This window comes from Sphingomonas prati (genome assembly GCF_014643515.1).
Classification (GTDB): Bacteria; Pseudomonadota; Alphaproteobacteria; order Sphingomonadales; family Sphingomonadaceae; genus Sphingomonas_R; species Sphingomonas_R prati.
Genome location: NZ_BMJP01000008.1, coordinates 1 through 42780, shown reverse-complemented (window position 1 = coordinate 42780; position 42780 = coordinate 1). Strand labels below are relative to the sequence as shown.

Sequence of the window (42780 nt, the reverse complement as noted above, 5' to 3'; positions counted from 1 at the left end):
CCGACGCAGCCGCCGGCCGGCGTGTTGGTCGCCGCGCTGCCGCCGCAGGTGCCCGGGCTGAACGCGTTGGCGCCCGCCGCCGTGTTCACGGTATCGCCGAACGTCCCGTCCAGGTTGTTGTCGAACAAGACGGCTTCGCCGCTATCTTTGGGCTGGAACCCGTAGCCGAGCTGGCCGCCGACATAAGGACCGGTCCAGCTGTCGGTGACCTGCGCCATGGCCGGCGAGCCGGCGGCCAGCGCAAGCCCGAATGCGGGCACGAAACGAAACATCTTCATGTGATAATCCTCCCGAGACGAACGCTGCCTGAAGCGGTTCGTGCGAGCACAGGTTGCGTGACAAATTGTGGCTGGCCTCGATCACTCCTGGGGCCGCGGTTCGAGCATGCCAATGAGAGATCCGATGAACTCTACGTCGAACCCGATCACTTCCGAAAAACATCAGACCGCTTAGCTCTCGAGCCCACCCACGATGGAAAAGGGGCCATGCAGAAGGACTGGCGTGTCCGACCATTGTTGGATCAGCCGACGATAGGCACTACCGACCGACCGGATATTGCGGTCGAGATCATAAAGGCCGAGCGCATTCACCGTGCCGTTCCGTTCACGAAGCGCGACGTCCCAGTCGATCTGATCCGTCACCGAATACCAAGTCATGCCGCAGATCGGCAAGCCCATCTGACGCAGCATATGGATATTCGCCCACGTTTTCCAAAGCCATTTGGCCGCTTCGTCACCCCCCGATCGACGAGGTTCGTCTCGGTGTGCATGATCGGGAGCCGGTACCGCTCGTGATAGGCCAGCGCGACGGGCGCATAGCCGAACACCTCGCCCGCCGCCTTGCGGATTTCCGGCGAGACCAAGAGATGCTCGTTGGTCACGTAATAGTCGTGCCCGAGGATGAAGTGTTCCACGAGGTCGACGGAGCGGAACCGCGCATACTCCGCTTCTGTCATGCCATTCTCGCGCAGATACGCGAACATGCCTGCGGAGATGCGCTTCCCGCAGATCAGGTCGAGCGTCAGGAAGCGGCGCTCGTTGAACATCTCCGCTTCGGACGTCAGGTCGGGATGATTGGCGTGGGTGTGCTCGGAGGATTCCGCATGGATGAACAGCGCATCCGGCCTGACTTCGAGGATCGTCAGCATGGCCTCGAGACTGGCACGCGTGACGTTTTTCAGGGCCCCGACAAAGCCCGCATGGCTCGCCAGCCGCTCGTTCCACCACCCGTAATAGCCGGAGAATTCGGCCGTGATGTACATCTCGTTCACCGGCGTGAAGAGCCGGATCCAAGGATAGCGTTCGGCGAACGCCCGAGCATATTCGGCGAAATATCGGGGCCAATCGGCATTCTGGAAATCGCCGATCCAGTCCGGAACACCGAAATGACACAGGTCGAGGATCGGCGTGATGCCCATGTCCCGCATAACCGGCAAGACCTCGTCCGTGAAAGACCAGTCGTTGCGACCCGGCCCCAGATGGGTCCGGTAGTAAGGCGGACCGTACCGCAAATGGTGGCACCCCAGCGCCAGGGTGAGTTCAAGGTCTTCGCGCCACCGGTCGTAATGGCCGCATTCCGCCATCAGGTCGCGTCGCACCCGCTGTCCTGACGCATCGACGATCGACGGATAACTCCCCTCTATCCCGCTGGCGAACACAAAACGCGATTTCGACGGGTGCGACACCTTGCGCGGGTTGTAGAACAGGGAAGATGCGGGTCGATCGCTCATGATGACTCCTCAATCAGTCGGCATTCGATCCGAACCAAACCTCGGCATTGAGACGCGACGCAAGCTTATCGTCAGGCGTGCGACGAAGCCCATGTCTAAGTTTACGAAGCCTCAACCTCACGAAATTTACGCACGGTCATCGGCTCTGATCATAGATCAAAGACCGGACCGGCCTCGATTAGCGCGGCTCGGAAACCAGCCCCGGTTCGTTAAAGATTATAGCGCCCCGCTTGTCGCAAAACCTAGGACTTGCGCGACGGTTAACGTTGGCGAGTGGCAGAGTAATGCCCGGCAACTTTCGTTGGCCGGGCATCCCGCGCGTCACTACGCGCAACCTCTACAAGCCGTTGTCACTGACCCCGGGCGAACAGCGTCACGATATTATCGGCCGCGGACGGCATCCGCCCGGTCCTCAGCCGCATCGGCCTGTTGTTCGGCCTGTGACCGAACCTTTCGGGCCTGTTCTTCCAGGGCATCGGCCTTCTGGTCGGCGGTGCCGCGTGTGGCATCCGCCTGATCCTCAGCCGCATGCGCACGCGCTTTGACCGCGGCGTTGACGCTGTCAGCTGCGCGATCCTGCACTTCGCCGGCGGTCTCAGCCGGGCCGCTTGCGGTCGTGTCCTCACTCGACACGACACCCGCATTGGCATCTGTTTTCTCGCCGGCATTCTCGCGCGGACCGTCGCAGCCCGCCAGAAGGGCAAGTGCGACGATCGCCGGGATGAGTGCTGTACGCGTCATGGGCGAAGATCCCGGTTCTGAACGGACGTGTCGACCGGCGTGGTGACCGAAGTAGCGACTGGCGAGGGCATCGGCGGTGTCGGCTTGTCAGCTTCCTCCTCAACCTTGCCCAGCAGACGCTGAACGGCCTTGCCGGCCGGTTCACGGCCACCCAGACCAAAGGCCAGGGCGAATGCGACAGCGATGGCGCCAAGGATCAGGCCAAAGGCGAGGTTGATGATATCGTCGGCCAGGCCCATGAACCGCAGGCCGACCGCCGTGCCGAGCACGATGATCGCAATGCGGGTCAACGAGGCCGTGAACGCTGCACTCGCGCCGCCACTGGCCTCGATCGTGCTGGCGATAAGCCGTGCAATCGCAACCGACGCCGCGATGATAATCGCACCGAAAACGACCTGACCGAACAGCGTCAGCACCTCGGCCATGATCCTGGAACCGTAGGTGAAGTTCAGCTGGCGGAACGCCTCCATCATGCCGAAAATGATGATCGCGATGAACGCGCCCGACCCGATCATCTTCGACGGGGTGATTGGAGCGTTACCCGACGGCGAGACCGTCGTTGTCGCCCGGCCGGTTGCCGGATCGACTGCCGATGTCTGAACGCCGGACCCTTGCGGGAACAGCCCCAGCGAGCCGATCGCCCGATCGACGCCGGTCGAGCTCAGGAACTGGGTCAAAAGCTGCGAGGCGAACTTGCCGATATAGTAAGCGAGCGTGAGAATGATGCCGGCGGCAATCACATGCGGGATCGCATCGAGAATGATGCGTAGCATGGCAGTCGCGGGCTGCGAGATCGCTGCAATGTTCAGCGTATCGAGCGCGGCAATCGCCACCGGGATGATGATGAGCGCGAAGACGACGCTGCCGATAGCACGCGGCAAAGCCGTCGGATCGGTCGGTGCTGCGTTACCGACATGGCTCGACAGCTTTTCGACATGGCTGGCGGTAATGACCGCCGTCACGGCCTTCTTGGCGACGCTTGCCAGGATGTAGCCGAGGAACAGGATCAGCCCTGCACCGATGATCCGCGGGACAGCCTGGCCGAACCCGTTGAGCATGTCGCCGAGCGGGCCGGTCGCACTGGCGAGGCCGAGCGGCTGGGCTGCCAGGAAGAACGCAACCAGCAGGACGACCCAGAAGCCGGCATCGCCCACCTGGGCACCGATCGTCGACGCATCGCGCGGCGGATGGTTCGGCTGATTGGCATGCCGCGCGAGCGGCGTCTTGTTGATGAGGCTGGCGACGCCCCATTTCACCGCACGGGCGATCAGCCAGCCGATGAGCAGAATGACGAGCGCGGCGAGGATCCGAGGTCCCCACTCCTGCACGTAGCCGAGCGCCTGATTGGTGAAGTTGCGGGTGCCGTCGACGACGCTGTCCCCCGCATATTGAAGATCGTTCATGATGTCCTCCCTGAGGATCTATGCGGGACCGGCCTGGCCGACACGCGAAGAAGCAGGGGGCGTCCGCTGGACGCCCCCTGCCCTGCTTGTTGCTTAGCGGTTGTCGCCGGGCAGCTTGCCCTGCTGCATCTCGCCGGAACGCTCTTGCTGCATGCCGTCACGCGTCAGGCTCTCGTCGCCGGTGACGCCACCAACACCCTGCTTGACGTTACCGAGCGCTTCCTTGCCAAGGCCGGCGGCCTTGTCGCCCAGCCCCGAAGTGTCTTCCGTCGGCGTCTTGGTCTGGACCACCGAACCGGGCAGACGGTCGCTCAGCGTCGAACCTTCCGAACCGGCAAAGTTGTCGACATCGACATCGGTCCGTCGAACCGTCTCGTTGATGTCCTCGAGGCGCTCGTCGGCAGTCTTGCGAACAACGATTTCCTCGACGACGCGTGCGGTCTTGCCGACAACCGCTTCCTCGTCGGTTTCGGTCATCTCGATCGTACGCTCGTGGAAGGCGTTGTCGCCGACAGCGACGGCACGGTCGACCGGGCGACGCTCGACGTTGATGCTTTCGTCACGCAACCGGACCTGTTCGTGAACAGCCTTCTCGGTCACATAGGACCGGACACGGACACCGCCACGATCAACATCGCGCTTGCCGACGACGAGCTGCTCTTCGACGACCTCCAGGGTCTGCTCATCACCACCGGCGGTGGTCAGCGGCGCGGTGCTGCGGCTGCGGTCCGGCGTTGCTGCTGCGACGCCGGACGTCAGGCCCGCCGCGGCCGGGTTGTTCCAGCCCTCCGACTTCCACTGCGCGGAGCGCTCGTCGATGTCGACGCTGTTGGCGTCCTCCAGCACTCGGACCGCGTCGTCGACCTGAGAGTCGTCGACATCGGCGCTGAGGATGAAACCGCCACGACGGGCACCTTCCTCGTAGGTGTGGCGATCCTCGTCGGGGAGAAACGCATTCTTGATCGACGACCACATACCTTGGTCATCGGCCGACTGGCTGCCGCCGGTCACAGTTGTGCCCGACCCGCCGTGGACGCGAACATTGTCGGCATCAATGTTGGAGGCCAGCAGGCGTTCGCGGCCGGCATCAGCATCGGCGCGGGTATCAAACATCGCTGTGATGGTACGTGACATGGGGATTACCTTTTCATTGGGGACAGGGTTGAACGAAGGTGTCAGCGCTGGAGGACGACCAGCTCGGTACGCCGGTTCTCGGCCTGACCGGCCGCGGTGGCGTTGCTGTCGACGGGATCATTCTCCCCGCCAGAGGCGGTCTCGATGCGGTCAGCAGCTATGCCGCTTGCGAGCAGACCGGCCTTGACACTGTCGGCGCGGCTCTTGCCAAGCGCGACGTTCGCCTCGCTCGCGCCACGGGCATCGGCATAGCCGACGATCCGGATGCGCGACGTCGGATGCTGCTGGAGTGCCGTGCCGATGGCACTGACTTCAGCCTGATCCACCGGGCGAAGGGCACTGGCAGCCGTGTCGAATTTAAGCTTCTCGAACACGAAGGTCCGCGGCAGGGCTTCGTTGCCGGCGAGATACCGGCCAACCGCCGCGGTGCCGGCCGGGACGGCGACCGTTGGCGTTACAGCAGCCGGTTCGGTCACCGGGGCAGCTGCAGGTGCGACCTGAGCAACGCGTTCGTCGGCGCTGCAACGGCTGAGTGCGAACAGCAAGGCCAGGAGGCCGAGCGCGAGCGCCAGCCATGCCAGCCAGTTGGTCTTCTTTTCGGTCTTCTCGACATGGATATGGTTGGGCGGGGCGCCCTCGCCCTTACGGTTCTCGTTTGCCACTATTGCTCTCCTGGTGTGATGTTTGGTCCGTCGCGTTCGATCTCGGCGCGCATGACGCGCCGTGTAGCGTCGGCTTCGACGGGGATGGTGACGGTGGTCCGCCGCAGACGGATCTCTTCGACGAGGAACAGCCGCTTCTCGATGACCAGCCGCTCTTCGACGATCGGGACAATCAGAAACTCGCCTTCCTCCCGTACGGCAGGTGCGACATCAACCTCACGGCCGATCGCGATCCGCTCGACATCGACATTTTCCCGCTGGAGTGTGTCGGTGACGCGGACCTGCTCGTCGTCCACGATGGTGCGAACCCGGACGCGGCCGGTCTCGACCACCCGCTTCTCGATCTCCACCACCTCCTCGACGAGGGGGATGCGCGTGTCGTTTCGGCCCGGTTCTCCGGTCATTGCACCGGACAGGGGATAGAAACCTGTAAATGGTCTGGCATGTGTAATCCTCGCCTGCGAACCGGCCGCTAGGCCAACAGTTCGTAGCGAGTCGTATAGGTTAACCAACTATAACCGGATTGACCCAGACTTGTCAGGCGGACTGATACATTTGCACTGGACGCATCGGTTTTTTCGTCTAGCGCAAAACATAGATCAAGCGCTCAGGCCTGTGGTGGGATTTTCGGATCCAGTACGCCGGCATTGTTGACCGCTTGTTGTGCGTTTGCCTTCTCGGCGGCGCCCTCTGCCTGTACTCTGGCGTTACCGATCAACATGCCAATGGCCTCCTTGATCGACGCCTTGGCGTGTTTCGTCGCGTGTCTGGTACGTTTGTCCATGTGCGATCCTGTAATGATCCGATTTGCTCGGATCGTGGGGCCGTTAAACAGAAGCTAAGGCGGCATCGCGCTGATCGCTACGTCCGGCTAGGTCAGTTATCCTGATGCAGCTGTGTCTACGGTGCCGTCTTCACCGGTCCCCCGTGGTTGAGGCCGCGCTCGCGTGCCCATACGATTGCGGCACCGCGCTTGTTCACACCGATTTTGCCATAGATCCGGGCGACGTGATTGCGCACGGTGTTGCGCGACATGTTGAGCGTCTCGCCGATCCTGGCGTCATCGGCCCCCTGGCACATCAGCCCCAACACCTGTTTCTCCTTTGGCGTCAGATCGGCGACTTCCTTCACATGTTCGGCCGACGAAGGCGGTACGCGCAGGTTGGCAAGTTTCTCAACCAGGGCACGGCTGAACCAGCTCGCATCCTTCATCACCGCTTCGATCGACGCGAGCATCTCCGCCTCGGAGCTCCGCCGGTCGGAGATGTCCTGCAGGACCCACAGGACGCAGGGGTGGGTGCCGCCCTCGATGACCGATGCCGAAACAAGACAGTCGATGAGCGCGCCGTCGCGCCCGCGAAGCCGCGCATCGCGGCTGGCGATCAATCCGGTGCTTCGAAGTTCCGCTTCCATCGAGCGCCGGATCGCCGCGGTTTCCCACAGGTCGAGCTTGGTTACGCACTGGTCGGCAGTCGCGTCCTGGTCGTAGCCGGTCATGCGCTCGAACGCGGGATTGATGTCGACGAGTTTCAGGTCCTCTCGCGAGGTTATCATCATCGCAGCCGGTGCCATCTGGAACGTTCGGTCGAACCGAGCCTCACTATGGACAAGCGCGGTCTCGGCAAGCCGGCGCCGTTCGAGATCGGCCAGCGTGAAGAGCATACAGTCCTGATCATCGAGCTCGATCGGCTGACCGGCAATGATAACCAGTCGCGTACCACCACCCGACATCCCCAGCTCGGCCTCCATCTGCGGAACGGTGACGCCGTCATGGAGGCACTGCTTGGCGCGATCACGCTGGTCTGCTCCGTTGAACAGGTCGATCTCGTAGGCCGTTCTGCCAATGACATCATCGCGGTCGAAGCCGGTGAGATCCAGAAAGCCCCTGTTGACCTTGATGAACCGCTGATCCGACAACCGGCAGATCAGTGCGGGTGCCGGGTTCGCATTGAAGGTCTGCTCGAAGCGATCTTCCGCCTCGAAGCGATCCGAAACGTCCTGAATGATCAACACCAGGCGCTCGGGACCACCGTCCTCGTCGGTCATGACCATGCTGCGGACCTGGTGGGTCCACTCCGGCTCGGTGCCCCCGACGGGTGTCACCTCGACCACAATCTCGGAAAAGGTCTCGCCAGCAACAACCCGATCGATGGGATAATTGCCATGATCGAGCAAATGGTTGTTCCGGTACCGTAGATGAAACCGACGACGATACTCTGCCACGTCGTGGCCAAGCTCCTCGATGGTGCGGACGCCGTGTGCCTTAAGGGCAGCATTGTTCGCCCAGCGCAGCGTTTGATCCGGGTCGATGAGCATCACGCCCTCCGTCAAACCCGACACGATCTGCTGAAGGTTCTGGAGATCGGACTCCTGGCGGGCGTCAATGCTCACGTTGGTTCCTCGTCGCGCAGCGAACATATGCTTCGGCGGGGCGGCGTTACCGGCGGCCGCCGAGTATCGAACCGAGGATGCCTCCCAGGCCGCCGCCGAGGCCTCCTCCGAGCGCGCCGCCTCCAGCGGTAGCGCCACCACCCAGTCCGCCAAGCACCGACCCCAGGATGCCGCCGAGGCCACCCTGCTGCCCACCGGAGCGTCCCGACAGGTGGCCCGCCACCAGCATGGCAAGGATGGGGAGCATCTGCTTCAGAAGCGCCGGGTCTAGACCGCTGCTCTCAGCGGCATGGCCCGCAACCTGACGGCTCACGTCTTTCGACCCGAAAATGCCGCCGAGAAGCTGATTGCCCCTGTCAATCTGGGTTGGTTCGGCACCGACGACATTCTGGGCAAGTTCTGCACCGCCGAGTGCGTCGACATGTGTTTCAAGGCCGGCGGAGTTGTCCCCCATACCGCCGAGAACAGAAGGGAGGAGCGCTTCGGCACCGCGCCGGGCCTGCTCGGCCGGCACTCCTAACTGGCTTGCAAGCGCTTCGATGCCACCGTTCGGGAGCAGGTCGTTCAGGTTCATCGTCAAATCCTCGGTGTGATGCGCATCAACGACCGCTGACACACTTGGGTCCTGAAGGAGCAGGATGAGGCGGACACATAACGCCGCAGCATATTGGAATTCGGTTGCGAGTATGGGGTTTGCCAATCCAGCGTCATGGGCGAGCATCGAATGTAGCCCGGTATTTGGCGGTCTGACTACGGCGAAGCGTCAATGAACCGCTTGCGTCTCGAACTCCGTGAAGGTCGTTTGTCGCAAAACTTAGGAACTTACGCGACATGGTGTTTCGCCGTGTTTCCATCTTCACAATGATCGACAGAGTTGTAATGCCCTTGCTGGACGATCAGGCGTCTCGTGCAGACTTGCGGAACAACCAGGCAGAAAGCAGCCATGCGCCCAACCACACCGACGTGAACACCCAGGTGAAATGACCGGTAAGCTGGAGGATGATAGCCACGAGGACCTGGGCGATCGCGGTCGCAAACATCGCGGTAGCCATTCCGCCAGATCGGAACCGTGCACCTGTTGCACCAAACAATGCCAGAAGAGGTATCAGATCGAACCACAGGTTCATGTCGTCACTTTCGTTGCCGACGATACCCACCGCGGCATCGACCCACAGCAGTAGCAGCCCGGCTACCAGGGCCAGCGCCGCCCCGCCGCGATAAGCCCAGCTGCCATTCGCGCGAACAGCCATTTCGAAAGCCAAACCGACGCCACCCAGCATCACGGTCGCAAATGTAAAATCGGCCATCGTCCAATTGACCTCGGTGGTGAACTGCATGGCTACAGCCGGCAGGAGGATCAGCGTTACGATCGTGCCCCAACCTACGATCCGAGCTGGTGTCAGAAGTGCCCCTCTCCTGTGGCTTATTGTCTTGTTCATGTTCTTGCCTCCTCATTGTGAGAGCGCCAACAGTGGCTGATCGCAGGATGAGCGGCATGAGAAGGACGTGAGCAATCGCTGAAAAGAGCAACACCATGCGGCAGTTTGGGCCATTTTGCCTCGACGTTGACGATCGCAGGCTGTCGCGCGGGCGCGACACCGTCGAGCTGCCGGCGCGCTACTTGGATGTGCTGATCCTGCTCGTGAAGTCAGACGGCGCGCTTGTGACCAAGGACCAGTTTATGGATGAGGTATGGCGCGGCGTTCCCGTAACAGATGAAGCGCTGACGCAGGCAATCCGCACCTTACGAAAGGCACTCGGCGACAGCGCCGGCGCTCCCCGGTTCATCAAGACCGTTCCAAAGCATGGCTATCGCTTCATCGCGCCGCTTAGCGAGACAATTCCCGCGGCAGAGACACCGGCGCGGACAACCACACCGGTCCGCGAAGGCATCATTCGGCAGACATCAGCCGGCATTGTAGGGGCGTTGTTGGCAGGTGCGCTGGTTGGATTGCTGTACGGGTTTGCTGGGGCAGCGCAGGCCGTTGGTGGGGGCGCGGTGTCGCTTCTGCTGGTGATCGTCCTTGTCTCAGCTTTCTCAGCCGGTGCGGCAGGGGCCGGCATCGCTTTGGGTATCATGCTCTCAAGGGCTATTCGTTCGCAGGGTTGGCAGTGGCTCGTGGCCGGCGGCGCTTTGGGAGGAACGACACTTGGCGCCTTTGGCAACATGATCGGTAAGGATGCGTTTCGCCTGCTCTTCGGTCACGCGGTCGGCCCGTTTGCGGGCGCGATGGAAGGTTTTGTCGTGGGGGGGGCTGCAGGCTTGGCGTTCTTCGTAATGCAGAAGCAGGTCAGATATTCGCTCGGTCTGACAGCTTTTATTGGTGCGGCGTCCGGTCTGATCGTTGCCCTGCTCGAAGGCCATATGATGGCCGGCAGCCTTCAGACGCTTATCACAGCCTTTCCGTCCTCACAGTTCCGGCTCGACAGCCTTGGCCAAATGCTGGGCGAGCCTGGGTTCGGCCCCAACGGACGCGCAGTGACCTTCACCTTGGAAGGAGCAACCTTTATTTCGGCGCTGGTGAAAGCGATGCATCATGCCGTTCGTTGCGATGGAACAGACCAGTTGCAGTGATCGGCATCCCCGAGTGACGCAGCCGTAGAACGCGTCGCCCATATCAATGGCCACTTTCGCGGCGTCCAAAACTCAGGATATGCGCGACAAACCAATCCCCCGTTGCCACCCTGACCTGCGACACAAAGGGTGCGGTAGACGTGTGCGGGAATTGAACATTCGCCGATCTGGTCTGCCGCATGACGACGCGTGCACCTATGCCCGCAGGTAGGCCAGGAGTTCGTCGGACGTTTCGCTTGGGAATGGATCCCTTAGAAAACCGAGGACGGCACATACGCGGGCGTTCTCGGGGCCGTCCGCGTCGCCCGATGCACGAGCCTGCCGATGACGAGATCATGGCTCACGAGCGACACGGGCAGACGTGCACACGTGTAGGGGATCTGAAGGCTTGGCAGCGAGCGCATTGCCCGGGGTCAATCGTGACTTTAGAACCGGAGTACCGCGCTCCCCGCAAAAGCGCGCGCATAACGCGGTCTGGGCATTGCGCGCGACAATCCTCTGGAAAACTGCCGTCCCAATGATTCTGGCCAGCGTTCACGACACACACCTAGTCGCACTGTCGGTAATCATCGCGATCTTCGGATCGTTCACCGCCCTCAGCGTTGCGGCCCGCGTTCGCGCATCCACCGGTCGATCTTTCCACGTTTGGCTTGTCGCCGCGGCGGCAGCGCTCGGGGGCAGCATTTGGTCGATGCACTTCGTCGCCATGCTGGCGTTTAGCATGCCCGGCATGCGGATCAGCTACGGTGTGCTACCAACACTGCTTTCACTGGTTCTAGCAGTCGGCTTTACGGGCGCGGGCTTCGCGATCTTTCACTGGCATGGGGCACGGATCCGCCGCGTACTCGCATCAGGCTTCCTGATTGGCACCGGCGTCACTTCGATGCATTATCTCGGCATGGCGGCGATGCAGATGCCGGCAACGCTGACCTACAACGTGCCCTGGGTTTTCGTTTCAGTCACGATCGCAATGTCTGCCTCAACAGTGGCCGTCTGGTTGGCCGGGCGTGACCATGGCACTGGCAGCCGTACGGCCGCTTCTATCGTGATGGGGATCGCGATCGCCGGCATGCACTACACCGGGATGTACGCAGCGACGTTCACACATTCGCTGAGAGTCGATCGTGCTGAAGGGCTCGCCAGCCTGGGTCAAACGTACCTTGCGACGGTGATTGGCTTGATTACGCTGCTCGTTCTGCTCCTTGGCCTTGGCGCGGTGCAGATTGAACGCATCCTGCATAGGGGTGCCGATCGCGAGGCACGGCTGCGCTTCATTAGCGAACTCAACGACCGGCTATTCAGATCTTCAGACCCGGGGAATGCAATGGCTGCAGCAGCGGAGCTGCTGGGACGGAAGCTGGCCGTTTCGCGCTGTGCCTACGCCGATGTTGATCAGAATGGTGATCGCTTCTGGATCAGGAGCGACTACAACGCGCCCGGCCTGCAGAGTTCTATCGGGGAATATAGCCTGGATCTTTTCGGTCCCCGTGCAGCCGGCAATCTGCGTGCTGGGGAGTGTCTGGTGGTGCGGGATGTCGTGGGCGAACTCGCGCCAGGCGAAGGACGCGAGATGTTCCAGGCGATTGCAATCGAGGCAATCATCTGCTGTCCGCTCATCAACGACGGGCGGCTGGAGGCCATGATGGCTGTGCATCAGGATCGCCCACGCGATTGGACCACCGAAGATATCGCGCTTGTTAGGGAGGTTGTGGAACGGTGTTGGGCGCACGTCCGGCGAATCGGTGCCGAGGCTAGGCTTCGGGAGAGCGAGGAGCGCCTGCGATTGGCGGTCGAGAACGCCGAGGTGGGGTTCTGGGACGTGGACATCGTCCACAACGCGCTAATTTGGCCGCCGCGTACAAAAGCGATGTTCGGCATCTCGGCAAACGTGCCGGTCACGATGCAAGACTTTTACGATGGCCTGCATTCGGACGATCGCGAATTGACCGCCACTGCCTTTGCAGCAGCGGCTGACCCTGACCAGCGCACGCTTTACGACGTTGAGTATCGCACGATTGGTAAAGAGGACAGGATCGTGCGCTGGATCGCAGCCAAAGGACGCGGCGTTTTCGATGAAGGGGGGCGCTGCCTCCGCGTCGCCGGGACGGTCGTGGAGATCACGGCGCGTAAGCAAGCGGAGGAGGCCCTTAGGGAACTCAACGCAACACTTGAGGCGCGGGTGGCGGCCGCGCTTACGGAGCGCGCGGAGGTGGAAGAGGTCCTCCGGCAGAGCCAAAAGATGGAAAGCATGGGGCAGCTCACCGGCGGTGTCGCGCACGACTTCAATAACCTGCTCACGCCTATTATCGGCAGCCTCGACTTGCTGCAGCGCAAGGGTCTTGGAGGAGAGCGCGAGCAGCGCCTCATTGCCGGTGCCGCGCAGTCGGCGGAGCGCGCCAGGGTTCTAGTTCAAAGGTTGCTGGCCTTCGCGCGACGCCAACCCTTGCAACCCGTGGCAGTCGATCTTGCCAAGCTTTTAAACGGAATGGGTCATCTCGTGTCGAGCACCATCGGGCCCCAGATCAAGGTGGTGATCGACGTACCCGCAGGCCTGCCATTGGCAGAAGCAGACCATAACCAGCTCGAAATGGCCGTTCTAAACTTGGCGGTCAACGCCCGAGACGCCATGCCGGATGGCGGCACGCTCCGGCTGTCTGCTCATGTCGAGGCAATCGATCAGGATCACCGCTCTGGTCTGAGCCAAGACCGATATCTCTGCCTTTCCGTCTGTGACACCGGCCTTGGAATGGATGGGCCAACTCTAACGCGCGCCATCGAGCCGTTCTTCTCTACGAAGGGGATCGGCAAAGGCACGGGTCTGGGCCTCTCGATGGTACATGGCTTGGCCTCCCAGCTTGGCGGCGCACTCGCTATCCAGAGCCAGCAAGGGTCCGGCACGATGGTCAAGCTATGGCTTCCTGTGAGCGCCGCCGTTGAGCAAACGGAGGAGATCCGCGACGAGCCGGTCGGATCCACGTGGACTGGCACGGCGCTAGTAGTTGATGACGAAAACTTCGTGCGCATGACCACTGCCGACATGCTCATAGATCTTGGATACAAGGTGATTGAGGCTAGCTCCGGCGAGGAAGCGATGCGTCTCATCGGCGATGGCACACAGTTTGATCTCTTGGTGACGGACCACCTTATGCCGGGCATGACGGGCGCAGACCTGGCTTATGCGGTGCGTGAGGTAAGACCGGAACAGGCCGTGCTCATTGTTTCAGGCTATGCAGATGTGGCGGGCATCGATGCAAGCCTCCCCCGGCTGACCAAGCCGTTCAGGCGGGACGAGTTGGCAGCAAGATTGCGCCAGATTGTGATCTCCGCGACAGCGCATTGAGTGACGAAAGACCGGTCCTCTTCGTCATGACAGGCGGATTGCTAGGCCTGTTCGCCTACGAGCTGGAGTTTCGATCCGCTTAGCAAGGGAGACCTAGCGTTCCGCCTCTGATGCGGCTTCATTTTACAACGCCAGGCGATCCCGATTGATACGTAGCGTGACGATCAGGCCGCCCTCGGACCAGTCGAAGCTGATCGAGCCTCCCAGTTGCCCGGAAACGGTCCGGTTCACCAACTGGCTCCCAAAGCCGGCCGGGCCATCGGGTGCCCCTACCGATGGCCCGCCTCGCTCCAACCAGGTAAGAAGGATTTGATCAGCTTCTGTGGTGCTTGTGATGTCGAGCGTGCCTGTTTGCTCCGACAGCGCCCCGTACTTCATGGAATTGGTAGCGAGCTCGTGGAGCACGAGGGCGATGCCTGTTGCGGCCGTTTCACCCACGCCAGTGCGCTCAACCGCAACACGTATCCGTCCTTTGAAGGCACCGAGATCGTCATAGGGAGCAAGCAGGATCGAGATGAGATCGCCGAGCAATGCAGCCACGCCCTGCCCATTGGAGAGCGGTCGAACAAGATCGTGAGCTCGCCCAAGCGCTGTCAGGCGTCCGATTAATTCAACTGCCATGTCCTGCGTCGTGTTCGCCGATCGCGACGTGATGGTCGTCAGCCCCGATGCGATGGCAAGCAGGTTCTTGACGCGGTGGCTCATCTCGCCGGCGAGAAGCTCGTGCCCCTCTTCAGCCTGCTTTCGACCGGTGACATCAAGGAAGACACCGAACATCGTACGCCCGACGATGCCAACATCCTCGCCCTGCCCCCGCGCGGCAATCCACCGGACCTCGTCACCGATGAGAATGCGGAAGTCGGTTTCATAGTCCCCAAGGACCGCCCGTGTTGCGGCAAACGCGGCTCGCACACGGTCGCGATCCGCGGGGTGAATGTGAGAGGACAATTCCTCGAACGTTACCTTGTCGCTCCACGGCATGCCCCAGAGCTGGAAGCCGCGAGCATCCATGGTCAGCAAATCGGTATCAACGTTCCAGGCCCACAGGGCCACACCGGCCGCGGTTACGGCAAGGCGAAGGTGCTGCGGTTGCCATTCGTGGCCTGTCGGCAGTTCGGTTGTCACATCCACCCCTGTTTAGACATGAGCCTGCATAGGCGTAACTGACTTCGCGGCAAGCATCAGGATCACCCCACACCCGTTCAAAAAACGACGGTTGTTGAACACCGTAGTGGGCTGCTTGTCGCAAAACCTTGGACATATGCGACACAGTCGCGTTAACCGAATCGGTTCTTGATTACTGTCGCAGGGCTGGCTTGAGGCTTCGCTAGGTATCGTGTTGGCTAATCGATTTCTGAGCCGTCCCGGTGAGTAACGAGACGGCACTTTGCTCGATCTGGCGAAGATACCGCGCATCGAACTCAGCAATCTCCTGAAGCCTACCGGAATCAAGGATCGTGATCATTTGCGAGCGAGCAGCGATGAGGCCCGCGGCTCGCAAATGCCGCATCATGCGATTGACGTGAATTTGGGTAAACCGAGCGCATCACCGATCACTTCCTGGGTCAGCGGCAGTTCGAAGCTGTCGTTGCCGGCATTTTCTCGTGCAACCCGGATGCTCAGTTCGCATAGCAGGTGTGCGAGACGGCCAAGCGCTGGGCGACGACCGAGCCCCACCGCCCATTGCCTGAGGATCGCGGTCTCGGAAATAGCGAGCCATGTGAATGCCTGGCCGATACCAGGATGCTCGGCCGAAAGCTCCACGGCTTGTTTGCGCGGCAGCATTAGCACCGTGACATCGGTGGCGGTGCGCACGCCGAAGTCGGCGTACTCGAACAGCAGATTGTTGATATTGCATACGCCGCCAGGGACGACCGGGGCCGGAATGTGACGCGCACTACTACGGGTAGTAGTGTAGCGAAAGGCCCACCCGCTGTCAGGAAATACAGGTAATTGGGTGAACTTTCCTGCCGGACTAGGTCGTTACCTCGCCGCAAATCCCGGGCGGTAACCGCTACCTTCGCCATGGCGGCGCGCTCTACGTCCGAAACGAAGCCAAGCCGCGCCAGCTGGGTGTCGGCAAAGGTGAAACCCGGACGGTGTCTACCGAACTGTCGAGTGCCACCGGAAGCAAGGCCGTCGATCTTGCCCCGGCGCCTATCGTAGCGAACGTCGTCTTGTAGAACGGTGGCAAAATGTGACACGGGTACCGCACGTTCGATTTGGGCTATTGTGGACGTGTGTGGCGACCCGTAAGGTTCGCGACTACGCGGGAGTCCATGAAATATCGGACAATTCCTAGTCCTTGCATCCCGGCAATGCGTTGCCGCTTGCGGATGATGGCTCCAAACCCTTCAAGTTCGGTTATGATGCTGCTGACATGGTCAGAACGGATGCCGAGCTGACCGGCCAATTGGTCACGCCGGAGCAGGATTTCATCGATATCGGTACACATATGGTCGAAGCACCACGTCCAAACGCGAACTGTCAGTTCAGGTCGCATGGAGTGCTTTGTTGAGTACTCAACCACCTGAGCCTTCTGTTCAATACCAAGTATGGCAAAGGCCCTTCCGTTTCGTAATGCGACACAACCGTCGTCAAAAACCGCAAGGCTTTACAAGAGAAAGGTCAGCAACTCCGTAAAGCGCATGTCACCCACGGGCCGCAGACAAACAGGACAAGATGACACCGACCAAGTCAAGCATGAACGGTACGGACGATCCCCCACAAAAGGTAGAGCGCCGTCAATGATCTAGGCGAGAGGTGCGAATGCCGCAGAAAAAATTACCGCCCGGATCGTCCCCGGCCGACGTCCAGCTTTGTCCGTAGGGACAGCTACGTAATCTGTAGCTTAAAAGTCGACCACGTCTGTATAACTCAGTGTGTAGAAAACGACCTCCATCATTGGCTTTCTCGGTCCGATGGCTGCCCGTGTGCCAGGTCTCCACCAAACTGATTTCCTATATAACTGTAACGAACGTTTTGTTGATTCGGTACACGTTAACAAATTGTACAGTTTTTAACGATATAACAATTGTCTTTATCGATACAGCAGATAATTTAGCAGCTTCGGAATAAATATGCGCATGTTTGTACGGAGATATGCATTAAAGATTGGTTTCGGTATCTAATAATCCAGTTTTGTTGAAAACACAGTTGAGTTTGATTTTGTTATGATACCTTTTTTGAAAACAAGATATTTGAAAAAGGTTGTGTTTTGGACCCTAGCTCCAATGCTATTTGCTGTCGGTTGCAAGCCCGCCGGACAACTCAATATGTCATCGCTGCGAGGACGAGTGCCGTCGGCATCGACTATTGCGGCACAGTTCGCGACGATGGGTCAAACCGCTATGCGTAACCGCAACGGGGCGTTGGCGGTTGCTATGGCAGAACGTGCGGTATCGGCACAGCCGGGGATTGTGAGATATCGAAGCCAGCTGGGGCAGTCATACCTACTGGCCGGGCGGTTCGCTTCTGCGATCCAGGCGTTTCGTGGCGTTGTAGCGACTGCACCCAGCGACGGACGCACGTTGCTGAGTATGGCACTTGCGCAGGCGGCGTTCGGTCAGGAAGCGGCGGCTCGTTCCTCCCTGATGGCAGCAGATGGACTGATTGGCGTCCCGGACCTGGGGCTGGCGCGGGCATTGATTGGAGATAGTGACGGTGCCATCGAACTTCTGGAACCGGTGGCGCGCGCCCCTGATGCTGTCCCTAGAACCCGTCAGAATCTAGCATTGGCTTATGCCCTGGCCGGACAGTGGGACAAGGCTAGGGCGATCGCGGGACAAGATCTTTCTGCAGATCAGTTAAGCGCACGGATGCTGGCGTGGGCCTCGCTGGCTAAGCCGCAGCCAGCCAGGAGCCGGGTCTCAGCGTTCATCGGCGTGACGCCGGCAGTGATTGATCCAGGTATGCCAGTGCAATTGGCGCTCAGTACGCAGCCATTCTGATCACGCCGGCCGGTGTTCCAGCGTCCTAACGCAGCCGGCGATGTAAGTAGTTTTCGTCGAACCCGGCGATCTGAATAAGCTTGGCGAGGTCACAAATCACGACGCTGCCGCGCCCTAGACTCATCGCGCCTTCCAGCCGCAATTCCTTCAGTACGCGATTGATGTGCACTGCGGTCATTCCCAGTGCATCGGCAAGCACAAGTTGTGACAGCGGCAGCGCAAACTCGTCATCGTAGGTCAGACCGATGCCGCGCGCCCTGAGGTAGAGTTCACAGATGAGATGCGCTACGCGCTCGATCGAACTTCGCCGTCCCATGCTCACAATCCACGCGCGCATGATGCCTTCGTCGACAAGCTGCGCAGAATACATCGCCGCCGCGATGTTCGGATGCCTTTGCATAAGCGCCTGCATGTCGCCTTGCGACACTCTGGCTACCAGCGCTGACGTGAGCGCCTGAATGCCGTGATCCATCTCGGCCAGCAACTTGATGTGCAGGTCACAGGCATCACCTGGCATCAGAAACGCCATGATCTGGCGGGCGCCGTTCGGCAGGATCTTGTACCGGCACGCCCAGCCTTCGAGCACGATGAACATTGGACCAGTCTCGTCCCCCTCGCGGATCAGATCCTGTCGTGCGGCATATCGGCGCGGTTGCGACGTAACGCGTTCGAGCTCGGCTGCGTCATCGAGCGAGAGTTCGGCCAGGCCGCGCAATTTTTGAACGAACCGATTAATCACGCAGCACCTTTATCTCGTCCTAGTTTGCACAGATATTGCTTGAGCTTATTGCCATTTGTTATGATGCCCAACTTAGCTGGTAGAGCTGACTTTTATCCGAAATGAACTTGCCGTAAGCGAACATCACCGCGGCGATATCTTCACCGCGCAGTCCCTGCCGGCGAGCACCCCCAGCATTCGCTGGCAGGGCAACTTCCATGACATTCGATTGTACGCCTGACGGCAAGATGTGAGCCACCCATGGCGTACGATATGATCGTGATACGTGAGGCAATGGGGGTCGATAAACAGGTTAGATCAGACGCGACAGATATGACCACTACCTGACTTGGGGATGCCGGGAGGCTCGCGTGGGTCGTCTATAACGAAGCAAGACCAGACGAGCATCAGTTTTAACGCTTGATTGACAATAGACGACCCTCAAGCAGTCAGCTGACTATAAGCGCTACGCGATGCCCCGCCAGCCTGCGCAACGAGGGCGGTCTGGCGGGGACTGCGCGGAAGACCGACTCAACCGCGGTCTGCCGAAATTACGTCTGTCCCATTACTGGTCAACTAGCGCTAAGTCCTATTAGTCGCAGACTTCGGCGCCTTGGTCCGTTCGCCCCGTCGGTCCGGAAAGCCGTCGCCGACGGGGCCGGCGGCAAGTCGGTTACCGCACCGCGCACTGACTCACTGGCCAAACTCCGGTTCCCGACGATTCCTTACAGTTACGGCGAACCGGTCGAATGTACGGCTCTGTCGGTCAATTTATCTGGCGAGGCAGCAGGCAACGTGCCGCCTCAACCGGTCGGCAGATTAAGTGCCGACCGTTCCGAGCACCGTAGCTCAAGGATTTGGCGTTACCAAAACCGCCTCCAGTCAATTTCTTCAATAGCACGCCGAAAGACGTGTCGTTGCTCGTCGTTCGTCAATCCCCCCGTTCCACGCAATGCGTCAGCGACGCGTAGCCTGAGCAGCAACCTAGCCCCGCCGCCACATTTCACCGTCGCGAGCAGGCACTGAAAGTTGCTACTGTCATCGTAATCGGTCAGTCGTTCATCCAGTCGCTTCTGTGCGTAATCAGCCACTTCAAGCATGCCGCCCTCCGATAAGGTTGCGCTCGGCTGGATTGAAAAAGTATCGAGATGCACTTCGTTGCCGTTCTTCAGCCCAAGACCGGTACCGCTAGTCTGGTACAGTTCCGTCCACCTGACTGCGCCTCGTAAAGCATCATATCGACGCTCTCGAGCCAGGCGGTCAGGGAGCCGATAGCAGGCGATAGTTCCACGACGCCAAAGCTGGCTGTGACCCGAAGCTCACCTCCGTTGGGCAGGTGCATTGGGCGCGCGGCAATCGCGTTGCGCAACCGCTCCGCAGCCACAAGGGCGTCGGCGCCTTTCGTCTCGGGCAGGAGCAGTGCGAACTCCTCACCGCCCAGGCGCCCAAACAGATCGCTCGGCCGCAACATCACCTCCGCAATCTCGGCGATCTGCCGGAGCACCTGATCGCCGACGGCATGGCCGTACGTGTCGTTGACCGATTTAAAATGATCGACGTCCAGCATGACGAGCGAACTTGGCCGGTCATAGCGGCGGCACCGTGCAATCTCGCGTTCCGCCTGCTCGACGAACCCGCGCCGTGTCAGCGCGCCGGTCAGATGATCGCTCTGCGCGATCTGCCGCAGCTCCAGCTCGTCGCAGACGATATTGGCGAAATTATTCAGGATCGCGATGTCGGCGGGGCTGAACTGCCGAAGCCGGGTATCCATCGCACATAAGGCACCGACATTGTATCCCTCGGGCGTGCGCAGCGGAATGCCGGCATAGCTGCGGATATGTGGCGGCCCGACGACCAACGGGCTATCGGCAAAACGTGGATCGTTAAGAGCGTCCTCTATTACTAACGGTTCGCGTTGCCGGATCGTGTGCGTGCAGAAGGAGACGGATCGAGGTGTTTCCGTTACGCCTATGCCGCGTTGGGCCTTGAACCACTGGCGATCGCGATCGACCAGCGTCACCGTGGCCATCGGCACCCCCAGCACGGCTCGCACCAGCGTCACGATCTTCTCAAACGGTTCTTCGACCGCGGTGTCTAGTACGTCCAGCCGGTGGAGCGCCGCGATCCGGGCGTCGTCGTCATGGAGCTTGGTGTCATCCACGTGGCGAAGCCTCCATCATGGCATGAATCGCTGCTGTAAGATCCTTGGCGTAGCTATCGACGAGAGTGCGCACACTGGCATCGACCATCTCCTCGTCGAGTCCTGCCGCGCGAAAGCTGGCAACAAGCTCCAGTAAGTGCGCTTGGTGGCGATACACGCTGTCGAGAAGTTGCGATGGTATCTCGAGGGGTTCGGCCGATGTTGGGGTGGGTTGAAGTTGATCGATGCGCACGGGATCGCCTTCTTGGTTACAATCCCCTGATCCTAAATCATATGGGTTAACAGGTTAAGAATCACGCAGCTGCAAGCCGTCCTCGAAAATGTGGCGACTAGCCAGGCGAAAAGTGCAGCACGTCCGCCGCACGAGAGCTAGCATCCGGCCCCATAGGTTGCCTACAGGACCGGATCGAGAGAGTAGACTAGCACCTAGCTGAGGTGAGATTCAGGCCTCGCCGCTGTTGTCATCGGCTTCAGTCGCCGGCGCGACGGTTTTTGCTTTGGAGCGGTCACCTGCCGACTTGCGGGGCTTCGAAGCCTTCTTCTCAACCGTGGGCTCTGGAGTAGCCTCAGCCTTCTTGCGGCCTAGACCGAAGGAATGCGCCAGTTCACGACGTCGTGCGCTGTAGGCTTGCGCCGTCATCGGATAGTCGGCGGGCAGATTGTATCGGTCACGGTATTCGGCGGGCGTCAGACCGTTCTGCGCCAGATGGCGTTTCAGCATCGTATAGGGTTTGCCGTTGATCATGGACAGAATATGGTTCGGATTGGCCAGTGATTTCCGGGCAGTCGTCGCAGGCTCATACGCTTCTACTTCGACTGGTTCGGGCGCACCGATGTTTGCAAGCGCGTCGTAAACAGACTTGATGAGGTTCGCTACGTCGCCGGTCGCCACGGTATTGTTTCCAACGTGCGCGGATACGATGTCGGCGGTGATCGCCAGCAGGTCGGTGTCGGGGCTATCCATTCTTAAATCCTGACACATTAGGGGACGTGTCTCTTAGAAGAAGTGTATCAAAGCGCAATCAACTTGGCAGTCAGCTTTCAGTCGAATTACCGATCACTGTGATCTGCATATCGACGGCGGATACTTCGACCCTTAATCTCTTCTACTTTCCGACCTAGCGGCACTGCGACGGGTGACGCGCCGGACACCATCATCGCCGTCGGAAGGCACAACAGCTGTGTCATGGTCGCCCTGCCTCAGAACTGGCAACGGGTTCACGGATTAAACCTACCGCTCATAGCCGCCTGGCTCCGGCCAGATGGCTTGACCAGCACGCGTAACGTGGCGCTCGATGTACAGGGCCTTCAAACAGCTTCGGGTCAAGCCGGCTACATTCATCGGATGATGATTGAGCACTAGGGGCCGTCACGGAACCGTTCGACCAGTTCTTAAACTCGGCCGTTGTAGAAATGCCAGGCGGCCGGGTGCTGTTCAGAATGTGTCCCGTTTTGGACGCTAATCCAGACGATCCTTGGATGGTTAACATAAATCAGGAACGTAGCGGACGACTGGCGATTGATGATGCCGGGAGCTGCGTATGTGTCATGTCCTTATCATCGAAGACGAATGGGTGATTGCCGATTTGATCTGTGACTATCTCGGCCAGATCGGGGCGATGTCATTCGACATTGCGGTAACGGAACGCGAGGCGATCGATCTTGCGGCTCTGCGCCGGCCGGACGTGATAACGTCGGACGTGCGGTTGATCGAAGGGACTGGCCCGCGCGCTGTCGCTCTGATTCACACCCAGCTAGGCCTTATCCCGACGATCTTTATCACGGGCTCGCCGAGCGAGTGTGATCCCGCCGTGCCAGCGGTTGCCATCCTGCCAAAACCGATAGCCAGTCCAGCGCTTCTGGCGGCTTTTGCCATGGCGCGAGCTTCGCTGAAACGCTGACACAAAGGCCGGCTGGCTTACGAAGCGAAACGAGTTCGCTTGAGGCGAAGCGTTACAATCAGCCCGCCCGTTGACCAATTGTAGTCGATCGAGCCGCCCAACTGGCCGGACACGCTACGTTTGATGAACTGGCAACTGAACCCGGCCGGAGAACAACGGTTTGTTGAACATTGTAGAGCCTCGTGTCGCAAAACTTAGGACATTTGCAACAGAGCGCCTGGCGCGTTGCAGCCTCCCATCCCGCTATCCAGTCTGATCCGTCATCTGGAGCAGCGGCTGAATTGCCAGCACTGCTTGCGTGCGGTTCAGTACGCCCAGCTTTCGAAAGATAATGGTCAGATGCCCCTTGATCGTCACTTCCGACACATCCAGTTCCAAAGCGATGTCTTTGTTTGGATGCCCGTGCGCCAGCGCTAGCAGCACCCGGCGCTGCGCCACGGACAGCGTCTCCAGTCGCGCCTGAGCCGCCTCGATCTCGTGCGCTTTCGTGCTCTGCGGTGGGAAAATACGTTCGCCTGCCAGCATTCGATCTACCATCTCGGCCAACCGATCTAGGGGCTGCGTCTTCGACAGAAAGCCTTGCGCGCCCAGCACTCGTGCCGCCTCCATGTTTTTGACATCGCCGAAGCCAGAGATGATCGCGATCGGTACGTCGCCAAGCAGGTATTGCAGGCGAAAAAGGCCGGAATATCCGGCGCTGTCGGGCAGTCGGTAATCCAGCAGGACGAGCCGCAGTCCCTCCGTCTCGCGACACGTCGCTTCCGCCATGGACAAGGAATTAGCTACGTGCACCTGCATGTCGGGATGACGGGCATGAATGGCGAGCTGTAATGCATCGCCGATCAGCGGATGGTCGTCGACGATGAGAATGCGCGCACTGGCCACGGCGAAGTTCCACCCTCTTATTCGCTGGCGTAGAAAATTCGAGTTGCAGTTGCCACTCCCGCCTGTTCAGCTCTTACGATCCGGCGATCGTGTATGCAGTCTTGACGCGTGGAGAAAGCACAACATTTGGGGAGCCGTCAGAGGCCACGCGGGGGTTTATGAAGTACCGGACTATTCCGCGCCCGCGCATCCCTGCGACCCGCTCCCGCCTGCGGATGATAGCCCCGATGCTTTCGAGTTCGGTCATAACGCTGCTGATGGTGCTGGAACTGATCCCAAGCTGACCACCCAGTCCATCACGCCGGAGCAAAATTTCGCTAGTGTCAGTACAGAGGTGATGAACGCACCGTGTCCAGACACGAACGGCAACCCGAGGTCGCTTGGAATGTCGCGTAAGGTACTCAACCACCCGATCATTCTGTTCGCGGGTAAGCATGACGAAGTTCCTTCACCGGCGTGACCAGCTATCATCCTCATAAATTAACGACGGGATTACAAGATAGCGGTCATCCATCGTCACGACCCGCTTGCCACCCAAAACTGGCAGACCGGCAGTGCGGGCCGGCAATAAGACGACGATCAGGCACTACCGCTACAGTCTGCTGCAACCAATCGTTACCGGATCCTCTCGACGCTTATAACGGTCGCTATGGTAGCTCCGCCATGATCAAAGGCCTCTTTGGAAAGCGCCGCGTCGCGTGCCGCGTCTTCATTGGCGTAAAGCCCATCATAGAAGCATTCGACCCTCTTATCGTTTGGAAACAGGCTGCTTACAGTCACTCTCCAGAGCTTCCTGACTATCAGGGCATCTAACATTCCGAGGCTCTATCGCTGCGCATCGGCGGCAGTTCCGATTTGCCGATCACGGCTTCCTTCCCCCGTAATGGGCAGAAAAATAGCCGACAAAGCTGTCGTATCCCCGCATCAGATCGTTGTTGGCAGTATCGCAGTCGAGGCGTGACAGTTTCAGGTTGAGTCCAACCAACGCGTCAAGCCTCGGATTGTCGTTGAGACTGGTTCGCTCCCGTATTCGTCTGGACGAGCATTTCTCTGATGGGAACGCCTCGAGATGGGTTTGCGTGCCAGCGTCCATTCGCTTCTCCCATGTCGGCCTGTGCGTGAGACGCCTGTTCGTTGAACAGGGGCTTGGAGTGGCACAGGAGATGGTCTCCAGACGGCGGCCAGATCGCTCAGGGCCGCCGCTGGAGTGACGGCATGTGCCTAACAGGCACAGGCGACCGCTCTTGATCTATAGGGTGCCCAGACGGCATCGCGCTAGGTGTCGGTGCGCAAATGGAGGACGAACAGGCTGAAGCGGGCTTCAGTCGCGGCAGTCGCGCGCGCATGGCCTTCGATCCGTGCTATGCCGTACTATCGCTGACGATCCTACCGAGCATCCGGCGACTGAGAGATCCAGCAAGTCTCCCGCTTAGTAGGAGAATGAACGTGGTTCGGATATCCGAAGCGGCATACCTCCGGCAACGTGCGCGATCGTCGCGAACGGCCGCGCGCAACGCGACAGACATCTGCGCGCGCAGCGCGCATGTACGTCTTGCAGACGCGTATGACGAACGCGCCCATGTTGACGACCTGGCTTCGGCAGCTCTGGTACGGAACACGTTTCAAGGGCGTTACCGCCGCGCCGGCTCCCAATTCTAGATGAATTTTTATGCGGGGGCGTAAGGTGGCAAACAGACCGGGATCAGTTTCCTTCACTGAGCGGCAGGCGGTACAAACCGACGATCTTCTGCTTCGCGAGACCATTCACCGGTGTAGCAACGATCTGCAGCTTGTCGTGAGCCTGCTGTCTCTTCAGAGCCGACGTGCGGCCAGTGAGGAGACGCGTCAGGCGCTTACAGACGCCATGGAGCGCGTTGCGGTTCTGGCACGCTGCAGGAGCACGCTGTATCAGGACCGTCAACTATCGCTTGAGGCGGCCCTACGGCAGGTGTGCGAAGCCTTGCACGCTCAGGCCGAACCACGTTCGATCCTAGTATCCCTGACAGTTGCGCAGGAGGTTGACGGTCTCTCGTCGACGCAGATCACCACCCTGGCCCTTGTCGTGAACGAGCTCGCGACGAACGGGATCAAGCATGCCTACGAGGAAGGGAAATCCGGGTACATCGAGATCACACTGGGGCGGAACGCCAGCCAGGACGTTACAATTTTCTCGATGACGATGGGCTTCCTTTCCCCGATCCAAAATACGCCGCTGCCGATGGTCTCGGCCTGGGACTTGCCAGGCGGCTGATGGCATCGATCGGGGGGCTGTTCATCATGCCGTTATCGGGCGCAAAAGCGTTCGAGTTGAGGTTGCCGATCACAATTGTTTAACTTCACAATCCCAGGATTGTGAAGGCATCTTTAAACGGAATGCTATCAAAAATACGACCGTTGGCATCAGCTATGTCAATATAACCTCGAAAGTCAAGCTTACTGCGCAACGCTTCTTCCGCAAAAACGTCCCAGATACTTGACTTTGCGATCAACCGAGCTGCCGCTAAATCGGGAGCTTCAAAACCTTCTTCGTTGTAAGTGTCAAATTGCGTGTCGTGCAAGTGGAGAAGATAGTGCGGCATTGATGCGACGTGCTACAATTCTTGGCGGGATGGAATTAGCTAAATCAATCTCTGCACATGATGGATCGAAGCTAAACACGCGTTCCATTCTATAGAAGGTCAGTTCGACCGATCTTCTTTTCATAAACCGTGGTCGAGGGCGGGGTGAGGAACGCGTTGAACCATTTCTTAACGATCGCGTATCAGTTTCATAGTGCCTACTTTTGACGACGAATACCGAATTGCGTGACCGCACCCCCATAAGGAGGCCATGCTTCGAGACTGTCCTTAGGCAGGCAACGATTTGGGCCGTTGTATTTCTGGGCTCGAACTATTTCATGGCGACCTGCGTCGCCACGCCGCGCGGAGTGATCGTCATCACGCCGTCCTCGATCGTGACACGGCCCAACCGCGCGATCTCGGACTGTCCGAGCAGCGTGTAGGGCATACCGGGCTGACCGATCCGCATCGTCAGACGGCCCAAACTCTGCCCGCCGATCTCGACCGATGTGACGCGCGCGACGCCGACCAGGGTGTAACCGCCGATGCCGATCGCGGTCTCCTCGCGATGCACGGCACGGTCAGCTCCAGTCGCCCGCGCGTCGTCCGCCGACAGGATGCTGTACGCCGAACCAGTGTCGATGATGGCACGGACGGGGACGCCGTTGACGACCAGCGACGCGACGAAGTGCCCGCCCCAGGAATCGCGATCGATGCGCATGACACGTGGCGTCCCGAGCGCGACCGGCTCGTCGAGATAGCCCGCGTCGATCTCGATGCGCGGTGCGGGCGGCGGCGGCGCGTAGCTCAACAAGACGACCGTCGCGCGCTGCGGCTCGATGCGGGTGACGAGGGTTCGCGACAGCACGTGCCCTTCTTCGTCCTCGTCCGTGGTCTCGGTGGTGGTGATCGCCGCCAGGCCCGGCGTCGCTTCACCCCCGCGCCATGCGGCGTCGACGATGCTCGTCCGTCCGTTGACCATGGTGACAGTTCGCACGGTGTTCGCAGGCACGTCCTGCCGCTCCCCGCCGGTCTCGACGCTGACCTGGGCGGCGGCGGGTGGCGCGGCGAGCGCGGACCCGAGGGTGATCGCCATTGCCACTGCCTGGACTGTTGCCCTAATGGCCATGGCCTTCCTTGCTTTCTCGCGCAGAAACGTCTGTTCCTGAGAATACCGAAAACCCTGCCGTTCTTGTGTTTACATTTCGTTAGCGCGCCGCGCGGCGTGACCCGTCTCATGTCGATACACATGTCGATCGGCGATAGGGATCCCCCAATCCGCACTGCAGCAGCATCCGGTCCGGCGAACGGGGATGAATACCGCTGTCCGGGTTCCGGGACGAGGTAGACCCAAAGTCGGTCATTCGTGCAGGTTTGGAAAGCCAGGCAGTAGGCTGTCCAGCAGATAACAGTGGTTGAACACTGGAAACACTAGATTGTCGCAGAACTTAGAACATCTGCAACAAAGAGGCTCACGCGTCGCAACTTGCCCATCCCGCTACCCAGCCTAATCCATTATTCGGAGCAGTGGCTGAACTGACAGCACCGCTTGGTGCGGTTCAGCACGCCCAGCTTACGAAACATAGCGGTCAGATGCGCCTTAATCGTCGCTATCGACACATCCAGTTCCAATGTGATTTGCTTGTTCAGATGCCCTTGCGTCAGCGCTAGCAGCACCCGGCGCTGCGCGACGGACAGAGTCTCTAGTCGTGCCTGCGCCGACTCGATCTCGTGTGCGTTCGCGCTTTGCGGCGGAAAAATGTGTTCGCCCGCCGGCATTCGGTCCACCATATCGGCCAACCAATCTAGCGGCTGCGTCTTCGACAGGAAGCCTTGCGCGCCCAACACCCGTCCCGCCTCCATGATTGCAACGTCGCCGAAGCCAGAGACGATCGCGATCGGTACGTCGCCAAGAAGGTATTTCAAACGGGAAAGTCAGGAATATCCTGTGCTGTCAGGAAGGCGGTAATCCAGCAAGACGAGTTTGAGGCCCTGCGTTTCGCAACACATCGCCTCCGCCGCCGCTAAGGAATTAACCACGTCCACCTGCATGTCAGTATGACGGGTATGAGTAGCGAATTGTAACGCATCCCCGATCAGCGGATGGTCGTAGACGATGAGTATGCGCGCACTGGCCATATTGATGATCAACTCCGTTGGTCGCTAACGCAAACCAGTTAATGAACCATCTGCCAGTCCCGCCTGTTTAGCGAGTACAATCGGGATCATGTCTGCACTGAGTTTGCTCTTCTTGATTCCTACGAATGGCACCATAATCGCCAAATTACTGGAAGTATCCAGATTATCATCAGTCCGGCGGACGACGATCGCTGATCGCTGATCGCTGATCGCAACCCTAGATCGAGACCTATGTCGGGCGCGAGACAAGCCCTGCGCAAAACCGGAACGCCCTCCGATCAAAAGGTTTTGTAGAGCTTCAGCCGCTTTGTTAGGAGCCTGTCTCGAGCGATGAAACCGTGCGGGCGCTAACGAACACGAGAGCCATGTCGCTGAGGGCATACACCGTCTATTATAGAAGCGTTGTAAATTTCTAACCAAGCCGTCTGCGGTTGATTTCATATAAAGCCAACCTGGTCTCTTCGGGGTTTTGGTTATTTCTTACTGTGCCAATCTTCTGCAAAGCGTCATCCGTTAAAAGGCTTATTAGTAGGCGAGCGGATATGCCGTTCCTTCCTTTAGCAAGTTTGCGTTCAAAGTCTTCTGTATCTGTATGATGGGTCATTAGCTCATCCAATCACTTTCAGTGACATTGCAGGACGTCTATTCCAACGGCAACGGTAGTGTACTCTACATTCAACAGAAGCTTTGCCGAATTTTATCGCAGGTTTGGAAATCAGCTAACGATTGGCTTTAGACGCCTCTCATTCAGTCAAGATGAGCCAGCGCGCGGTTGATGGCCACTTCGAGCTCGCCGAGCCGAAACGGCTTTCTAAGCACGATCGATCCAACATACGCGTCGTCCATGCCGCGTGAGCCGTACCCGGTCGCAAACACGAACGGCACGCCCCGCGCACGCAGGCGGTCAGCAATCGGAGAACTGCGCTGACCGCCCAGATTCACGTCAAGAATTGCAAACGTCAGTTCTGCCGTATCGGCGATCGGTAAAGCTTCGGAGACGCTCATGGCGGTGTCGATCTTGGAATAACCAAGATCGATCAGCATGTCCTCGACGAGCATCAGGACTGCACTCTCGTCTTCGACGACCAGAACGCGGCAGTCCGCGGGGGTTACGGGCATTACTGATGCATCCTAATTAGCGCTATGATCGTCAGCGGCAGAAAGCGGCGCTTTTATCGTACAGTTTACCCCCTTGGGTGCGTAGATAAGTTCGACGTGGCCCCCCAACTCTCGAGCGAGCTGGCGTTCGATCAGACGTGAACCAAACCCTTTGCTGCTCGGCTCAGTAACGCTCGGTCCACCGCGCTCCTCCCAAATAAAGTTCAGCTGATCGGCCTTTTCTTCGCGCTCGACTGACCAACGAATTGCCACGGTGCCGTCCGGCACCGAAAGCGCGCCATATTTCACAGCGTTGGTGCAAAGCTCGTGGAGCGCCATCGACCAGCCCAGCGCCATCTTGGGCGTCAACCGTGCCTCCGGCCCTTCCACGGTGAAGGGATTAACGTCGCCGCCGCAATGCGCTGCGACCGCCTCGAGAACAACGTCGCGTAGCTGCGCGCTTTCCCAGTTCTCGCGGGTGAGAACGTCATGGGCTATCGCGAGAGCGATAAGACGGGACTCGAACAACTCCCGCTGTTCAGGAGAAGCTCCCGCGCCACCCCGATCCCGAAAGGTCTGCATCGCGATCGACTGTACCGTGGCGAGCGTGTTCTTCACGCGATGGTTCAGCTCGTTGATCAAAAGGATCTGATGAGCTGAGGTATCGCGCAGCGCGTCCTCCATTTCCCGACGATCATCAATGTCGATGACCGTACCGATATAACCCAGGAAATCGCCCTGTGAGCCGAAACGAGGAGAAGCCGCGTCAATCGCCCAGCGATACTCACCGTCGTGGCGGCGCAATCTATACTCAACTCGAAAAATCTCATGGTTGGCATTTGCAGAAACGAAGGTCTCGCCCGACCAGCCGCGGTCGTCAGGATGTACAGCCTCCAGCCAGCCAAAGCCTTCGCCTTCAGCCTCGCTCTGACCAGTGAAATCGTACCACGCGCGATTGAGGTAGGTGCAGCGCCCTTCTGCGTCCGTCACCCACATCATCGTCGGGGCATGATCCGCCATATTGCGGAAGCGGGCTTCAGACTCGCGAACTGCCCCTTCAGCGCGAACACGCTCCGTAATATCAAAGCCGCCAACGAAGATGCCCGTGACCTTGCCCGAGTTATCCCTGACCGGCTCTACCAGGAGGTCGATCGATCGATCACCATCTTCGCGATCGAGGCTGACCGACATGGTGCGTCGTGCGAACGGTTCGCCACTTTCATACACGCGGTCAAATATTTCGTAGAATCCCTGGCCAGCAATGTCTGGGAATACCTCGCGAAACGCCTGCCCCATGAAGTTCCGATCGCCGGAGATCTGGCGATACGCGTCGTTGACATACTCGTAGCGATGCTCCGGACCAGTGAGCAACGCAGCGAAGCCCGGCATTTGTTGAAGCATCCGCTTCTGGCGCTCGCGCTCGTCAATCAGCCGTCGCTCGGCGAGAAGGGTTTGCGTCGTCTCGGCACCGGCGCAGAACATACCGGCAATTGCGCCAGTCTCGTCCCGGATGGGTGAATACGAGAAGGTGAACCAAGCTTCCTCAGGGTAACCGTTGCGCTCTACGACGAGCGGCAAGTTTTCAGACCAGGTGGACTCCCCGCTCAACGCTGCGTCGATCAGCGGCTTCAGGTCATCCCAAATCTCCGGCCAGACTTCACGGAACGGGCGGCCAAGCGCGTCGGGATGCTTCGTCCCAAACACCGGCAGATAGCCATCATTGTAGAGAAAGCTGAGCTCCGGTCCCCATGCAACGAACATGAGATGCTTGTTTGCGAGCATGATGCCAACGGCCGAACGTAGCGATTGCGGCCATGTCTCGGGTAAGCCCAGCGGCGAGGTCGCCCAGTCATGGGCGCGAATCAGCGCACCCATCTGGCCGCCATCAATGAAGATCATGTCGGCAACGGTCCCGCCTGCCCCTCGATGCCTCAAGCTGTCCGTCATCCAATCTCCACGATCAACACACACCTGCATTGAACCCCTGCACTGCGTTCTACCGCTCCCGGTCAACGCTGCTGACCCGCTGGTTGTGCCGGTGCACTACAAAACTAGCAATGTCAGCTTGACGCCATTCAAAGAACGGACAGTCGTTGAGCATCGTAGCGGAGCGCTCGTCGCGTGACTCCGTCATCGCCACGTGACCATGCACTCGGACGTAGGATTGTTATCCACGAACCATCATGTCGTGCCGGCCCGCGTAGTAACCAACCCAATTCTTTGAACGCCTTAGCCGTTGGCTGCGCCGTCCCAAGCGGATGACGACACGGCATCCTATGGCGGAGAAGCAGCTAACCCCCGGCAGATGTGCTCCTTCGCCCGTCAGGTCTTCCAACATTCATTAGCTAGGCAACTTCAATGCTCTGCGTTAATGATGCGCCACATGAGAGCATCCGTTGGGCCGATGCCTATAAGTGGTTGCGTGCTTCCGCTCCGGAGCTGGAGTGCCTGTTTTGCATCTGACACATAACACCGGTGTAAAGCTTTTTGTGAAGCGTTTGACGGCCCGCTCAGTGCTAGCGAACGCCGAGATAACGGCAATTCTAGGCCTTTGCGGCACCCTGAAAGACTACCGCGCCTATGAAGATCTTGTAAGGGTAGACGAAACGGTCGATGGTCGTGAATGGGATAGTCGGTCGGTTGGGTCAGAACCGCGATGGCGATCAACAGATTACTAGCCTATCGATTTCCGGGGATATGATCGACCTGACTTCCGTTGTCAGTCCGAAGGTTGGTTGTGGAATTACAGTACTTTCTGACGCAACGGTGCTACGTATTCCGCATATTCAAATTCGCCAGATCGTTGCGCAGTATCTCGGTATCGCGGCGGCCTTCTGGCGTGACAGTGTCGCGGATGGATCGATTCTCTTGGGATGGGTCGTAAACGTCGGACGGCGCGATGCACTTCCTTGTCTGTGTCACCTTTTTTGTGAGATGGGGATCCGCTCGGAGCTCGCGGGCTTGGGCGACCGAACGTTCTACAATTTGCCGATCGTCGAGAATGATTTGGGCGATGCCACGGGCTTGACGGGTGTGCACGTGAACCGTGCTATGAAAAAGCTGCAGGACGGATCAATTCTTGAAACGTAGGGAAAGAATGTAATTATCCATAGTTGGCAACGCATAGTCTCGTCTGGAAATTTTAACAACTCATTCCTGTTACTAAATCGAGCACCTTCTCGAGGTGCTGAACTTTTCAATAGCAATCCTCGGGTACTACAATCACGTATTATTTGCGTATTCCGTCTCAAACTACGCCTGCATACATTAGCCTACTTAAACCCATCCAGATTGTGAGCGTGGTATGTACGTTTTGAGGGAGCAATTATGCTACGATATCACTTAAATATGATTGAGAAGGTGACAGTTCCGGATGAAACTGGCATCGAAAAGTCCAATCTCGATGACGCGAAGTTCGCGGCAATTGCCGCGGCTCGGGATTTGATAGCAACCGATATCATTGCAGGTGTTCCCATTCATGGCAGTTATCGCATTGAAATAGCTGATTCCACTCGGCAAGTTATACACATAGTGCGGTTTGATAATGTTATAGATTTTAGATCTTGAGGCGCGATAAACTTATGTCTTGGAAACATCCCTCCACTATGTGCCAAAGGTAATTTTGTGGGTGTGGGGACTCCCTTGGTCTGCTTATCATTTAGTCCTATTGCACTTAGCCGAACATATAATCTAAACACTATTCGTTACTGTATAGGGAAAAACTATGGGAATCTCCGACACCGATCTGCTCGCGATCACCAGCGACATCGTATCCGCCCATGTTGCAAATAACATCGTGGCGGCGGCTGATTTGGCTGGCCTCATTAAGTCTGTTTACGAAGCGCTTGCTACTGTTGGTGAGCCGGAACCGGTTGAAGCGGAAACGTATGAGCCTGCGATTACGGTCCGGAAGTCGTTGGCCAATCCGAACCACATACTGTCGATGATCGACGGTAAGCCGTATACGATGCTAAAGCGCCATCTTGCGCTGAATGGCCTGACACCGGCTGAGTATCGCGAACGATACAATCTGCCCGCCGACTACCCGATGACGTCGCAGGCTTACAGTGAACGGCGCCGTGAACTGGCACATTCTTTTGGCTTGGGCCGTAGGGGGGCCAAGCGAGTTGCCAAGCCTGTCGTTGAATAGAAGACATTCAAGTCACGCAAGTCACCGGTCGATCGTTTCAAGGCGGCGAACACCGTCGACTCGACGGCTGAACCCGCTGATTGCCTAACCGTATGAGACCCGCTTTTCTCCAGCTCGTCCTGCCACTCCTCGCCGGCTGCGCCGCGACCAGCGTGATCGAGGCCTAGCTTCAGCCCCCCGGCGTCGCATGGGGCGTGATACTAGACTCAAAAGTCTGCATTACGCAAAAAACCGCAGCAAATGCTTGGTGGCGGAGTATGCCGCCACAGTTGCGATGGTATCTCAACGGGGCCGCCCGACGCTGGCGTTGGCTGAAGTTGATCGATACTCAGTAAATCACCGTCTTCGTTACAATCCCCTGACTCGAGGTCGTATTGGTTAAACCACTGAAATTCATGCGCTGCAGAAGCTGTCGCGACGTATGTGGGCAAAGGAGCTGGAGCACGTCCGCCGGAAGACGTGACGGCACGGGCATCCTGAGGCCTACCCCCCAATCCCGCTATCCGGCCTGATCCATCGCTTGAAGCAGCGGCTGGATCGATAGCACCGCCTGGGTGCGGTTCCGCACGCGAAGCTTGCGGAAGACTGCCCTCAAATGCGCCTTGGTTGTCGCTTCCGACAGATTCAATTCCGATGCGATCTGCCTGTTCAGTTGCCCGCGCGCCAGCGCCAGGAGCACCCGGCACTGCGCGGCGGATAACGTCTCCAGCAGTGCACGCGCCGCGTCGATCTCATGGGCGGTCCCCCTCTGCGGCGGGAAGACGCGCTCACCTGCCAGCATCCGATCCACCATCTCGGCCAGCTGATCCAGCGGCTGCGTCTTCGACAGGAAGCCCTGCGCGCCGAGTACCCGCGCCCTCTCCATGATCGAGGCGTCTTCGAAGCCGGAGATGATCGCGATGGGAACGTCGACGAGTAGATACTGCAGGCGTAATAACCCGGAATATTCGTTACTGTCGGGCAGCCGGTAATCCAACAGGACCAGCTGCAGGCTCCGAGTTTCGGGACACATCGCCTCCACCGCTGCCACGGAACTGGCCACGTCCACCTGTATGTGAGGATGGAGGGCATGAATGGCGAGCTTCAACACATCGCCGATCAGCGGATGGTCGTCGACGATAAGGATGCGCGCACTCGCCACGCTGGTGACCCACTACTATTATTGCCGCCCATAGCGTACGTTTTTCAACCAATTCAAGTCGACCGCTAAATTCGGCTAATAATCAGGACTCATTGATTGGGGCGCCGCAATCTGATCCACACGCCGTAAGGAGGCCCAAGATGAGTGAACTGTACTAGCTGAATGACGAGCAAATGTTAACCGCGACAGATCGGGTGCGATCTCTCCCGCATCTACATACTGCCAGACAAGCGCTATCGAACCAGTTTCATCGCTTCGATTATTAGCGGTTCTTTATAGACCAATTCTGCCAAATATCATAATACTCATGAACATCATTAACCTCTACGTCTTTATTCTCGTCCCATCTCGCGCTCTAATTTAAATGGAATAAAGAATAAACCAGAGATGAGGTCCCTTTGAACGATAGCCGTCAGTCTCAGACTAGCCCCCTGCTTCAGCTCGATAAGTCCGGGTAATTCGCGAAAGCACATCAAGCAATGGTGACGTCGGATCAGCCGCGATGACAACCCTTCCGGGCACGATCTGTTCAAAATTTGGGACTTTTTCGGTGATTTCAGCCGCTAAGCGCACTCGATAATTGGCCGAGTTCGGGATGAGTGCGCCATTCATCTCGGTCACTGCCACTGGCCCGCCGTTGACCGAAGCGAGTTCCTCACGGTCGATACGCTCGGCTGCACCGTGCGTGCGTTCAACCAGGCGGACCCGGTATGACCGCTGCGTCGGGTCGTTCGGGATAAACCGGCCAGTTGCGCCTATTTTGATGAGGCGGATGTCCTTTTCCGCGACATAAGCCTGGACGTCGCGAAACCCTGGCGTGACGAGTCGGGCAAGGATCTCGCTCCCGTTCAACCAGCGCCCGCGGTGGAGGCCGAGATCAAGGTCCACGATCATGCCGTCGGTATCGGCGCGCAGGACAAGTTTTGTCCGCCGCGTCTCTAATCCCGCCAGCGCATCGCGCTCGGCGATGCGTTCGCGTTCCAGCACCGCACGGTTCGACAGGTCCTGCGCGTCGGCCATCGCGCGGGCCAACTGAGCCTCGATCCGCGTCAGCGTGACCCCGCGCCGGGCGATCTGCCGGTCGAGGTCGGGCGATGCCAGCGTAAATAATGCGGTCCCTGCGCGCACCCGCTGGCCCGATGTCACATGAACAGTCTCGATCCGCGCGACGTCGCCCGCAACTAGCGGCGTGTCGCCAATCGTGACCATCACCGCTGGAGCTGTTATATGACGCTTAATCGGCAGCGCGAGCAGTAGAATTGTACCGCCGGTAAGCCAAAGCCACCAGCGATGGCGGCCTCGATGTCGGATCGCGGACGCGCGGTCATGCCATGCTTGCATCTCGTGCCAAATCGGCCGACCGATAAAAACGACCATCTCAACCGCGAACAGTAGGATTCCCAGCGCTTTGAAGAAAAAGTGATAAACTAGAAGCGCGATGCCGACATACAGCACCAGCCGGTACAGCCAAGTGGCGAACGCGTAGGCAATTAGCCCGAGATGGACGGGGTTGGGCAGGACTTCCGGTCGCGGCTCGCTCAGGTCGAACAGTCGCTCCCGCAGCCACCAGCGTCCCAGTGCAAACGACCGCATCTGCAGGTTGGGGACGCCGAGCATATCCGACAGCAGGTAATAGCCGTCGAACCGCATGAACGGGTTGAGGTTGACAACCAGCGTCATGATCCAGCTGGTCGTCCCGACAATGAAGGCGACGCTGCGCAGGATCCCGTCGGGCAGCGCGAGCCACGCCAGCACCGCAACCGTCGCCAGCATCAGTTCGGCCGTCACCCCGGCGCAGTCGATCAGCAACCGCTCGCGCCGCGACCGCAGCCGCCAGGCCGAGGTCGTATCGGTATAGAGTACGGGCATCATGACGAGGAAACTGACCCCCATCGTCGGCACGCGGCACCCGAAGTGGGTTGCGGTATAGGCATGCCCTAGTTCGTGGACAAGCTTCACCAGGATCAGCGAAAACCCGTAAGCAATTGCACCTTCAAGCGAGAAGAAGTACAGGAAAGAGCCAATGAACGCGTCCCACTGCCGCGACACAAGTAGGAGGCCCAGGACACCCGCGGCCAGAAAGACCAGCAGGGCGACTTGCGACCACAGCGGCGCGACGCGCGACACCGTTCGTTCGAGGAACGCGCTTGGCCGCACCAAGGGCACGCGGAAGAACAGGTAGTTGTCGAGCATCCAACGCCACCAGTCGCGCCTGCTGCGCTCGCGCTGCGCGGTCAGCGACTGTACCGCATCACCCGCCGGACGTTGGGTCAGTCCGTTTGCGAAGCAGAATTGGATCATCGACTTTAACGCCCCGTCGGCGGCCTCGCCCGCATAGCCCTGACGTCGGAGTTCGGCCCCAAGCGCGGGCGCCGACCGGCCGCGCCACAGGGACAGGATCGCCATCTCGGTCTGCCCGATTTGAAAGAACATGTGGCGGACGGGATCAAAGATCGTCCAACTCGGGGCGCCGCTGACCAGCGGCGCCCCGCGCTCGATCCGCAATTCCTGTCGCAGCGGGGGCAGCGGCAAGTCAGGTACCTGAACGATAGTCGGCATGGCTGCGCTCAATAGCCGATCGTCTGGCGCAGCGCACTGATCGGGCGGCGCAGCACGGAATAGATCAGCGGCACCCAGTTGCCCTCCACCCGCGCGGTGCCGCGGGCACCGATGTCAGGCGCGCCGCCAATCGGCTTGGCGACGAGCGCAAAGGCGAGAACATTCCCGGCAGTCTTTCGCGCAGCATAGCTCGCGCTTTCGAGCTGACCGCCGAGGGCCCACAGCGGCTGGCCGTCGAGCCAGATCTTAACCGGTGATCCGCGTTCAACCGAAAACTGTTCGGCGGCGGGCAGGTCAATGCGATAGCGAATCATCCGCGGGTCTGTGATCTGGACGATGGGGTCGCCGACGTTGACGGCGCGCCCTTCGAAATCGCGCCGATCCGAATAAATCGCAATCCCGTTGCGCGGCGCTTTCAGCACCGATTGCGCGAGCAGGTCGCGGGCATAGTCATATTCAGCCTGGGCCAAGTCGCGCTCGGCCTGCATGATTGCGATCTCGCGCGATTCTCCTGCGGCACCGAACGCCGCACTCGATGCCCGCTCGACCCGCGCGCGCGCCACCGCCAGCCGCTCGGTCGCGAGCGTTAGTTCGTTACGCGGACGAACGTCATCGAACCGCACCAGCGGCTGTCCGGTCCTGACAAAGGAGTTTGGCGCTATCTCAATCCGCTGGATGACACCGGAGAAGGGCGCGCTGAGCGTAAACGGGCGATCGGCCACGACTTCGACCGGCGCAAGCGCGCTGAGGCGAACGGGGATCAGAGCCAATACGCCCAACGCAACCGCGATTCCCCGGCGCTCACGGCGCGTGATCTTGCGGACTCGTTGGATCGGGCGTGGCCCCTTCAGCGCGCGCCAGCCATGTCCGGCGGTATCGGCAATACGATCGAGGCGGAACCGGTCCTTTTCCTCTAGTGGCATGTCGCCTGCGATAAGCAACCCGGCGAACGCTTCGCCCACAATGTCGTGCAGCGGCTGGAAGTAGAGATGCGCGAACGGGAAATCGGCAAAGGACACGTTGGTATCAACGATATGTGCATCGATCGCCATCGCGCCATCGCCATTCGCCGAACGCGCACGATCAACGGCACGCTCGATCTCATGGATGAGTGGTGCATTTCGGTCGATCATGGCGAGGCCTGATGCCGTGACAACCTGCATCGCGTCGCGGACCCTTGGAATCTGCAGCACGAATAACTGCCCGTAATCGATCAGCCGGCGGGTTTCGTTCGCTAGGAAATAGATGAGTTCTATTTCGGTTGCTTGGCGACGCAGGTCCGCTTCATACTGAAGCAGGGCGACAAGGCTGGCGGAATCGCCCGGAGCGGTACGCGGTACCCAGCTCATTTCAGCTCTGCTTGCCATCGCTCGCCGTCGGCATATCGAACTGGGCGCTGCCGCTCATACCGGGAAGCACGGTGCCGGTCCCGCGATTGAGGAAGCCGATTACCCGCAACGTCTTGCTGACCGGATCGACCGAGGCGCCGAGCCGCGTGATGCTCGCGTTCAGCGTCGCGCCGGTCTCGTCGATCTTGAATCGGAACGGCGTGCCCGGGGTTAGCCAGGTTAGCCAGCGGCTAGGCACGATCAACTGTACTTCTAGTTCGTTGCCGTTCTGAATCTTCATCAGTGGTGCGCCGCTGGCGGCGACCTCGTGCTGGTGCGCCACCTGCTCGACAACGCGGCCGGCAAACGGTGCCCGGATCGCGCAATCGGTCAACCCGCTTGAAATCGCGGTCGCCTCGGCCGCGGCCTTGGCCATGTTGGCTTTGGAGACCGCTACGTCGTTCGTGCCGATCGCCTTGTAGGCGTCGAGTTCAACATTAGTTTCATAGGTCTTGCGATAGGCAGCGGTGGCTGCATTGGCCGCGTTCAGCTGCGCACGGGCCTGCGAACAGTCGAAGCTCGCAAGCACCGCCCCGCTGCCGAAACTCTGGCCGAGCTTGTAGGGCATGGAGGTGATTCGAGCGGTAATCCGCGACGCGATGACGGCTTCCGCCTGCGACTGGATGACGCCGCGCGCTTCGGTTTCGGGCGCGGAGCGAGTGGCAGCGTGAGCGACCGGTGCGGGCGCGGTTGCGGCCAACTTCTTTTGTGTCTCGGCGACCCGCGGCGCGTCGGTCGGCCAGCGTGGTTCGGGATTGCTCGTGGCAAGCGCGACCGACACGCCGGCAACGGCGACGATGGCGGCCCCCGCCAGCCACTTCGCACCGGTACCGGATCCACGTCGGGCAGCGCGGACCGTCGTCCGGAACTCGTTATCCTGATCCATCGCTCGTCAATCCAGCTTGAGCGCGGTTTCACGCTCGTTCCATAGACGCGTTAGCGAAGCCGCCAACGTACCAACGGGCTCACGCCCGGTCACATCGGGGCTGAAATGATCCACCCCCATTGCCGAATACAGATTCGCGTAGGCGTTCTGCACCTCGGCATAGGCGAGATCATACTTAACTTCGTTTACCAAAGTGTTCATTTCCTCGCGTAGCAGCGTCTGCTGGCTGATTGCGCCAGCGGTGTGGCCGGACCGAATCTGGTACATGATCTTACCCTGTACCTGGTTCTGCTTCGCGGCGGTTGCTAGCTCGTTCGTCAAGTGCATGTAGCGCGCGCGAGATACGTAGATCTGCGTCATTACCGCCATCGTCAGCGCAAGTTCGCGCTGACGGATCATGGTCGCCTGTGCCTCGACCGCGCGCTTCTGAGCAGGCAGGCGGAACACGTTGAGCAGGTTGAAGCTCGCCCGCGCGCCGTAGTTGATCCAGTCGTTGTTGAAGAGGAAGTCGTTTGAATCAGCGTTGACCCCGACGATGGCACGGAAGCTGGGCAGGACGCTCAGCAGCGCCGCGTCGAGCTCACGCTTGTTGATACGCTCGCGGTAAGACACTTCACGTAGTTCGGCGCGGTTGCGCAGCGCGGTTAACACCATAGCATTGTTGTCCATCGCGAAAGTCGGCGGAACACCTTCACGCTTGGGCAACTGCAATGCAAACGGCGTTCCGGGGGTCAGGTTCATCAATGCGGCTAGCTGCGACTTCGCGACTACTAGTTCGCGCTGCAGCCGGCGGATCTCGGCTTGGATGTCGATCAGCTCACGCTGGTAGGTCAGCGCGGTCAGCGGTGCGGACAGCCGGCGGGTGGCAAGCTTCTCGGAATTGCTGAGGGTCGTCGAAACACTTACTTCAAGCTGGCGCAACTTAACGATCAGACGCTCAGCGCTGACCGCTCGCCAATAGGCGACGCGGACATCTTCGATGATGCGGTTCGACACCTTGCGCCGCCGTTCCATCGCGATCAGCACTTCGTCGCCTTTTTGCTTAGCGCGTACATACGACAGACCGAAATCGAGTACGTCCCAGCTAAGCGTCAGGTCGCCGGTAAATATGTTGCGTTCCTGCGAGGTCGATGGTTCGAGCGACTGGCGTCCCGACAGCAGCGATAGCGAACTCGCGCCCGCAAAGTTGTTGCGACCCGCATAGCCCCCGGTCGCCACGAGTTGCGGCAACATGTCGTAGCGCGTCAGATCGAGTTCGCGCGACTTCAGCGCTTCTTCCATCATTTCGACCTTGTAGTCGAGATTGTATTTCAGCGCGCGCGCCATCGCCTCGTACAAGCTGATCGCGCTGATGACCGGCTCTTGGTCGACTGCGACGGCCGCGACATTGGCGGTCGCGCGCGTCGTCAGTTCACTTAACGTCAACGGTTTCGGAGTGACCGAGCAGCCACCCAGCAGCGCGCCGGCTAGAATGATCGGCACATAAACTTGCCTGGTCATAACGACGTCCCTCTCCTTCAGTCTGCTGGTCGTCTTCGTCATCCGAATGCTGCCGTCAATCGGGCCGCTTCACGGGCGGCCATGGTCGCCTCGGCCAGTGCCAACGCGTCCAGTGACGGGGCACTTGATTGCGTCCGGCCCATGGCGGCGGGATCCAGTTGGATTTCGCCCGTCGCGCCCTGAATGACAACACCGGTATCGACATAGCTGTTGTCTGCCCGCACCGCACGGACGATCAGGCGGATGGTTTCTGCATCGGGCGGCGTCTCGATGATGGCGAGGCCGCGGGAGTCGAAGCGGATCCAGTCGGGCAGTGCCCGACCGTCGGTCATGCGTAACCTGAACTCAACGAACGGCGCGTCGTCACCAACCTCGGCGTCACGAACCTCGACGTAGATCGTGCGGTGACGGACGACCGATTCAATCACGATCTCGCCGTCGCCCTGCGTCCGGACCGAGAAGCCGGTCAGCCCTTCGACCGCGAAGTCGTCGAAGCGGCGGTCAAACAGCCGGCTTAGGCCGACGCGAAGGTCGGTCCGCCGCTCGATCCGCGCGACCTCGTCCCCGACCGGCGAGCCGTTGATAGCAGACGTGCCGATGCCGTTCAGCGGCATCAGTTCGTTCACCGCATCAAGGATCGGCCCTTCAGCGCTCACACCGTCGGTCAGGTCGGCGAGACCACCGAGCGATCGGATCTCCTTGATCGAATTGAGCAGAATAGGGTCGGTAGCGATGAAGCTAACGAGAGGACTCGTCAGGCTAGTAGCGTCCGCGCGCGGCAGAATCATCCCGGGACGACCGATGGCGAGCAACTGGCTCACATCGGCGGTCGGCGCAGCGCCTACCACAACCGTCAGGGTCGAGGTCGTACGTTCGCCCGCCGCGTCTACGACGACGTAGGTGACTACCGCGATACCGTCGAACGTTGGGTCGGCCAGATAGGTCAGCGTCCCGTCGGCGTTGATTGTCACGCTGCCGCGGTCGGCTGTTGCCGATGCGATGCTCAGGCGATCGCCATCGGGATCGGAGGCATTGGCCAGCACATCGACCGTGACCGGTTGGCCCGCCACCGCTGCCACCGTTTCCCCGGCATCGACCGGCGCACCGTTGAGACGCGCCGCGACGCCAACCGCGACACTCGCACCGGCATTGCCGCCGCGGGCATCCAACACGTTGTAGGTGATCGTGTCCGGTCCGCTGAATCCGGCTCTTGGCGTGTAGGTCAGCGTGCCATCGGCATTGATAACAACCGTACCGTTGGCTGCACTGGCCGTGCCGAGGGTCAGAGCGTCGCCATCGACATCACGGTCGTTTGCCAAGACGGAGATGCGAACGAATGTGTCCTGACGGGTTGTGGCAACATCGTCAATCGCAATTGGTGCGTCGTTTACGGCGTCAACCGACACCATGACGCTTGCAGTACTGGTCCCGCCACGCCCATCGGACACGGTATAGCGGATAACATCCGTCCCGTTGAAATTTGTCGCCGGCGAGTAAGTCAGCGTACCGTCGGGGTTGACCACGACAATACCGTTGGTTGCTGTCGCCGTCGTCACCGTCAACCGATCGCCATCGGCGTCACGGTCGTTCGCCAGCACGGCCAGCATGATTCTCCCATCCTCTGAGACAATCGCGGTATCGTTAGCAGCGACCGGCGCGTCATTGCCCGCCGTGACCGTGACCGCGACGCTTGCCGAAGCACTTCCGCCGCGACCGTCCACGACCGTATAGCTGATCGTATCGGCGCCATTGAAGTTGGCGTTTGGCGTGT

41 protein-coding genes and 2 pseudogenes are annotated in these 42780 nt (G+C 59.6%); 10 read left to right on the top strand and 33 right to left on the bottom strand.

The window, feature by feature from the left end; genetic code table 11:
* From IEX50_RS16610 to IEX50_RS16555, 12 genes and pseudogenes are all read right to left on the bottom strand, one after another.
* Positions 1-278, bottom strand: a pseudogene (locus tag IEX50_RS16610) (outer membrane protein); the annotation flags it as partial.
* Between the two features lie 171 nt (positions 279-449).
* Positions 450-689, bottom strand: a complete 240-nt coding sequence (locus IEX50_RS16605) for a hypothetical protein (protein ID WP_157177904.1) — start codon at positions 687-689, stop codon at positions 450-452.
* Complete coding sequence (locus IEX50_RS16600) at positions 653-1582, bottom strand: family 1 glycosylhydrolase (RefSeq protein ID WP_157177903.1); 930 nt, start codon at positions 1580-1582, stop codon at positions 653-655. Before IEX50_RS16600 ends, IEX50_RS16605 begins: the two co-directional genes overlap by 37 nt.
* Before the next feature lie 528 nt (positions 1583-2110).
* Positions 2111-2470 (bottom strand): hypothetical protein, encoded by a 360-nt coding sequence (locus IEX50_RS16595; RefSeq protein ID WP_157177902.1) that lies wholly within the window; start codon positions 2468-2470, stop codon positions 2111-2113.
* On the bottom strand, positions 2467-3873 hold the full coding sequence (locus tag IEX50_RS16590) for a mechanosensitive ion channel (protein ID WP_157177901.1): 1407 nt from the start codon (positions 3871-3873) through the stop codon (positions 2467-2469). Before IEX50_RS16590 ends, IEX50_RS16595 begins: the two co-directional genes overlap by 4 nt.
* Before the next feature lie 93 nt (positions 3874-3966).
* Complete coding sequence (locus IEX50_RS16585) at positions 3967-5007, bottom strand: DUF2382 domain-containing protein (RefSeq protein ID WP_157177900.1); 1041 nt, start codon at positions 5005-5007, stop codon at positions 3967-3969.
* Positions 5008-5048: 41 nt separating this feature from the next.
* Positions 5049-5669, bottom strand: a complete 621-nt coding sequence (locus tag IEX50_RS16580; RefSeq protein ID WP_229674142.1) for an OmpA family protein — start codon at positions 5667-5669, stop codon at positions 5049-5051.
* A complete protein-coding gene (locus tag IEX50_RS16575; protein WP_260161404.1) occupies positions 5669-6073 on the bottom strand; it encodes a YsnF/AvaK domain-containing protein in 405 nt (134 codons plus the stop codon). Before IEX50_RS16575 ends, IEX50_RS16580 begins: the two co-directional genes overlap by 1 nt.
* A 203-nt stretch (positions 6074-6276) precedes the next feature.
* Positions 6277-6453: a CsbD family protein gene (locus tag IEX50_RS16570; protein WP_157177898.1), complete on the bottom strand. Its 177-nt coding sequence runs from the start codon at positions 6451-6453 to the stop codon at positions 6277-6279.
* Positions 6454-6569: 116 nt separating this feature from the next.
* Positions 6570-8060 carry a helix-turn-helix transcriptional regulator gene (locus IEX50_RS16565; RefSeq protein WP_229674140.1) on the bottom strand — a complete coding sequence of 497 codons (1491 nt, stop codon included), beginning with the start codon at positions 8058-8060 and terminating at the stop codon, positions 6570-6572.
* A 46-nt stretch (positions 8061-8106) separates the two neighbouring features.
* Positions 8107-8781: a DUF937 domain-containing protein gene (locus IEX50_RS16560; RefSeq protein WP_229674138.1), complete on the bottom strand. Its 675-nt coding sequence runs from the start codon at positions 8779-8781 to the stop codon at positions 8107-8109.
* A 175-nt stretch (positions 8782-8956) separates the two neighbouring features.
* Positions 8957-9499: a hypothetical protein gene (locus IEX50_RS16555; protein ID WP_157177897.1), complete on the bottom strand. Its 543-nt coding sequence runs from the start codon at positions 9497-9499 to the stop codon at positions 8957-8959.
* A gap of 95 nt (positions 9500-9594) precedes the next feature.
* Between IEX50_RS16555 and IEX50_RS16550 the strand changes: the two genes are divergently transcribed.
* On the top strand, positions 9595-10635 hold the full coding sequence (locus IEX50_RS16550; RefSeq protein WP_157177896.1) for a winged helix-turn-helix domain-containing protein: 1041 nt from the start codon (positions 9595-9597) through the stop codon (positions 10633-10635).
* A gap of 517 nt (positions 10636-11152) precedes the next feature.
* Positions 11153-13975 carry an MHYT domain-containing protein gene (locus IEX50_RS16545; RefSeq protein WP_157177895.1) on the top strand — a complete coding sequence of 941 codons (2823 nt, stop codon included), beginning with the start codon at positions 11153-11155 and terminating at the stop codon, positions 13973-13975.
* A gap of 123 nt (positions 13976-14098) precedes the next feature.
* On the opposite strand, the gene IEX50_RS16540 is transcribed toward IEX50_RS16545, so the two are convergent.
* Together IEX50_RS16540 and IEX50_RS16535 are read right to left on the bottom strand one after the other, a co-directional pair.
* Entirely contained in the window at positions 14099-15100 is a 1002-nt protein-coding gene (locus tag IEX50_RS16540) for a sensor histidine kinase (protein WP_229674136.1), read from the bottom strand.
* 384 nt (positions 15101-15484) lie between these two features.
* Positions 15485-15790, bottom strand: a complete 306-nt coding sequence (locus tag IEX50_RS16535) for a Crp/Fnr family transcriptional regulator (RefSeq protein ID WP_157177894.1) — start codon at positions 15788-15790, stop codon at positions 15485-15487.
* Positions 15791-16280: 490 nt separating this feature from the next.
* Here IEX50_RS16535 and IEX50_RS16530 point away from each other — a divergent pair, with 490 nt between their 5' ends.
* The 3 genes and pseudogenes from IEX50_RS16530 to IEX50_RS16525 all read left to right on the top strand — a co-directional run bounded on the left by IEX50_RS16530 (position 16281) and on the right by IEX50_RS16525 (position 17925).
* Positions 16281-16493, top strand: a complete 213-nt coding sequence (locus IEX50_RS16530) for a hypothetical protein (RefSeq protein ID WP_157177893.1) — start codon at positions 16281-16283, stop codon at positions 16491-16493.
* A gap of 655 nt (positions 16494-17148) precedes the next feature.
* A pseudogene (locus tag IEX50_RS17840) lies at positions 17149-17484 on the top strand (tetratricopeptide repeat protein); the annotation flags it as partial.
* 21 nt (positions 17485-17505) lie between these two features.
* Positions 17506-17925 carry a tetratricopeptide repeat protein gene (locus IEX50_RS16525; protein WP_188699525.1) on the top strand — a complete coding sequence of 140 codons (420 nt, stop codon included), beginning with the start codon at positions 17506-17508 and terminating at the stop codon, positions 17923-17925.
* 25 nt (positions 17926-17950) lie between these two features.
* Here the strand turns inward: IEX50_RS16525 and IEX50_RS16520 are convergent, their stop codons facing one another.
* The 5 genes from IEX50_RS16520 to IEX50_RS16500 form a co-directional block, all read right to left on the bottom strand.
* Positions 17951-18664: a Crp/Fnr family transcriptional regulator gene (locus tag IEX50_RS16520; protein ID WP_229674135.1), complete on the bottom strand. Its 714-nt coding sequence runs from the start codon at positions 18662-18664 to the stop codon at positions 17951-17953.
* 58 nt (positions 18665-18722) lie between these two features.
* Entirely contained in the window at positions 18723-18863 is a 141-nt protein-coding gene (locus IEX50_RS16515; RefSeq protein ID WP_188699523.1) for a hypothetical protein, read from the bottom strand.
* Between the two features lie 948 nt (positions 18864-19811).
* Positions 19812-20804, bottom strand: coding sequence for a sensor domain-containing diguanylate cyclase (locus tag IEX50_RS16510; RefSeq protein WP_157177891.1), 993 nt, complete (start codon positions 20802-20804; stop codon positions 19812-19814).
* Positions 20797-21036, bottom strand: a complete 240-nt coding sequence (locus IEX50_RS16505) for a hypothetical protein (RefSeq protein WP_157177890.1) — start codon at positions 21034-21036, stop codon at positions 20797-20799. Before IEX50_RS16505 ends, IEX50_RS16510 begins: the two co-directional genes overlap by 8 nt.
* Positions 21037-21246: 210 nt before the next feature.
* Positions 21247-21768 carry a Ros/MucR family transcriptional regulator gene (locus tag IEX50_RS16500; protein WP_157177889.1) on the bottom strand — a complete coding sequence of 174 codons (522 nt, stop codon included), beginning with the start codon at positions 21766-21768 and terminating at the stop codon, positions 21247-21249.
* Between the two features lie 577 nt (positions 21769-22345).
* Between IEX50_RS16500 and IEX50_RS16495 the strand changes: the two genes are divergently transcribed.
* Entirely contained in the window at positions 22346-22705 is a 360-nt protein-coding gene (locus tag IEX50_RS16495; RefSeq protein WP_157177888.1) for a response regulator, read from the top strand.
* A 243-nt stretch (positions 22706-22948) separates the two neighbouring features.
* Here the strand turns inward: IEX50_RS16495 and IEX50_RS16490 are convergent, their stop codons facing one another.
* Both IEX50_RS16490 and IEX50_RS16485 read right to left on the bottom strand, forming a co-directional pair.
* Positions 22949-23590: a response regulator gene (locus IEX50_RS16490; RefSeq protein ID WP_157177887.1), complete on the bottom strand. Its 642-nt coding sequence runs from the start codon at positions 23588-23590 to the stop codon at positions 22949-22951.
* Positions 23591-24452: 862 nt separating this feature from the next.
* On the bottom strand, positions 24453-24683 hold the full coding sequence (locus IEX50_RS16485) for a hypothetical protein (protein WP_157177886.1): 231 nt from the start codon (positions 24681-24683) through the stop codon (positions 24453-24455).
* Between the two features lie 702 nt (positions 24684-25385).
* Between IEX50_RS16485 and IEX50_RS16480 the strand changes: the two genes are divergently transcribed.
* Positions 25386-25841: a histidine kinase dimerization/phosphoacceptor domain -containing protein gene (locus IEX50_RS16480; protein WP_188699521.1), complete on the top strand. Its 456-nt coding sequence runs from the start codon at positions 25386-25388 to the stop codon at positions 25839-25841.
* 85 nt (positions 25842-25926) lie between these two features.
* On the opposite strand, the gene IEX50_RS16475 is transcribed toward IEX50_RS16480, so the two are convergent.
* From IEX50_RS16475 to IEX50_RS16450, 6 genes are all read right to left on the bottom strand, one after another.
* The gene (locus IEX50_RS16475; protein WP_157177884.1) at positions 25927-26169 is read right to left on the bottom strand and encodes a DUF6894 family protein; all 243 of its coding nucleotides are present in this window, start codon (positions 26167-26169) and stop codon (positions 25927-25929) included.
* Between the two features lie 310 nt (positions 26170-26479).
* Complete coding sequence (locus tag IEX50_RS16470) at positions 26480-27244, bottom strand: retropepsin-like aspartic protease family protein (RefSeq protein ID WP_157177883.1); 765 nt, start codon at positions 27242-27244, stop codon at positions 26480-26482.
* 419 nt (positions 27245-27663) lie between these two features.
* Positions 27664-28074: a LuxR C-terminal-related transcriptional regulator gene (locus tag IEX50_RS16465; RefSeq protein WP_157177882.1), complete on the bottom strand. Its 411-nt coding sequence runs from the start codon at positions 28072-28074 to the stop codon at positions 27664-27666.
* Positions 28075-28083: 9 nt separating this feature from the next.
* Positions 28084-28299, bottom strand: coding sequence for a hypothetical protein (locus IEX50_RS16460; RefSeq protein ID WP_188699518.1), 216 nt, complete (start codon positions 28297-28299; stop codon positions 28084-28086).
* A gap of 735 nt (positions 28300-29034) precedes the next feature.
* Complete coding sequence (locus IEX50_RS16455; RefSeq protein WP_157177880.1) at positions 29035-29406, bottom strand: response regulator; 372 nt, start codon at positions 29404-29406, stop codon at positions 29035-29037.
* Between the two features lie 12 nt (positions 29407-29418).
* Positions 29419-31284, bottom strand: coding sequence for a PAS domain-containing HWE histidine kinase family protein (locus IEX50_RS16450; RefSeq protein ID WP_188699516.1), 1866 nt, complete (start codon positions 31282-31284; stop codon positions 29419-29421).
* Positions 31285-32082: 798 nt separating this feature from the next.
* On the opposite strand from IEX50_RS16450, the gene IEX50_RS16445 reads away from it, so the two are divergent.
* The 3 genes from IEX50_RS16445 to IEX50_RS16435 all read left to right on the top strand — a co-directional run bounded on the left by IEX50_RS16445 (position 32083) and on the right by IEX50_RS16435 (position 33535).
* Positions 32083-32475, top strand: a complete 393-nt coding sequence (locus tag IEX50_RS16445; RefSeq protein WP_157177878.1) for a cyclic nucleotide-binding domain-containing protein — start codon at positions 32083-32085, stop codon at positions 32473-32475.
* 237 nt (positions 32476-32712) lie between these two features.
* Positions 32713-32952 (top strand): DUF6894 family protein, encoded by a 240-nt coding sequence (locus tag IEX50_RS16440; RefSeq protein ID WP_373285336.1) that lies wholly within the window; start codon positions 32713-32715, stop codon positions 32950-32952.
* A gap of 157 nt (positions 32953-33109) precedes the next feature.
* Positions 33110-33535, top strand: coding sequence for a Ros/MucR family transcriptional regulator (locus IEX50_RS16435; protein WP_157177876.1), 426 nt, complete (start codon positions 33110-33112; stop codon positions 33533-33535).
* Between the two features lie 499 nt (positions 33536-34034).
* On the opposite strand, the gene IEX50_RS16430 is transcribed toward IEX50_RS16435, so the two are convergent.
* The 6 genes from IEX50_RS16430 to IEX50_RS16405 all read right to left on the bottom strand — a co-directional run.
* The gene (locus IEX50_RS16430) at positions 34035-34676 is read right to left on the bottom strand and encodes a LuxR C-terminal-related transcriptional regulator (protein WP_157177875.1); all 642 of its coding nucleotides are present in this window, start codon (positions 34674-34676) and stop codon (positions 34035-34037) included.
* Between the two features lie 423 nt (positions 34677-35099).
* The gene (locus tag IEX50_RS16425; protein WP_157177874.1) at positions 35100-37235 is read right to left on the bottom strand and encodes a biotin/lipoyl-binding protein; all 2136 of its coding nucleotides are present in this window, start codon (positions 37233-37235) and stop codon (positions 35100-35102) included.
* Between the two features lie 8 nt (positions 37236-37243).
* Positions 37244-38584: an efflux RND transporter periplasmic adaptor subunit gene (locus IEX50_RS16420; RefSeq protein WP_184075350.1), complete on the bottom strand. Its 1341-nt coding sequence runs from the start codon at positions 38582-38584 to the stop codon at positions 37244-37246.
* A gap of 1 nt (position 38585) precedes the next feature.
* Positions 38586-39404: an efflux RND transporter periplasmic adaptor subunit gene (locus tag IEX50_RS16415; RefSeq protein ID WP_157177872.1), complete on the bottom strand. Its 819-nt coding sequence runs from the start codon at positions 39402-39404 to the stop codon at positions 38586-38588.
* A 111-nt stretch (positions 39405-39515) separates the two neighbouring features.
* Entirely contained in the window at positions 39516-41051 is a 1536-nt protein-coding gene (locus tag IEX50_RS16410) for a TolC family protein (RefSeq protein WP_229674134.1), read from the bottom strand.
* On the bottom strand, positions 41048-42780 hold a 1733-nt coding region (locus tag IEX50_RS16405), incomplete at its 5' end, for a cadherin-like domain-containing protein (protein ID WP_188699514.1). The genes IEX50_RS16405 and IEX50_RS16410, both read right to left, overlap by 4 nt.

Excerpts from the sequence above, each read along its gene's own strand:
- IEX50_RS16605 (WP_157177904.1), bottom strand. The coding sequence starts at position 689 with ATGCTGCGTCAGATGGGCTTGCCGATCTGCGGCATGACTTGGTATTCG.
- IEX50_RS16600 (WP_157177903.1), bottom strand. The coding sequence starts at position 1,582 with ATGGCGGAATGCGGCCATTACGACCGGTGGCGCGAAGACCTTGAACTC.
- IEX50_RS16595 (WP_157177902.1), bottom strand. The coding sequence starts at position 2,470 with ATGACGCGTACAGCACTCATCCCGGCGATCGTCGCACTTGCCCTTCTG.
- IEX50_RS16590 (WP_157177901.1), bottom strand. The coding sequence starts at position 3,873 with ATGAACGATCTTCAATATGCGGGGGACAGCGTCGTCGACGGCACCCGC.
- IEX50_RS16585 (WP_157177900.1), bottom strand. The coding sequence starts at position 5,007 with ATGTCACGTACCATCACAGCGATGTTTGATACCCGCGCCGATGCTGAT.
- IEX50_RS16575 (WP_260161404.1), bottom strand. The coding sequence starts at position 6,073 with ATGACCGGAGAACCGGGCCGAAACGACACGCGCATCCCCCTCGTCGAG.
- IEX50_RS16570 (WP_157177898.1), bottom strand. The coding sequence starts at position 6,453 with ATGGACAAACGTACCAGACACGCGACGAAACACGCCAAGGCGTCGATC.
- IEX50_RS16560 (WP_229674138.1), bottom strand. The coding sequence starts at position 8,781 with ATGCTCGCCCATGACGCTGGATTGGCAAACCCCATACTCGCAACCGAA.
- IEX50_RS16555 (WP_157177897.1), bottom strand. The coding sequence starts at position 9,499 with ATGAACAAGACAATAAGCCACAGGAGAGGGGCACTTCTGACACCAGCT.
- IEX50_RS16550 (WP_157177896.1), top strand. The coding sequence starts at position 9,595 with ATGCGGCAGTTTGGGCCATTTTGCCTCGACGTTGACGATCGCAGGCTG.
- IEX50_RS16545 (WP_157177895.1), top strand. The coding sequence starts at position 11,153 with ATGATTCTGGCCAGCGTTCACGACACACACCTAGTCGCACTGTCGGTA.
- IEX50_RS16515 (WP_188699523.1), bottom strand. The coding sequence starts at position 18,863 with ATGGAAGTTGCCCTGCCAGCGAATGCTGGGGGTGCTCGCCGGCAGGGA.
- IEX50_RS16500 (WP_157177889.1), bottom strand. The coding sequence starts at position 21,768 with ATGGATAGCCCCGACACCGACCTGCTGGCGATCACCGCCGACATCGTA.
- IEX50_RS16495 (WP_157177888.1), top strand. The coding sequence starts at position 22,346 with ATGTGTCATGTCCTTATCATCGAAGACGAATGGGTGATTGCCGATTTG.
- IEX50_RS16485 (WP_157177886.1), bottom strand. The coding sequence starts at position 24,683 with ATGGACGCTGGCACGCAAACCCATCTCGAGGCGTTCCCATCAGAGAAA.
- IEX50_RS16475 (WP_157177884.1), bottom strand. The coding sequence starts at position 26,169 with ATGCCGCACTATCTTCTCCACTTGCACGACACGCAATTTGACACTTAC.
- IEX50_RS16470 (WP_157177883.1), bottom strand. The coding sequence starts at position 27,244 with ATGGCGATCACCCTCGGGTCCGCGCTCGCCGCGCCACCCGCCGCCGCC.
- IEX50_RS16455 (WP_157177880.1), bottom strand. The coding sequence starts at position 29,406 with ATGCCCGTAACCCCCGCGGACTGCCGCGTTCTGGTCGTCGAAGACGAG.
- IEX50_RS16450 (WP_188699516.1), bottom strand. The coding sequence starts at position 31,284 with ATGATCTTCATTGATGGCGGCCAGATGGGTGCGCTGATTCGCGCCCAT.
- IEX50_RS16445 (WP_157177878.1), top strand. The coding sequence starts at position 32,083 with ATGATCGACCTGACTTCCGTTGTCAGTCCGAAGGTTGGTTGTGGAATT.
- IEX50_RS16440 (WP_373285336.1), top strand. The coding sequence starts at position 32,713 with ATGCTACGATATCACTTAAATATGATTGAGAAGGTGACAGTTCCGGAT.
- IEX50_RS16435 (WP_157177876.1), top strand. The coding sequence starts at position 33,110 with ATGGGAATCTCCGACACCGATCTGCTCGCGATCACCAGCGACATCGTA.
- IEX50_RS16425 (WP_157177874.1), bottom strand. The coding sequence starts at position 37,235 with ATGCCGACTATCGTTCAGGTACCTGACTTGCCGCTGCCCCCGCTGCGA.
- IEX50_RS16420 (WP_184075350.1), bottom strand. The coding sequence starts at position 38,584 with ATGAGCTGGGTACCGCGTACCGCTCCGGGCGATTCCGCCAGCCTTGTC.
- IEX50_RS16410 (WP_229674134.1), bottom strand. The coding sequence starts at position 41,051 with ATGACGAAGACGACCAGCAGACTGAAGGAGAGGGACGTCGTTATGACC.